Annotated in this window: 48 protein-coding genes and 3 tRNA genes (1 of these 51 cut by a window edge); 15 read left to right on the top strand and 36 right to left on the bottom strand. The window is 72.2% G+C overall.

Going from position 1 to position 57,671, the window contains the following annotated elements:
- From tuf to ACZ58X_RS06745, 5 genes are all read right to left on the bottom strand, one after another.
- Positions 1-632 carry the 5' portion of an elongation factor Tu gene (gene tuf, locus ACZ58X_RS06765; RefSeq protein WP_031063092.1) on the bottom strand. Its footprint begins 562 nt before the window's first position, so only the first 632 of its 1,194 coding nucleotides appear in the window; it begins with the start codon at positions 630-632; its stop codon lies off the left edge, out of view.
- Positions 633-830: 198 nt separating this feature from the next.
- Entirely contained in the window at positions 831-2,936 is a 2,106-nt protein-coding gene (gene fusA, locus ACZ58X_RS06760; protein WP_470332600.1) for an elongation factor G, read from the bottom strand.
- 39 nt (positions 2,937-2,975) lie between these two features.
- On the bottom strand, positions 2,976-3,446 hold the full coding sequence (gene rpsG, locus ACZ58X_RS06755; RefSeq protein WP_030055803.1) for a 30S ribosomal protein S7: 471 nt from the start codon (positions 3,444-3,446) through the stop codon (positions 2,976-2,978).
- Positions 3,447-3,448: 2 nt separating this feature from the next.
- Positions 3,449-3,820 carry a 30S ribosomal protein S12 gene (rpsL, locus tag ACZ58X_RS06750; RefSeq protein WP_014144289.1) on the bottom strand — a complete coding sequence of 124 codons (372 nt, stop codon included), beginning with the start codon at positions 3,818-3,820 and terminating at the stop codon, positions 3,449-3,451.
- Positions 3,821-4,222: 402 nt separating this feature from the next.
- Positions 4,223-4,768 carry a DUF1707 and DUF4190 domain-containing protein gene (locus ACZ58X_RS06745; RefSeq protein ID WP_470332599.1) on the bottom strand — a complete coding sequence of 182 codons (546 nt, stop codon included), beginning with the start codon at positions 4,766-4,768 and terminating at the stop codon, positions 4,223-4,225.
- A 259-nt stretch (positions 4,769-5,027) separates the two neighbouring features.
- Between ACZ58X_RS06745 and ACZ58X_RS06740 the strand changes: the two genes are divergently transcribed.
- The 4 genes from ACZ58X_RS06740 (at position 5,028) to ACZ58X_RS06725 (ending at position 10,011) form a co-directional block, all read left to right on the top strand.
- Positions 5,028-5,864, top strand: coding sequence for an ABC transporter ATP-binding protein (locus tag ACZ58X_RS06740; RefSeq protein WP_470332598.1), 837 nt, complete (start codon positions 5,028-5,030; stop codon positions 5,862-5,864).
- Positions 5,861-7,492 (top strand): transporter, encoded by a 1,632-nt coding sequence (locus ACZ58X_RS06735; RefSeq protein ID WP_470332597.1) that lies wholly within the window; start codon positions 5,861-5,863, stop codon positions 7,490-7,492. Before ACZ58X_RS06740 ends, ACZ58X_RS06735 begins: the two co-directional genes overlap by 4 nt.
- Before the next feature lie 71 nt (positions 7,493-7,563).
- Positions 7,564-8,859, top strand: a complete 1,296-nt coding sequence (locus tag ACZ58X_RS06730) for a DUF2786 domain-containing protein (RefSeq protein ID WP_470332596.1) — start codon at positions 7,564-7,566, stop codon at positions 8,857-8,859.
- 36 nt (positions 8,860-8,895) lie between these two features.
- A complete protein-coding gene (locus ACZ58X_RS06725; RefSeq protein ID WP_470332595.1) occupies positions 8,896-10,011 on the top strand; it encodes an ADP-ribosylglycohydrolase family protein in 1,116 nt (371 codons plus the stop codon).
- Here ACZ58X_RS06725 and ACZ58X_RS06720 read toward each other — a convergent pair.
- The 4 genes from ACZ58X_RS06720 to ACZ58X_RS06705 all read right to left on the bottom strand — a co-directional run bounded on the left by ACZ58X_RS06720 (position 9,996) and on the right by ACZ58X_RS06705 (position 14,478).
- Positions 9,996-11,348, bottom strand: coding sequence for a serpin family protein (locus tag ACZ58X_RS06720; protein WP_470332594.1), 1,353 nt, complete (start codon positions 11,346-11,348; stop codon positions 9,996-9,998). The two genes, ACZ58X_RS06725 and ACZ58X_RS06720, sit on opposite strands and share 16 nt — an antisense overlap.
- A 37-nt stretch (positions 11,349-11,385) precedes the next feature.
- A complete protein-coding gene (locus ACZ58X_RS06715) occupies positions 11,386-12,384 on the bottom strand; it encodes an ADP-ribosylglycohydrolase family protein (protein ID WP_470332593.1) in 999 nt (332 codons plus the stop codon).
- 21 nt (positions 12,385-12,405) lie between these two features.
- A complete protein-coding gene (locus ACZ58X_RS06710) occupies positions 12,406-13,620 on the bottom strand; it encodes a cytochrome P450 (RefSeq protein WP_470332592.1) in 1,215 nt (404 codons plus the stop codon).
- A gap of 117 nt (positions 13,621-13,737) precedes the next feature.
- Positions 13,738-14,478, bottom strand: coding sequence for an SIR2 family NAD-dependent protein deacylase (locus ACZ58X_RS06705; RefSeq protein WP_470332591.1), 741 nt, complete (start codon positions 14,476-14,478; stop codon positions 13,738-13,740).
- Positions 14,479-14,590: 112 nt separating this feature from the next.
- Here ACZ58X_RS06705 and ACZ58X_RS06700 point away from each other — a divergent pair, with 112 nt between their 5' ends.
- Together ACZ58X_RS06700 and ACZ58X_RS06695 are read left to right on the top strand one after the other, a co-directional pair.
- Positions 14,591-15,655 (top strand): ATP-binding protein, encoded by a 1,065-nt coding sequence (locus ACZ58X_RS06700; protein ID WP_470332590.1) that lies wholly within the window; start codon positions 14,591-14,593, stop codon positions 15,653-15,655.
- The gene (locus ACZ58X_RS06695) at positions 15,652-17,448 is read left to right on the top strand and encodes a vWA domain-containing protein (RefSeq protein WP_470332589.1); all 1,797 of its coding nucleotides are present in this window, start codon (positions 15,652-15,654) and stop codon (positions 17,446-17,448) included. Before ACZ58X_RS06700 ends, ACZ58X_RS06695 begins: the two co-directional genes overlap by 4 nt.
- A gap of 23 nt (positions 17,449-17,471) precedes the next feature.
- Here ACZ58X_RS06695 and ACZ58X_RS06690 read toward each other — a convergent pair whose 3' ends face one another.
- The 4 genes from ACZ58X_RS06690 to ACZ58X_RS06675 all read right to left on the bottom strand — a co-directional run bounded on the left by ACZ58X_RS06690 (position 17,472) and on the right by ACZ58X_RS06675 (position 20,970).
- Positions 17,472-18,146: a hypothetical protein gene (locus ACZ58X_RS06690; RefSeq protein WP_470332588.1), complete on the bottom strand. Its 675-nt coding sequence runs from the start codon at positions 18,144-18,146 to the stop codon at positions 17,472-17,474.
- 139 nt (positions 18,147-18,285) lie between these two features.
- Positions 18,286-18,966 (bottom strand): response regulator, encoded by a 681-nt coding sequence (locus ACZ58X_RS06685; RefSeq protein WP_470332587.1) that lies wholly within the window; start codon positions 18,964-18,966, stop codon positions 18,286-18,288.
- A complete protein-coding gene (locus tag ACZ58X_RS06680) occupies positions 18,963-20,150 on the bottom strand; it encodes a sensor histidine kinase (protein WP_470332586.1) in 1,188 nt (395 codons plus the stop codon). Before ACZ58X_RS06680 ends, ACZ58X_RS06685 begins: the two co-directional genes overlap by 4 nt.
- 145 nt (positions 20,151-20,295) lie before the next feature.
- Positions 20,296-20,970 carry a DUF4097 family beta strand repeat-containing protein gene (locus ACZ58X_RS06675; RefSeq protein WP_470332585.1) on the bottom strand — a complete coding sequence of 225 codons (675 nt, stop codon included), beginning with the start codon at positions 20,968-20,970 and terminating at the stop codon, positions 20,296-20,298.
- Between the two features lie 244 nt (positions 20,971-21,214).
- Here ACZ58X_RS06675 and ACZ58X_RS06670 point away from each other — a divergent pair, with 244 nt between their 5' ends.
- From ACZ58X_RS06670 to ACZ58X_RS06645, 6 genes are all read left to right on the top strand, one after another.
- A complete protein-coding gene (locus ACZ58X_RS06670; RefSeq protein ID WP_470332584.1) occupies positions 21,215-21,934 on the top strand; it encodes a Crp/Fnr family transcriptional regulator in 720 nt (239 codons plus the stop codon).
- A gap of 89 nt (positions 21,935-22,023) precedes the next feature.
- A complete protein-coding gene (locus ACZ58X_RS06665) occupies positions 22,024-22,869 on the top strand; it encodes a hypothetical protein (RefSeq protein WP_470332583.1) in 846 nt (281 codons plus the stop codon).
- Positions 22,866-25,052 carry a hypothetical protein gene (locus tag ACZ58X_RS06660; RefSeq protein ID WP_470332582.1) on the top strand — a complete coding sequence of 729 codons (2,187 nt, stop codon included), beginning with the start codon at positions 22,866-22,868 and terminating at the stop codon, positions 25,050-25,052. Before ACZ58X_RS06665 ends, ACZ58X_RS06660 begins: the two co-directional genes overlap by 4 nt.
- Positions 25,053-25,094: 42 nt before the next feature.
- Positions 25,095-26,045: a hypothetical protein gene (locus ACZ58X_RS06655; protein WP_470332581.1), complete on the top strand. Its 951-nt coding sequence runs from the start codon at positions 25,095-25,097 to the stop codon at positions 26,043-26,045.
- A gap of 17 nt (positions 26,046-26,062) precedes the next feature.
- The gene (locus ACZ58X_RS06650; RefSeq protein ID WP_470332580.1) at positions 26,063-26,578 is read left to right on the top strand and encodes a Pycsar system effector family protein; all 516 of its coding nucleotides are present in this window, start codon (positions 26,063-26,065) and stop codon (positions 26,576-26,578) included.
- A 109-nt stretch (positions 26,579-26,687) separates the two neighbouring features.
- Complete coding sequence (locus ACZ58X_RS06645) at positions 26,688-27,992, top strand: M48 family metalloprotease (protein ID WP_470332579.1); 1,305 nt, start codon at positions 26,688-26,690, stop codon at positions 27,990-27,992.
- A gap of 105 nt (positions 27,993-28,097) precedes the next feature.
- Here ACZ58X_RS06645 and ACZ58X_RS06640 read toward each other — a convergent pair whose 3' ends face one another.
- The 13 genes from ACZ58X_RS06640 to ACZ58X_RS06580 form a co-directional block, all read right to left on the bottom strand.
- The gene (locus ACZ58X_RS06640) at positions 28,098-31,991 is read right to left on the bottom strand and encodes a DNA-directed RNA polymerase subunit beta' (RefSeq protein WP_470332578.1); all 3,894 of its coding nucleotides are present in this window, start codon (positions 31,989-31,991) and stop codon (positions 28,098-28,100) included.
- A 98-nt stretch (positions 31,992-32,089) separates the two neighbouring features.
- Entirely contained in the window at positions 32,090-35,566 is a 3,477-nt protein-coding gene (gene rpoB / locus ACZ58X_RS06635) for a DNA-directed RNA polymerase subunit beta (protein WP_350503604.1), read from the bottom strand.
- A 684-nt stretch (positions 35,567-36,250) separates the two neighbouring features.
- Complete coding sequence (gene rplL, locus ACZ58X_RS06630; RefSeq protein ID WP_470332577.1) at positions 36,251-36,637, bottom strand: 50S ribosomal protein L7/L12; 387 nt, start codon at positions 36,635-36,637, stop codon at positions 36,251-36,253.
- Between the two features lie 90 nt (positions 36,638-36,727).
- A complete protein-coding gene (rplJ, locus tag ACZ58X_RS06625) occupies positions 36,728-37,291 on the bottom strand; it encodes a 50S ribosomal protein L10 (RefSeq protein ID WP_350503606.1) in 564 nt (187 codons plus the stop codon).
- A 349-nt stretch (positions 37,292-37,640) separates the two neighbouring features.
- Positions 37,641-38,516, bottom strand: coding sequence for an SCO4651 family lipoprotein (locus ACZ58X_RS06620; RefSeq protein WP_470332576.1), 876 nt, complete (start codon positions 38,514-38,516; stop codon positions 37,641-37,643).
- 115 nt (positions 38,517-38,631) lie between these two features.
- A complete protein-coding gene (locus ACZ58X_RS06615) occupies positions 38,632-39,546 on the bottom strand; it encodes an SCO4651 family lipoprotein (RefSeq protein WP_470332575.1) in 915 nt (304 codons plus the stop codon).
- A gap of 92 nt (positions 39,547-39,638) precedes the next feature.
- The gene (locus tag ACZ58X_RS06610) at positions 39,639-40,496 is read right to left on the bottom strand and encodes an SCO4651 family lipoprotein (protein WP_470332574.1); all 858 of its coding nucleotides are present in this window, start codon (positions 40,494-40,496) and stop codon (positions 39,639-39,641) included.
- A 104-nt stretch (positions 40,497-40,600) separates the two neighbouring features.
- Positions 40,601-41,383 carry a hypothetical protein gene (locus ACZ58X_RS06605; protein ID WP_470332573.1) on the bottom strand — a complete coding sequence of 261 codons (783 nt, stop codon included), beginning with the start codon at positions 41,381-41,383 and terminating at the stop codon, positions 40,601-40,603.
- A gap of 211 nt (positions 41,384-41,594) precedes the next feature.
- Positions 41,595-42,317 carry a 50S ribosomal protein L1 gene (rplA, locus tag ACZ58X_RS06600; RefSeq protein ID WP_355669608.1) on the bottom strand — a complete coding sequence of 241 codons (723 nt, stop codon included), beginning with the start codon at positions 42,315-42,317 and terminating at the stop codon, positions 41,595-41,597.
- A gap of 106 nt (positions 42,318-42,423) precedes the next feature.
- On the bottom strand, positions 42,424-42,858 hold the full coding sequence (gene rplK / locus ACZ58X_RS06595; RefSeq protein WP_207809812.1) for a 50S ribosomal protein L11: 435 nt from the start codon (positions 42,856-42,858) through the stop codon (positions 42,424-42,426).
- A gap of 166 nt (positions 42,859-43,024) precedes the next feature.
- A complete protein-coding gene (gene nusG / locus ACZ58X_RS06590; RefSeq protein ID WP_470332572.1) occupies positions 43,025-43,942 on the bottom strand; it encodes a transcription termination/antitermination protein NusG in 918 nt (305 codons plus the stop codon).
- A gap of 206 nt (positions 43,943-44,148) precedes the next feature.
- On the bottom strand, positions 44,149-44,475 hold the full coding sequence (gene secE / locus ACZ58X_RS06585; RefSeq protein ID WP_470332571.1) for a preprotein translocase subunit SecE: 327 nt from the start codon (positions 44,473-44,475) through the stop codon (positions 44,149-44,151).
- 150 nt (positions 44,476-44,625) lie between these two features.
- Positions 44,626-44,698: transfer RNA gene (locus ACZ58X_RS06580), tRNA-Trp, on the bottom strand.
- A 284-nt stretch (positions 44,699-44,982) separates the two neighbouring features.
- Between ACZ58X_RS06580 and ACZ58X_RS06575 the strand changes: the two genes are divergently transcribed.
- Both ACZ58X_RS06575 and ACZ58X_RS06570 read left to right on the top strand, forming a co-directional pair.
- Positions 44,983-46,230: a pyridoxal phosphate-dependent aminotransferase gene (locus ACZ58X_RS06575; RefSeq protein WP_470332570.1), complete on the top strand. Its 1,248-nt coding sequence runs from the start codon at positions 44,983-44,985 to the stop codon at positions 46,228-46,230.
- 116 nt (positions 46,231-46,346) lie between these two features.
- Positions 46,347-47,414 (top strand): adenosine deaminase, encoded by a 1,068-nt coding sequence (locus ACZ58X_RS06570; protein ID WP_470332569.1) that lies wholly within the window; start codon positions 46,347-46,349, stop codon positions 47,412-47,414.
- Positions 47,415-47,469: 55 nt separating this feature from the next.
- On the opposite strand, the gene ACZ58X_RS06565 is transcribed toward ACZ58X_RS06570, so the two are convergent.
- From ACZ58X_RS06565 to ACZ58X_RS06530, 8 genes are all read right to left on the bottom strand, one after another.
- Positions 47,470-48,513, bottom strand: a complete 1,044-nt coding sequence (locus tag ACZ58X_RS06565) for a UDP-N-acetylmuramate dehydrogenase (protein WP_470332568.1) — start codon at positions 48,511-48,513, stop codon at positions 47,470-47,472.
- 63 nt (positions 48,514-48,576) lie between these two features.
- Entirely contained in the window at positions 48,577-50,217 is a 1,641-nt protein-coding gene (locus tag ACZ58X_RS06560) for an MFS transporter (protein ID WP_470332567.1), read from the bottom strand.
- Between the two features lie 88 nt (positions 50,218-50,305).
- Positions 50,306-50,848 (bottom strand): TetR/AcrR family transcriptional regulator, encoded by a 543-nt coding sequence (locus tag ACZ58X_RS06555; RefSeq protein ID WP_470332745.1) that lies wholly within the window; start codon positions 50,846-50,848, stop codon positions 50,306-50,308.
- A 166-nt stretch (positions 50,849-51,014) separates the two neighbouring features.
- Positions 51,015-51,437: a MaoC family dehydratase gene (locus ACZ58X_RS06550; protein WP_470332566.1), complete on the bottom strand. Its 423-nt coding sequence runs from the start codon at positions 51,435-51,437 to the stop codon at positions 51,015-51,017.
- A 5-nt stretch (positions 51,438-51,442) separates the two neighbouring features.
- Positions 51,443-51,901, bottom strand: coding sequence for an FAS1-like dehydratase domain-containing protein (locus tag ACZ58X_RS06545; RefSeq protein WP_470332565.1), 459 nt, complete (start codon positions 51,899-51,901; stop codon positions 51,443-51,445).
- Positions 51,902-52,031: 130 nt separating this feature from the next.
- Entirely contained in the window at positions 52,032-52,196 is a 165-nt protein-coding gene (gene rpmG, locus ACZ58X_RS06540) for a 50S ribosomal protein L33 (protein WP_006604855.1), read from the bottom strand.
- An 83-nt stretch (positions 52,197-52,279) separates the two neighbouring features.
- Positions 52,280-52,352 (bottom strand) — tRNA-Met (locus ACZ58X_RS06535).
- A gap of 44 nt (positions 52,353-52,396) precedes the next feature.
- Positions 52,397-52,469, bottom strand: a tRNA-Thr gene (locus tag ACZ58X_RS06530).
- Positions 52,470-52,729: 260 nt separating this feature from the next.
- Here ACZ58X_RS06530 and ACZ58X_RS06525 point away from each other — a divergent pair.
- On the top strand, positions 52,730-53,998 hold the full coding sequence (locus ACZ58X_RS06525) for an amidohydrolase family protein (RefSeq protein ID WP_470332564.1): 1,269 nt from the start codon (positions 52,730-52,732) through the stop codon (positions 53,996-53,998).
- Positions 53,999-54,274: 276 nt separating this feature from the next.
- On the opposite strand, the gene ACZ58X_RS06520 is transcribed toward ACZ58X_RS06525, so the two are convergent.
- Both ACZ58X_RS06520 and ACZ58X_RS06515 read right to left on the bottom strand, forming a co-directional pair.
- On the bottom strand, positions 54,275-54,970 hold the full coding sequence (locus tag ACZ58X_RS06520; RefSeq protein WP_470332563.1) for a response regulator: 696 nt from the start codon (positions 54,968-54,970) through the stop codon (positions 54,275-54,277).
- The gene (locus tag ACZ58X_RS06515; RefSeq protein WP_470332562.1) at positions 54,963-57,566 is read right to left on the bottom strand and encodes an ATP-binding protein; all 2,604 of its coding nucleotides are present in this window, start codon (positions 57,564-57,566) and stop codon (positions 54,963-54,965) included. The genes ACZ58X_RS06520 and ACZ58X_RS06515 overlap by 8 nt, the downstream gene beginning before the upstream one ends.
- Positions 57,567-57,671: the final 105 nt, after the last annotated feature.

The raw sequence follows: 57,671 nt of genomic DNA, 5'->3' as shown, positions 1-57,671 counted from the left end.
TGGTCCACGGCGCGGGCCGGGGTCGGGATGCTCTCGTCGACCGCGTGCATGAGGCCGAGGAGCTTCTCGCCCCACTCCTTGTCGCCCTCCAGCGCCTTCAGCGCGGAGACGCGGACGACCGGCAGGTCGTCGCCCGGGAACTCGTACTCGGAGAGCAGCTCACGGACCTCGAGCTCGACGAGCTCCAGGATCTCCTCGTCGTCCACCATGTCGGCCTTGTTCAGGGCGACGACGATGTACGGAACGCCGACCTGGCGGGCCAGGAGGACGTGCTCCTTGGTCTGCGGCATCGGGCCGTCGGTGGCGGCGACCACCAGGATGGCGCCGTCCATCTGGGCGGCACCGGTGATCATGTTCTTGATGTAGTCAGCGTGACCCGGGCAGTCGACGTGGGCGTAGTGGCGCGCCTCGGTCTGGTACTCGACGTGCGCGATCGAGATGGTGATACCGCGCTGACGCTCCTCCGGGGCCTTGTCGATCTGGTCGAACGGCGTGAAGGGGTTGATCTCCGGGTACGCGTCGTGCAGCACCTTGGTGATGGCCGCGGTCAGCGTGGTCTTGCCGTGGTCGATGTGACCGATGGTGCCGATGTTGACGTGGGGCTTCGTCCGCTCGAACTTCGCCTTGGCCACTGAGTCCTCCTGAGGACAGTTCCTGTACGCCGTGCTGACGTCAGTTGGTCTTTGATTCGGGCCCGGCCCGGGTGCCCGAAGCACCTCGCGCCGCCCCGTGGGTGTGGGGGGCCGGAGGTCCCGGGAGGATCCGGACGGATCCTCCCGGGTCGCCTCCTAACAGCCTAAGGGGTGTGAATCATCCCGAATATCGGGACGTCACTCGCCCTTGGACTTGGCGATGATCTCCTCAGCCACGGCCTTGGGGACCTCGGCGTACGAGTCGAACTGCATCGAGTAGCTCGCGCGACCAGAGGTCTTGCTGCGCAGGTCACCGACGTAGCCGAACATCTCGGAGAGGGGCACCAGCGCCGTGACGACGCGGGCACCGTGACGCTCGTCCATGGACCGGATCTGGCCACGGCGAGAGTTGATGTCGCCGATCACGTCGCCCATGTAGTCCTCGGGCGTGGTGACCTCGACGGCCATCATCGGCTCGAGGAGGACCGGCTTGGCCTTCTTCGCGCCTTCCTTGAAGGCCATCGAACCGGCGATCTTGAACGCGAGCTCGGAGGAGTCGACGTCGTGCGCCTGACCGTCGAGCAGGCTCACGCGGACACCCTGGAGCGGGTAGCCCGCGAGGATGCCGAACTCCATGGCCTCCTGGCAACCGGCGTCGACCGACGGGATGTACTCGCGCGGAACGCGGCCACCGGTGACCTTGTTGACGAACTCGTAGCCCTCGGCCTGCTCGAGCGGCTCGATCGCGATCTGCACCTTGGCGAACTGACCGGAACCACCGGTCTGCTTCTTGTGGGTGTAGTCGATGCGCTCGACGGCCTGACGGATCGTCTCGCGGTACGCGACCTGCGGCTTGCCGACGTTGGCCTCGACCTTGAACTCACGGCGCATACGGTCGACGAGCACCTCGAGGTGCAGCTCGCCCATACCCGCGATGATGGTCTGGCCGGTCTCCTCGTCCGTGTTGACCTGGAAGGACGGGTCCTCCTCGGCGAGACGCTGGATGGCGACACCCAGCTTCTCCTGGTCACCCTTGGACTTGGGCTCGATGGCGACGCGGATGACCGGGGCCGGGAAGTCCATGGACTCCAGGATGACCGGGTTCTTCTCGTCGGCCAGCGTCTCACCGGTGGTGGTCTGCTTGAGGCCCATGACGGCGACGATGTCGCCGGCGCCCACCGACTCGATCTCCTCACGCTTGTTCGCGTGCATGCGGTAGATCTTGCCGATGCGCTCCTTCTTGCCCTTGACGGCGTTCAGCACCGAGGTGCCGGACTCCAGGCGACCGGAGTAGATCCGGACGAAGGTGAGCTTGCCGAGGTGCGGGTCGGACATGATCTTGAACGCAAGGGCGGCGAGGGGCTCCTCGTCCGAGGCCTTGCGGGAGATCTTGGTGTCCGGGTCGTTCGGCTTGGTGCCCTCGATGGACTCGATGTCCAGCGGCGACGGCAGGTACTTGACGACCGCGTCGAGCAGGGGCTGAACGCCCTTGTTCTTGAAGGCGGTACCGCAGAAGATCGGGGTGAAGTCCGAGTTCAGGGTGCCCTTGCGGATCGCGTCCTGCAGCAGCTCGACCGGGATCTCCTCGCCCTCCAGGGCGAGCTCCATGACCGCGTCGCTGAAGTTCGACACGGTGTCGATCAGCTGCTCGCGGTACTCGTCGGCCTGGTCCTGCAGGTCGGCCGGGATGTCGACGATGTCGTACATCTCGCCCTTGGCGGCCTCGGCCGACCAGACCAGCGCCTTCATGCGGACCAGGTCGACAACGCCCTGGAAGTCCGCCTCGGCACCGATCGGCAGCTGCATCACCAGCGGGGTGGCGCCGAGGCGCTCCACGATGGTGTCGACGCAGAAGAAGAAGTTCGCGCCCGTGCGGTCCAGCTTGTTGACGAAGCAGATACGCGGAACGCCGTAGCGGTCAGCCTGCCGCCACACGGTCTCGGACTGGGGCTCGACACCGGCGACACCGTCGAACACCGTCACGGCACCGTCGAGGACGCGCAGCGAACGCTCCACCTCGACGGTGAAGTCGACGTGACCCGGGGTGTCGATGATGTTGATGGTGTGGTCGGCATCGTCGACGGTCCAGTGACAGGTCGTCGCGGCCGACGTGATCGTGATGCCGCGCTCCTGCTCCTGCTCCATCCAGTCCATGGTGGCAGCGCCATCGTGGACCTCACCGATCTTGTACGACACACCGGTGTAGAACAGGATCCGCTCGGTGGTGGTGGTCTTGCCCGCGTCGATGTGCGCCATGATCCCGATGTTGCGGACCTTGGCGAGGTCAAGGGAGGTTGCAGCCATGGTGGCTCGTTCTCTCTCTGTCTAGTGACGGGGTACGGACTACCAGCGGTAGTGCGCGAAGGCCTTGTTGGACTCGGCCATCTTGTGGGTGTCCTCACGACGCTTCACGGAAGCGCCCAGGCCGTTGCTGGCGTCGAGGATCTCGTTCATCAGGCGCTCGGTCATGGTCTTCTCGCGACGGGCGCGGGAGTAACCGACCATCCAGCGCAGCGCCAGGGTGCTGGCGCGGCCCGGACGGACCTCGACCGGAACCTGGTAGGTCGCGCCACCGACACGGCGGGACTTGACCTCGAGGGCCGGCTTGACGTTCTCCAGCGCACGCTTGAGCGTGACGACCGGGTCCGAGCCGGTCTTCTCACGGACGCCCTCGAGGGCGCCGTAGACGATCCGCTCGGCGGTGGAGCGCTTGCCGTGCAGCAGGATCTTGTTGACCAGCTGGGTGACGACCGGGGAGCCGTAGACCGGGTCGATGATGACCGGGCGCTTCGGGGCGGGGCCCTTACGAGGCATTCTTACTTCTCCTTCTTGGCGCCGTAGCGGCTGCGAGCCTGCTTGCGGTTCTTGACACCCTGGGTGTCGAGCGAACCGCGGATGATCTTGTAGCGGACACCAGGAAGGTCCTTCACACGACCACCGCGCACCAGCACGATGGAGTGCTCCTGCAGGTTGTGGCCCTCGCCCGGGATGTAAGCGGTGACCTCGATCCCGCTGGTGAGGCGCACACGGGCGACCTTACGAAGCGCCGAGTTCGGCTTCTTCGGGGTGGTCGTGTACACACGCGTGCAGACCCCACGGCGCTGCGGGGAACCCTTCAGCGCGGGAGTCTTGTTCTTCTCGACCTTGTCCTGCCGGCCCTTTCGGACCAGCTGCTGGATCGTAGGCACCGTTTCTCCGTTTTCTGTGTGCCAAGGCTTGGTGGAACTAACCTGCGGTGTCTCCCTTGCACACAACCCCGTGGTCGACCCACGCGGTCGGGTGTGTTGGGCTTTTTCCGACACGGAATCCCATGGCTGATGTACAGCGACGGCGCTCTACGCGCGGCGCGCTTTGAGGCGCTCCGGCTCGGCGCGGCGACCGGTGTGCATGCACGCACAAGGACCCGGGGACACCCCAGGCACAAGGTCAGAGCGTACCTAGCGCATGGGGCTCGGTCAAAACAAATGCAACGCCGCAGGTCGCGGCCTTCGGCCGGGTGTCGCCCCGGTGTCCCGTACGCGACCGGCCGGTGTCGGGCCGCCCTCCACCCGCTCTACCACAGTCGGCGGGCACCCGCCAGCGGGGCCGCCCTAGATGCCCAGCATGATCACCAGCAGCCAGAAGGCGCCGCCCAGGTAGCCGAGCACCAGCCCCAGCACCGCCGCCCAGTCCCCGTCCATGTTGCGCTCGCGGATCTGCTTGCGGGCGAGGTGGCCGGTGACCACCGCGGGCACCACCGGCAGCGCCAGGAAGCCGGTCAGGCCGCACACCAGGGAGACCACCGCCAGCACGCTGGTGGGCCGGGCCTGCGGCACCGGCGGCGGCACCAGGAAGGTCGCCGGGACGGGCTGCGCGGCCTGCAACGGCGCCGCCATCGGCCCGGACGGCAGGTCGGCCACCAACGCGGCCAGCTCGCCGTAGGTCACCGCCCGGGCGGCCGCCTCGTGGCGCTGCCCGTACTCCTCGGCGGACAGCCGGCCCTCGGCGAACCCGGCCTTCAACACGTCCACCGTCCGGTCCCGGTCGGCGTGGCCGGCCCGCATCGCCGACTGCGGGGTCGGCGCGGGCTGCCCGCCGGGCACCCTCCGGCCGTACCGATCGGCGGGGCGGGACTCGCCCCACGGTTGAACGGACATCCGCCACCTCCCGGGCGCCGCGGCACCCCCGCGCGCTCACTGGTCCTCATAGTGCAGGACGAACCGGGGAACTGAGTAGTTGCCGAATCCGACCGGCAGCTCCCGGAGATCACCGCCGTGCGGCGCGCCTCACCCGTTCGGCGGACAGGCTCAGGGGATGCTCAAAGCAGGCGACAGCCCGTCGGGCCGGTGCCACGCTGGGCTCCGGAGCACCCCCGCCACCGCACGTCCACCCCACGACCAGAGACAGAAGGCCGCCATGCAGGCGTCAGAACCGTCGCCCTCCGAACCGACCGCCGCCGACCGGCCCGGACCGGGCACCCCGTCCGCCGTCAGCATCCAGGGGCTGTGGAAGCACTTCGGCACCCAGGCCGCCGTCGCCGGGCTCAGCCTGGAGCTCCCGGCCGGGTCGTTCATCGGCCTGGTCGGGCCGAACGGTGCCGGCAAGACCACCACGCTGTCCATGGTCACCGGCCTGCTCCGGCCCGACCAGGGCACCGTGCTGGTGCACGGCACCGACGTCTGGGCCGACCCGGTCACGGTCAAGGCCCGGATCGGCATCCTGCCCGAGGGCCTGCGGATGTTCGAGCGGCTCAGCGGGCGCGAACTGCTCCAGTACACCGGCCGGCTGCGCGGCCTGCCCGGCGCCGAGGTGGACCGCCGCGCCGAGGAGCTGCTGGCCGTCCTGGACCTCGGCCGGGACGCCGACAAGCTGGTCGCCGACTACTCCACCGGCATGCGCAAGAAGATCGGGCTGGCCGCCGCGCTGCTGCACAACCCCGACGTGCTGTTCCTGGACGAGCCCTTCGAGGGCGTCGACCCGGTCTCCGCCCAGACCATCCGCGGCGTGCTCAAGCGGTACGCGGCGGCCGGCTCCACCGTGGTCTTCTCCAGCCACGTGATGGAGCTGGTCGAGCAGCTCTGCGACTGGGTCGCCGTGGTCAACGCGGGCCGGGTGATCGCCCAGGGCCCGCTGGACTCCGTCCGCGGCGGACGCAGCCTGCACGCGGCCTTCCTGGAGCTGATCGGCGTCCGCGAGGACGACGGCCAGGCCCTCGGCTGGCTCGGCGGCGGCCGCACCGGGGACGCCCGGTGACCGCCGGCACCGCGCCCGTCACCGCCGTGCCGGACGACCGGACGGTGGTCCGCGGCCTGGTCGCGCTCAAGCTGCGGCTGCTGCGCAACGGGCTGCGCCGCAGCCGGGGCCGGGCGGCCGTGTACGTCGTCGGCGGCGTCCTCGGCCTGGCCGTCGCGGGCCTGGTCGCCTTCGGCATGGCGATGCTCAACGGGCGCTACGAGGGCTCCGGCAACACCGGGGTGATGCTGGTCGGCGTGCTCACCCTGGGCTGGGCCGCGCTGCCGCTGTTCCTGTTCTCCAGCGACGAGAGCGCCGACCCGACCCGGCTCACCATGCTGCCGCTGCGGCCCGGCCCGCTGCTGCGCGGCTCGCTGCTGGCCTCGCTGATCGGGCCCGGTCCGCTGATCAGCCTGGTGCTGGTGACCGGCGCGGTGCTGTCCGGGGCCACCGGCGGCGCCTCCGCCGCCGCCGCGGTGGTCGCCGTGCCGCTCGCCCTGCTCTGCCTGGTCACGCTGTCCCGGGCGGTCGCGGCCGGGAACGCCCGGATGCTCTCCAGCCGGCGCGGCAAGGACTTCGCGATCTTCGGCGGACTGGCCTTCGCCCTGCTCGTCCAGGGCGCCAATGTCGGCTCGCAGAGCATCTTCGGCCGGCAGCACGGCCGGGACATCGACCTCAGCCCGCTCAAGCCGATCGCCGCGGTGCTGCGCTGGATCCCGCCGGTCAGCGCCGCCGACGCCCCCCGCAGCGTCGGCGCGGGCGAGTACGGGGCGGCGCTGCTCCAGCTCGCCGCGGCCGGCGCGCTGCTCCTCCTGCTGCTGCGCTGGTGGCGGGGCAGCCTCCAGGAGCTGATGGTCACCGCCGACTCCTCCACCCTGGAGGTGGCCCGCGGGGTGCAGAGCTCCCGGGGCTGGCGCTTCCTGCCCGAGGGCCGCACCGGCGCGGTGATGCAGCGCCACCTGCGGTACGCCTGGCGCGAGCCGCGGGCCAAGGCCGCGCTGTTCACCAGCGTCGGGATGACGCTGGTGATCTGCCTGCTGTCGGTGGTGCAGGGCTGGTCGAGCGTCTACCTGCTGGCGATGACCGGGACCTTCCTCGGGCTGCAGATGCTCAACCTGTTCGGCATGGACGGCTCGGCGTTCTGGATGGTCGCCGCCACCCTGCGCACCCCGGCCGACGCCCGGGACGAACTGCGCGGCCGGGCGTACGCGGTGCTGTCGTACGCCGTGCCGGTGACGGTGCTGCTCGGGCTGGTGCTGGCCGCCGTCACCGGCGGCTGGAGCGAACTGCCGTCCGCCCTCGGCCTCGCGCTGGCGGTGCTCGGCGGCGGCATCGCGCTCGGCTCGGTGTTCAGCGTGCTCGCGCCGTACACCATGCCGGCCGACAGCAACCCGATGCGCAACGCCGCCCCCGGGCAGGGCGGGCTGATCCTGCTCAACCAGTTCGGCTCGATGCTCGGCGTCGCGGTGCTCTCGCTGCCGGTCGGCGGCTACCTGCTCTGGGCGCTGCTCTCGGACGGGCCGACCTGGCCGCTGCTGCTGCTCGGCCCGGCCTACGGCGCCCTGGTCGCCACCCTCGGCATCCGGCTGGCGGCCCCCCGGCTGCTGGAGCGTGTGCCGGAGATCATGGCCAAGGCCATCGAGCGGTAGCCCGGTCGGCCCGGCCGCTCCGGCATCATGGGCCGGAGGGGCCGGGCCGTCGAGGAGAGCAGGGACACACCGTGGGCAAGCGCGCGCAGCAGGGCGACGGGAACGCCGGGCCGCTGCTGGAGCAGGCGGTGCGCTCGGTGCTCACCGTCCCCGACGAGGGACTGGACCTCGCCCTGGACACCGGGGCCTCGCTGCTGGCCGCCTCGGCCGGGCAGTGGCCGGCGGTCAGCCGGGCGGTGCTCGGGTACGCGGACACCGCGGTGGGCCGCTGCTGGTCGGCGGGCTGGCGCCCGGCCGACCTGGTGCGGGTGGTGCGGCGCGGGCTCAAGCCCGTCCACCTGGCGCTCGCGGTGGACCTGATCGCCGCCGAGGGCCGCCGCCACCCCGCCGCCACCCTGGACCGGCGCTGGCAGGAGCAGCTGCGCGAGCTGGAGGCCGAGGTCTGGTGGCCCGCCGACGAGCAGTACCTCGGCGCCTTCGCCCACCGCCACCGGCTGGACCGCTTCGCGCTCGCCACCGCCCTGCTGGAGCTGCTGCGCAGCTGGGGCCGGCTGCCCCCGATCGCCCCGGTCGGCCCCGCCCCCGGGCAGCCGGGGCAGGCCGGGCCGGTACGACGCCCGGCCGGGCCGGTGACCGGCGAGCCGCGGATGCTGGCGCGGATCCGTGCGCTGCTGGCCAAGGCCGAGTCCACCGAGTTCCCGGAGGAGGCCGAGGCACTGACCGCCAAGGCCCAGCAGCTGATGGCCCAGCACAGCATCGACGACGCGCTGCTGGCCGCCGCCGGGGCCGACCGGAACACCCCGGCGGCGCTGCGGATCGGCGTGGACAACCCGTACGAGGGGCCCAAGACGATGCTGCTGGACGCGGTCGCGGCGGCCAACCGGTGCCGGGTGGTGTGGGCCAAGGAGTTCGGCTTCTGCACCGTGATCGGCTTCGACGGGGACCTGGACGGCGTCGAACTGCTCTACACCTCGCTGCTGGTGCAGGCCACCCACGCGCTCAACAAGGCCGGGTCCGGCAAGGACTCGCGCAGCAAGGCGTTCCGGCAGTCCTTCCTGGTCGCGTACGCGGCCCGGATCCGCGAGCGGCTGACCGCCGCCACCGAGCGGGCCACCAGCGCCGCCGCGGCCGGCCGCCACCTGCGCGAGGACGGCACCGAGGAGCAGCTGCTGCCCGACGAGCGGCTGCTGCCCGCGCTGGCCGCCCGCTCGGCGGCGGTGGACGACGAGGTCGGCCGGCTGTTCCCGAAGCTGGTCTCCCAGCGGGTCCGGGTCAGCGACGGCGAGGGCTGGGCGGCCGGGCGGGCCGCGGCCGACCGGGCCGCCCTGCACGGGCGGGGCGAGATCCACGACCGGCCGTCCGCCTGATAGAAACGACCCGCCACGAACGAAGGGGGATTCGACGTGACGGAGTCGGCGGCGGAGTCCGGATACCGGGACCGGGTGCGCGGCGCGCTGCTCGGAGGCGCGATCGGCGACGCCCTGGGCTGGCCGGTGGAGTTCCAGCAGCTCCACCAGATCCAGGAGCGGTTCGGCCCGCAGGGCGTGACGGCGCTGCCGTCCGGGAGCGCCGGGTCGGTGGAGGTCACCGACGACACCCAGATGACGCTGTTCACCGCGGAGGGCCTGATCCGCGGCTTCGTCCGCGGCTGGTCCGGCGGCGGCGGCTCGGTGCCGGAGGCCGTGCACGGCGCCTACCGGCGCTGGCTGCGGACCCAGTACCAGGGCGCCCCGGACACCGGGCCGCAGCCGCGCCCGTACGACGGCTGGCTGCTCGGCCGGCCGTTCCTGTACGCGCGGCGGGCGCCCGGCAACGCCTGCCTGAGCGGGGTGTCCGAGCACCCGGAGTTCGAGGCGCCGGCCCCGATCGGGAGCCCGGGGCCGATCAACCCCGGCTCCAAGGGCTGCGGTTCGGTGATGCGCGCGGCGCCGTTCGGGCTGGCCCGGCTCGGGGCCGAGCAGTCCTTCGGGCTGGCCGTGCAGTGCGCCCAGCTCACCCACGGGCACCCGACCGGCTATCTCGCCGCGGGCGCCTTCGCGGCGCTCATCGAGCGGCTGGCGGCCGGGACGGAGCCGTGGGCGGCGGTCGGCGAGACGGTGGAGCAGATCCGCGAGCTGCCGAAGTCCAAGGAGACCGTGCAGGCGCTGGCCCGGGCGGTGCGGCTGGCCCAGGAGGCCGAGCCCTCGGCGGACACCGTGGAGCGGGTCGGGCTCGGCTGGATCGCCGAGGAGTGCCTGGCCATCGCGGTGTACTCGCTGCTGGCGGCCACCCTCGACCCCGATCCGGTGCGCACCGCGCTGCTGCTGTCAGTGAACCACTCCGGGGACAGCGACTCCACCGGTGCGGTCTGCGGCAACCTGGTCGGGGCCGCGTACGGCGCCTCGGCGCTGCCCGCCGACTGGGCCGGGGCGGTCGAGGGGCGGGCCGAGCTGCTGACGGTCGCGGACGACCTGCTGGTGCTGTTCGGCAGCCGCGACCCGGGCCACCCGGCGCTCGGCGGGCGCTACCCGGCCTGGTAGCCGGGCCCGCCTCGGTTAGCCCCGGGGTCGGCGACCTGACCGAGGAACACCGGCCGCCCGGTGGCGGTGTCCCGGATCAGGAACAGGAACGGCCGATCGACGTGCAGTTGGACGGGCCGGTCCGGGGCGGGCGCCGCCGCGACGCCGATCCCGACGCCGCTGCCGGCCGCCGCGACCGTGCCCTCCTCGTCGACCTGGACGGTGGCCTTCTGCACCACCGTGCTGACGGCGAGCGGCGGTTGCTCGGCGATGCCGCCGAGGTCGGCCTTGTCGAAGGCGGAGTGGACGCCGAGCGAGCGCAGTGCGGAGCTCAGCTCGTTCGAGGTGTCGAAGTGGAAGCGCGGCAGCTGGAGGTCGACCGGCCGTTCGGCGAGGGCGCCGAGGATCCGGTCGAGCTGGGGCTGGTCCAGCCCCTTGGTGAAGGCGGCGAAGCCGCCCTGCGCGGGGACGATCAGATCCATCGCCAGATTGCCGCCCTGGTAGGGGAGTTCCACGGCCTGCCAGGGCTCGCCGACGATCCCGCCGGAGCCGTCCGCGTACTTGAACTCACCGGCCTGGCTCATCGACGGGACGGCGGGGGCGGACCCGTCGAGCTTGTGGAACGGGCGGTCCGCGGTCTGCCCGGGCTTGAACTCCGAGGCCCACTTCGCCTTGAGGTAGAGCGCGTCGGTGAGGACCAGCCGGGTGTCGGCGTTGATCGCGTTCGGGGCGAAGAGGTCCTTGATCCGCCCCTCAGTGGCCTTCTCCACGGCGGAGTTGACGGCCTCGCGGGAGCCGTTCGGGTCCTTCCGGAAGTCGGTGGTGCGCACCCCGGCGTCGAAGGCGGTGGCGAGCGTGGCCAAGTAGTCGGGCCGCACCGCGAAGCCCTGCTGGGTCCAGACCTGGTCGCTCTGGCGCAGGGTGAGCCCGTCGGTGGCCGGGACGGGCCGGTCGAGCGCGCCGACGGCGAGGGCGTACTGCTTCGGGTCGAGGTCGGTGTGCAGGGCCTTGGCGAGTTCCTCGGCGGTGGCACCGCGCGCGCCGGGCAGCAGCATGGCGAGCACGGTGGACAGCCCGGACGGTGAGACCACCAGGTTCCGCCCGGCGGCGTCCGGCTTCGCGGTGAGGGTGTGCAGGAGGTCCAGGCCGAAGGCGTCGGTGGCCTTGGCGGTGGCGGCCACCGAGGCCTGGTCGACGGCGGGCCGGGTGGCCGGGGCGGAGGCCCGCTGCTCGCCGGTGGCGGCGGTGCCGGTGCTGCCGCAGCCGCTGACCAGCGGTGCGGCGAGCGCCGCGGCGAGGAGCAGTGCCGCGGGACGGCGGGGCGGGCGACGACGGGTTCCGCTGCTGCTGTTCGTCATGGCCCTTCGACGCGGCGCCCCGCCGGCCGGTTCCGGCTCAGTCCCAGAGCGCGCCGAACTCCAGCAGTTCGTCCCGGTGCTCGATCCGCTCCACCCACTCCGCGGGCCAGACCGCCTCGCCGTGGTGGGCGCCGGCGAAGGCGCCGGTCAGGCAGGCGAGCGAGTCGGAGTCGCCGGAGCTGTACGCGGCCCGGCGGACGGCGGCCACCGGGTCGTCGGGCATCAGCAGGAAGCAGAGCAGGCCGGTGCCGAAGGCCTCCTCGGCGACCCAGCCCTCGCCGGTGGCCAGGCAGGGGTCGGCCTCGATGTCGGGGGCGGCGAGGGCGGCCTGCACCTGGTCGAGGACCTTGAGGCAGTCGTCCCAACCACGGGCGAGGACGGCCTGCGGAGAGGCGCCGTACCAGTGGTCGGCGAGGTCGCCGAGCCAGAACTCGTCGTAGCGCTCGCGGCTCGCCAGCGCGTACGCCCGCAGCACGGCGGGCAGGCCGGCGGGCGGGACGTCCTCGGCGAGCTTGCGCACGGCGTACGCGGTGAGGTCGCTGGCGGCGAGCGCGGTCGGGTGGCCGTGGGTGAGCGCGGACTGGAGCTGGGCGGCGCCGGAGAGCTGCCGGGCGTCCAGGTCGCGGATCAGCCCGATCGGGGCGACCCGCATGTTGGCGCCGCAGCCCTTGGAGCCCACGTCGCTGGCCTGCTGCCAGCGGTACGTGTCGTGGCTGAGCCGCTCGCAGGCGCGCAGGCAGGTCATGCCGGGGGCGCGGTTGTTCTCCGGGGAGCGCCACCAGTCGACGAACTCCTCGCGGACCGGGCGCTCCAGCCGCGGCGGTGTCAGCGGCCCGCGCGCCAGGGCGGTGCGCAGGCCGCGGGCGAGGGCGAGGGTCATCTGGGTGTCGTCGGTGACCAGTGCCCTGTCCGGTAGCGGGAGCCGCCGCCAGTCCGGGTGGTCGGCGGCGATCCGCTCGACGTCCTGGAACTCGGTCACCCGGCCCATCGCGTCGCCGATCGCCAGCCCCAGCAGTGTCCCCGTCGCCTTGCCCACGGCCTTCTCCCCCGCTTCCCGTCACACGTCGACCACCAGCTCCTTGAGCCCGCGGATCACGTAGCCCGGGTTCCACTCGGGCTCGCGGACCAGCCGCAGGCCCGGGGCCCGGCGCAGCAGCGTGCCGTAGGACTCGGTGAGCTCCAGTCTCGCAAGGGGGGCGCCGAGACAGAAGTGGATTCCGGCGCCGAAGGTGACGTGCGGGTTCTCGGTGCGGCCGAGGTCGAGGCGGTCGGGGTCGGCGAAGCGCTCCGGGTCGCGGTTGGCGGAGCCGAAGAGCAGGGCGATCTCGGCGCCGCGCGGCACGGTGACCCCGCGGACCTCGATGTCCTCCAGTACCCAGCGTTCGAACATCTGCAGCGGGGTGTCCCAGCGCATCAGTTCCTCGACGGCGGTGGGCAGCAGTGCGTCCACCGAGCCGCGCAGCCGGGCGAGTTCGCCGGGGTGGCGGAACAGCGCCCACCAGCCGTTGCCGGTGGTGTTGACGGTCGCCTCGTGGCCGGCGTTGAGCAGCAGCACGCAGGTGGAGACCATCTCCTGCTCGCTGAGCGCGTCGGAGCCCTCCTGGGCCTGGATCAGCGCGCTGATCAGGTCGGTGCCCGGGTTCCCCCGGCGCTCGCGGATCAGGGCGCGCAGGTAGTCGGAGAACTCGATGCTCGCGGTGACGGCCCGGCGGGCGGCCTCCTCGCTCGGGTTGAGCTCGAACATCCCGGTGATGTCGGCGGACCAGGGGCGCAGCAGGTGCCGGTCGCCCTCCGGCACGCCGAGCATCTCGGCGATCACGGCGACCGGCAGCGGCTCGGCGACGGCGGAGATCAGGTCGCCGCCGCCGGCCGCGAGCAGGTCGTCGACGAGTTCCCCGGCCAGCCGCCGGACGGTCGGCCGCAGCCCTTCGACCATGCGCGGGGTGAAGGCCTTGGAGACCAGCCGGCGGATCCGGGTGTGGTCGGGGGCCTCCAGGTCGAGCAGCCCGTGGTCGTTGAGGGTGTGGAAGGGCTCGTGCGCCGGGTCGGGCTCGGGGCGGCCGAACTCCTGGTGGCTGAACCGGTGGGTGTAGGTGCGGCCGAGCCGCCGGTCGCGCAGCAGGGCGCTGACGTCCTCGTGGCGGGAGACCAGCCACTGGTTCGTCGGCTCGTGGTACGTCACCGGCGCGTGCTCGCGCAGTTCGGCGTACGCGTCGTACGGGTGGGCCACGAACTCCGCCGACCAGGGGTCGAACTTCGCCGTCGTCGTCATCGGTCGATCACTCCAGGCCGTGAGGGGAAGCCGGGAAGATCATCGTATGCATGCGGTACGTCCGTAAAGGGCGTCCGTCAAGGGCATCCGTCAAGCGGCCTCACGCCCCTTCCGGCCTCACGCCCCTTCCAGCACCAGCCGGCGCACCAGCTTCGGCAACGCGGCGGAGATCGGCTCCCGGATCACCTCGGCCGCGGCCGCGTCGTACGGCGTCTCCTCGCCGTTCACGATGATCAGCTTCGCCCCGCCGCGCACCGCGTTGTACGGCAGCCCGGCGACCGGGAACACCTGGAGGCTGGTGCCGACCGCGATGAAGACGTCGCAGGCCCGGGCGACGGAATCGGCCTGGCCGAGCACCTCCTGGTCCAGGTTCTCGCCGAACATCACGATCCGCGGCTTGAGGATGCCGCCGCACTCCCGGCAGTCCGGGTCCGGCTCCCCCGCCTCGACCCGGGCCAGCGCCTGGGGCATCGACCCGACCGCCCGGCAGCTCAGGCACTGGGTCTCCCGCACGTTGCCGTGCAGTTCGAGCACCTTGCGGGCGGTCAGACCGGCCCGCTGGTGCAGCCCGTCGATGTTCTGGGTGAGCACCCGCAGCGGCAGCCCGGAGCGCTCCAGGTCGACCAGCGCGCGGTGCCCGGCGTTCGGCTCGGCAGCCAGCTCGGCCGTCTCCAGCCGCATCCGCCAGGCCCGCTCGCGCACCGCGGAGTCGTCCCGGTACGGGCCGATGGTGACCAGTTCCTCGGCCGACGGGTCCTTGCGCCACAACCCCTGCGGGCCGCGGTAGTCGGGGATGCCGGAGTCGGTCGAGATGCCCGCGCCGGTGAGCACGGCGATCAGGGGGCGCTTCTGGTTCATACCCCGGACGGTACGGGCGGCGGGGCACGGCGGCCACCGATAATCCGGATGCGTCCGGCCAACTCCCGCCGCACACTGGGCCGGTCACCCACCGTTGCCGTGAAGGAGCCCCGTGCAGGGAGCAGTCAGCGTCTCGCCCGCCCAGATCCCCGAGCTGTTGCTCGGCCTGGCCACCGTCCGCCCGGTCTTCCTCTGGGGCGCCCCCGGGATCGGGAAGTCCTCCCTGGTCAGGGCGTTCGCCGAGTCGCTCGGTCTGGAGTGCGTGAGCCTGGTCGGCACCCAGCTCGCCCCGGAGGACCTGATCGGCGTCCCGCAGCTCACCCCCGAGGGCCGCTCCCGGTTCTGCCCGCCCGAGCAGATCGCCCGCGACGAGCCGTACTGCCTGTTCCTGGACGAGCTCAACGCGGCCTCGCCGGACGTCCAGAAGGCCTTCTACTCGCTGATCCTGGACCGCCGGATCGGCTCCTACGAGCTGCCGCCCGGCTCCATCGTGATCGGCGCCGGGAACCGCGCCACCGACGGCGCACTCGCCCGCCCGATGGCCTCCGCGCTGGTCAACCGCATGGTCCACGTCCACCTGCGGGCCAGCGCCGAGGACTGGCTGCGCTGGGCCGCCGGCGCCGGGATCCACCCCTGGATCCTCGACCACCTCACCGACCGGCCGGACCACCTGTGGTCCGCCCCGCCCAAGACCGAGGAGCCGTTCTCCACCCCGCGCGCCTGGCACATGCTCTCCGACGCGCTGAACTCCTTCGGCCCCACCCTGGACGAGGAGACCCTCAAGGTGGTCGCGTACGGGCTGCTCACCCCGCAGCACGCGATCGCCTTCTGCGGCTACGCGAAGATCGTCCGCAACTCCTACGGCCTGGAGGCGATCCTCAAGGGCGACGCCCGCTGGCCGCACCGGCTGGAGGACCGCGACCTGCTCTACTACCTGGCCGACGCCTTCCGCGGCCGGCTGGTCAAGGAACTGCCCGCCAGCAAGGAGCACGCCTCCGGGGCGCAGCGGCAGACCGCCTTCCGGGCCAAGTCGCTGCTGGTGCAGCTGGCCGAGATCTCGGTCGAGGTCGCCCAGACGGTGATCGCGGACGGCGCGGACGGCAACCCGGTGCTGCCCTCCTGGTTCCTGATCGAGGCCGCCCGGGACATGCCCCGGCTGGTCGAGGCCCGCCGGTGAAGCGGTCCGCCAAGGCCGCCGCGAAGAAGCCCGACCCGGGCGCCGAGGCCTTCGACGAGGGCGTCCGGCTGCTGCGCGGCAACCCGGCCCTGGCCGCCCTGCGGGCCGACGTCTGCCGTTCCGAGGAGTGCACCACCGCCCCGCCCGACGGCTGGGCGGTGGTCGACTCCGACGGCACCCTGCACGTCAACCCGCGCCGCCGGGCCGAACCCGAGGAGTGGGCCTGGGTGCTGGCGCACGGCCTGCTGCACCTCGGCTTCGGCCACCTCCCGGGCGACCGCGGGACCCGCACCCAGCCCGACCCGTACCAGCGCGCCGCCCGCTGCGCCGTGGTCAACCGCTTCCTCGCCACCTTCCCGGTCGGCCGCGCCCCGGTCACCCTCCCGCAGGAGTACCCGGGCGGGGACGAGGAGGAGCTGGCCGAGCGCTGGCGCCGCGACGGCCTGCCCGTGCCCGCCACCGCCGGGACGGCCGGCACCGCCGAGTGCGACCAGCTGCTGGTCGAGTGGCGCGGGCACGGGCGGGCCCGCGAGGACTGGCCGACGGCCTTCGCGGCCGCCCTCACCCGCACCATGTCCGCCGCGATGGACCGGGCCGGCGGCCGGATCGACGCCGAGACCGGCGAGCGCCTGCCCGAGCGGCCCTGGAACCGGGCGCTCAACTGGTTCGTCTCCTCGTACCCGCTGCTCGGCGGCATCGCGGCCGGCCTCACCGTCGTCGCCGACGCCGAACTCGCCCGGGCGCACGGCATCGCCGTCGCGGCCGTCAACGCCGAGGCCGCCGAGATCTACGTCAACCCGCTGCGCCACCACTCCGACGAGGAGTGGCGGTTCATCCTCGGCCACGAGATCCTGCACGCCGCCCTGCGGCACGGCGAGCGCCGCGGCGGGCGGGACCCGTTCCTGTTCAACGTCGCCGCCGACTACGTCATCAACGGCTGGCTGCTGGAGATGAACGTCGGCGAGATGCCCGACGGGCTGCTGCACGACCCGCAGTTGAAGGGCCTGTCGGCCGAGGAGGTGTACGACCGGATCGCCCGCGACCAGCGCCGGATCCGCCGGCTCGCCACCCTCGCCGGGAAGAACCGCCCGGACATCCTCGGCGAGCCGCTGGGAGCGCCGCGGGACTACGTCGACCTGGACGACTTCTACCGGCGCGGCCTCCAGCAGGGCTTCGAGCTGCACGGCCGCGAACGCGGGCTGCTCCCGGCCGGGCTGGTCGAGGAGATCCGCGCGCTCGCCCACCCGCCGCTCCCCTGGGACGCGCAACTGGCCCGCTGGTTCGACGAGTTCGTGCCGCGCCCGGAGCCGGTGCGCAGCTACTCCCGCCCGGCCCGCCGACAGTCCGCCACCCCGGACATCCCCCGGGCCGGCCGCTACCACCCCGAGGAGGAGGTGCCGCGCTGCACCTTCGGGGTGGTCCTGGACACCTCCGGCTCGATGGACCGGACGCTGCTCGGCAAGGCGCTCGGCGCGATCGCCTCCTACGCCGCCGCCCGGGACGTCCCGGCCGCCCGGGTGGTGCACTGCGACGCCGCCCCGCACGACGCCGGGTACCTCCCGGTCGAGGAGATCGCCGGGCGGCTGCGGGTGCACGGGCGCGGCGGCACCGTCCTCCAGCCGGGCATCGACCTGTTGGAGCGGGCCGAGGACTTCCCGCCCGGGGCGCCGGTCCTGGTGATCACCGACGGCATGTGCGACGTGCTGCGGCTGCGCCGGGAGCACGCCTTCCTCGTCCCGCGCGGAGCCGGGCTGCCGTTCACCCCGCGCGGACCGGTCTTCCGGATGAGCTGATGAGCCGATGAGCCGGCGGGCGGTCAGGCCAGCGCCAGGGCAGGGGCGGCGGCGGTCCGCACCAGCGGGGACAGCGCCACCAGGTAGCAGGCGGCGGCCAGCGGGATGAAGGCCAGGTCGGCCGCCGAGGCGACGGTGCCGACCAGCACCAGCACCGGGCTCCACCAGCGCAGCGTCCGGGCCGCGCCCACCGAGGCGGCGACCAGCAGGGCCAGCAGGCCGACGTAGAACAGCAGCGGGCCGACCTGGTAGACGGCCGGGAGCACCCCGGGGACGGACTGCACCCGGTCGAACAGCCGCGACTGCTCGGCCTTGTCCGCCGCGGCCAGGCCGACGCACAGGTCGATCCCGATCTGCGCCAGCGAGGCCGCCAGGCCCGCGAACGCCGTCCCCAGCGCGGCGTTCGCGGCCAGCCGCCCGGCGGTGGTGCCGCGCGGGGCGAGCAGCCGGCGCAGTGCGAGGAAGACCGGGGCGAACAGCAGCAGTCCGGCGAACATCGCGGTGTGGCCGAGCGTCCAGCCGAGGCCCGGTTCGCGGGAGCCGGGCACCAGGCGGATGCCGCCGTACAGGGCCATCAGGGCGGGGGCGCCGACGGCGGCGTAGGCGGTCAGGCGGGTGGTCCGGGCCTTCCGGCTGTTCCGCGTGCTCTGCGTGTTCCGGGTGTTCCGGGTGTTCTGGAGGTTCCGGGTGGTGTTCATCTGACGATCTCCTGCGGTGTCCGTGGCCCCGAGTCCGTGGCCTGTCCCGTTCCGACACCCCAGAGCCTCCCGTTCGGACCCCTCGTCGCGGATCGCCCGCACCGGCGAACCCGGCCCCTCCCCCGCACGGGGGAGGCCCTCAGGACTCCCCCGCCACCACCGCCCCGGCCTCGTACGCGAACACCACCGCGTGCACCCGGTCGCGCAGGCCGAGCTTGCTCAGCACATTGCTGACGTGGGTCTTCACGGTGTGCTCGCTGACCACCAGCTCGGCCGCGATCTCCGCGTTGGACAGCCCGCGCGCGATCAGCCGCAGCGTCTCCTGCTCGCGCAGGGTCAGCTGCTCCAGCAGCCTGGACGGCGGCCGCACCGCCCGCTCCCGGCCGCCCGGGCGGCGGGCCGCGAACTCACCGATCAGCCGCTTGGTCACCGAGGGCGCGAGCAGCGCCTCGCCCGAGGCCACCATCCGCACCCCGTGCGCCAGGTCGTCCCGGCGGACGTCCTTCAACAGGAAGCCGCTGGCACCCGCGTACAGCGCGTCGAAGACGTAGTCGTCGATGTCGAAGGTGGTCAGCATGATCACCTTGGTGGCCGGGAACTCCTCGCACACCCGGCGGGCCGCCTCCAGGCCGTCCATCACCGGCATCCGGACGTCCAGCAGCAGCACGTCCGGGTTGTGCGCGCGCACCGCCTCGACCGCCTCGGCCCCGTCGCAGGCCTCGGCGACCACCTCGATGTCCGGCTGGGCGTCCAGGATCATCCCGAACCCCGCCCGCACCAACTCCTGGTCGTCCGCGACCACCACCCGTATCGGCGTCATCCGCCCACCCTCTCCACCACGCCCGCCGGCCCCAGCGGCAGCCGGACACTCACCAGGAAACCCCTGCCCTCCGGCCCCGGACCGGCCTCGGCCCGGCCGCCGCAGGCCGCGGCCCGCTCGCGGATGCCGACCAGCCCGCGCCCGCCGGACCAGCCGGCCACGGTACGGTCGGCGGCCAGCGGCACCCCGCGACCGTTGTCGGAGACCACCACCTCCAGCACCCCGTCGGCCCGCCCCACCCGGATCGCCACCCGGTCCGCCCCGGAGTGCTTGACCGTGTTGGTCAGCGCCTCCTGCACGATCCGGTACGCGGCCGCCTCCACGTCGGCGGGCAACCCGCCCAGCCCGTCCGCGAGTTCGAGGTCCACCCGCAGGCCCGCCCCGCGCACCCGCTCGGCCACGTCGGCGAGTTCGGCCAGCCGGGGCTGCGGCGCCAGCTCCCGCTCCGCCTCCGGGTCCTTCAACACGCCGAGCACCCGCCGCAGTTGCACCATCGCGTCGCGGCCCGCGTCGGCGATGGTGTCGAAGGCGCGGATCGCCCGGTCCGGGTTGTCACGCACCACCAGCGGCCCGGCCTCGGCCTGGATGACCATCAACGACACCGCGTGCGCCAGGATGTCGTGCATCTCCCGGGCGATCCGGGCCCGCTCCTCGGCGACCGCCCGGGCCGCCTCGCTGGCCGCCCGCACCCCCGCCTCCCGCGCCCGCTCGGCCTGCATCCGGGCCAGCTCCCGCTGGGTGCGCACCAGGGCGCCGAAGACGAAGGACCCGCCCGAGGTCAACGCGCTGAACAGCGCACCGTTCGGCGAATGGGTGCCGATCACATTGGCGACCACCACCACCGCCAGCACCGACCAGCGCTGCCGGTCCGGGAAGCGCTCCGCGACCGTGTACATCCCGATCACCGCGTACAGCGGCACCTGCGGGTTCGCCGAGTGCGCCACCACCGACAGCGCCAGCGAGGGCGCGGCACCCACGATCAGGACCAGCAGCGAGGCCTTGCGCCGCCAGGGCAGGAACAGCGCGGTGGACACCGCCAGCAGGTACACCCACCAGGGCCAGTCGGTGTCGTCGTTGTAGACCGACCAGATCGACACCGCCGCCGAACAGGCCGCCAGGAAGGTGTCCAGCACGTACGGGCTCAGCCCGGACGTCCGGTTCCGCCAACGCGCCGCGCGCTCCACCGTCGTACCTCCCCCGTACCCGGGGACACCGTCCCCGCGGAGGAGATCATGCCCTACCGGCAGAACCACCGGCACCGCCCGGCCGGGCACCACCGGGTCGGACCCTGCCTGGTCGGACGCCACCGGCCGGCCGGGCGCCGCCCGGTCAGACACCGCTGACCGTCACACCGCCGGTCTCCGCCCGCGCCGTGATGCTGTGCGCCGCGCCCGGCCGCGAGGGGACGCCGACGTCCGCCCCGCCCGACTGCGCCTGCGCGTCCACCACGTACGCCTCCCCGGACGGCACCCGCAGCCGCACCCCGCCGTTGCCGACCCGGGCCTCCAGCGCCGACGGCGCCGACGCGAAGTCGGCCCGCACCCCGCCGTTGGTCGCGCTCAGGTGCGCCGTCGGCGAGGTCAGCCCGGTGGCCTCGACCCCGCCGTTCTCCACCGCGGCCTCCACCTCGGCGGACAGCCCCGTCAGCCGCACCCCGCCGTTCTCCTCCTTGATCCGCACCTTGGTGCCGGCCGGCACCCGCACCTCGTACCCGACCCCGCAGGACTCGCAGGAGTACCCCAGCCGCAGCACACCGTCCTTCACCTCGTGGGTGCTCCTCGGCGCGGACCCCCGGTAGCTCTGCTTCTCGACGACGTGCACCGAGTCACCGGTGCCGGTCACCACGACCCCGCCGTTCTCCCCCTCGACCACCAGCTCCTTGACCGGCTCGGCCACCCCGTACGTCACCGTCCGGTGCTCGTCCGACTCCAGGAACGGCAGGCACCCCTGCATCCCCAGCACCACCGCCGCCGTGATCGCCACCGCGCCCAGCACCCGCTTCATGTCCGGCCCCCTTCGCAAGCCCCGTCGTCCCGACACCGAGAACCCTCCCTCGGCCGGCCCCCTCGGCACCTCCCTCCCCGGAGCGGTTCCCACCCCTCCCCCCTGCGGGGGAGGGGCGCGGGCGAGCCGGGGATTTCGCGGATTCACCGGCGCCGCGGCCGCTCCGCCGGTAGCTTGTTTGCCCGCGCTCGGCGTTCCGGAGCCCGACCGCGCCAAGGCGAAACCGACGAGGGCTGATCAGGCAATGGCCAACACCCCGCCCGGCGGACCAGGTCCCGCGACCGGGCACGGCCTGGACGACCGCGTGCCCTTCCTGGCCCGGCTCGACCACGCCGACCGCACCGCGCTGCTCGCCCTCGGCCACCGGCTCGACTACCCCGCCCGCTCCACCGCGCTGCGCGAGGGCGAACCCTCCGACCACGTCCTGCTCGTCCGACACGGCTGGCTCAAGGTGACCGCCCTCGCCGACAACGGCTACGAGGCCCTGCTCGCCCTGCGCGGACCGGGCGACATCGTCGGCGAGTCCGCCGCGCTCAGCGGCCGGCCCCGGGCCGCCACCGTCACCGCGCTGGAGCAGGTCTCGGCCACCGCCGTCGACCGCGCCGCCTTCACCGCCTACCTGCGCGACACCCCCGCCGCCTCGATGCAGCTGCTGGCCCTCTCCACCGACCGGCTGCGCGCCGCCGACCACCACCGGCTCAAGTTCGCCTCGCTCAGCGTCAGCGAACGCCTCGCCGACCTCCTGCTGGAACTCGCCCGCACCCACGGCCGCCGCACCGCCGAGGGCATCGTCGTCTCCGTCCCGCTCAGCCAACAGGAACTCGCCGGCTCCGTCGGCGCCTCCCGCGAGGCCGTCGCCCGCCTGCTCAAGTCCCTGCGGGAGCGCGGCATCGTCGTCACCAGCCGCCGCTCCCTGGTCATCGCGCGCCCCGACCTGCTCCGGAGGCCCGGCCAACTCCGCTGACCCGCGCACAGGTTCTGTGCACACCGTCACAGAGCGAGTACCTCAACAGCGCTCACGCCGACCGGCCCGGCACGGGCACGCTGAGGCCGATGACGAATCGAGAGGCGACCATGACCGACCCGGTGAACCACACCATCCTGCTGCTGGACATCGAGCAGTTCGGCCGACGGGACGACGTCGAGCAGGCCTTCATGCGCCGCATGCTCTACTCCGTCCTGCACGAGACGCTGCGCAGCGCCGGGGTCGAACCCGCCGAACAGCGCCTGGAGGACCGCGGCGACTCGGTGATGGCCCTGATCAGCGCCACCGTCCCCAAGACCGGACTGCTGCACGCGCTGATCAACGAGACCCCCACCCTGCTGCACGCCAACAACCGCCTCGCCGCCGCCGGCGCCCGGGTACGGCTGCGGATCGTGCTCGCCTCCGGCGAGGTCGCCGTCCAGGAACTCGGCGGCGCCCTCGGCGGCGCCGTCGGCTGGGACCTCAACCAGGCCTTCCGACTGCTCGACTCGACCCCGCTCCGGGAGGCCCTCCGGCACCGCGACGGGCCCTGCGCCCTCGCCGTGTCCGACGCGCTCTACCAGGGCGTCGTCCGGCACGGCCACGGCGGCCTGGCCCCGGAGGCGTTCCACCGGGTCACCGTCCACGGCAAGGAGGGCGAGTTCCCGGCCTGGCTGCACGGCGAACCCGCCCCCGGCACCCCGGACCCGGCCCCCGCGGGTGCCCCGTCCGCCACCCAGGACCCGGCCCCGGTACCGGCGGCCGCCCCGGCCCCGGCCGCCGCTGCCGCTCCCCAGGGCGCCGCCACCTTCCAGTTCCTCGGCGGCACCCCGACCTTCGGCGGCAACCTGATCGGCGGCGACCAGCACGTCGTCTCCGGCGGCCAGGTCCACGGCGACGTCAACACCGGCAACACCGTCGGCGGCGACCGATGACCCCCACCCCCGAGGCAGAGGCCGCGGAGCAGGAGGACGGCCTCCAGGAAGCCCCGCCCGAGGAACCCCAGAACGCCTTCGAGGCCGCCCGGGAGCTGCTGGAGCACGTCCCGGACTCCTTCGCCGGCCGCACCTACCTCTTCGCCGGCGGCAACCCCGGCTTCGGCGGCGACCTCATCGGCGGCGACCGGCACACCGTCTCCGGCGGCCAGGTCCACGGCGACGTCGTCACCGGCCACAAGACCACGATCTACCAGGTCGGCGGGACCGCCCTGCACGCCTCCGGGCTGGTCCCGACCGATGAACTCACCGCCCTGGCCCAGGTCTTCCGCCCCGGACCGACCTTCGACCAGGCCCTCGTACACCTCCGCGAGCAACGGGTCCTGATCCTCACCGGCCGGGCGGACACCGGCCGTCGCTCCGCCGCGCTGATGCTGCTGCGGCAGCTGGGCAGCGAACGGATCCGGAACCTGGACCCGGACGTCGCCCCCACCGCACTGCTCAACGGCGTCGAACGGGCCGAGGGGTACGTGCTCACCGACTACACGGCCTCCCGCACCCGCCCGCTGCTCCGATCCGACCTCGACCGCCTGCGCGAGACCCTCGCCAAGCAGGACGGATACCTGGTCATCACCACCACCCACTCCCACCCGATCCGCGAACTCCCCACGGTCGGCTGGTCACCGCCCGACCCGGAGCTCGTACTCGGCGCCCATCTGCGGGCCCTGCGGGACGACGGCGTCCCCTTCGAGCAGCTGCTCGCCCTGGACCCCGTCGAGGGGTTCCTGGCCAAGTACCCGCCGATCCGGGAGATCGCCGAATTCGCCGTCAGGTTGGCCGCCTACTCTCCGCGGACCGGCAGGCCCTCCGACCTCGCCGACTTCGGTCGGGGCGCCGTCCAGGAGAAGGTCGGCCGCTGGTTCGGGGACGACAAACTCCCCCTCCACGACAAGGCCTTCCTGATCTCCCTGGCCGTCTTCGACCACGCCCCCTACACCCTCGCCGCCGAGTGCGCCGACAAGCTGTTCCGCCGCCTGGAGACCATCCGCACCCCCGGCCGCCCGGACGGCATCCCGCCGTTCGGCAGCTCGATCGAGGACCGCATGGCCCTCGCCCGCGCCGAGCTCACCGAGGAGACCGAGCAGACCCCCTGGGGCGCGGTCCCCCAACGGATGGCCTCCTTCCTGGACCCCCGCACCTCCCCCACCCTGCTGCGCGAGGTCTGGACGAGCCACCCCTCCGCCCGCCCCGCGATCACCGGCTGGCTGAACGCCCTGGCCACCGACTCCCGCGCCCTGGTCCGCACCCGGGTGGCCTCCACCACCGCCCTGCTGGCCTCCGTCGACCTCTCCGCGACCATGAGCGGGCTGCTCGGCCCCTGGTCCGGCGCCAAGGACTTCCGGCTCTGCCTCCAGGCCGCCAACAGCCTCGCCCTCGCCTACCACGCGGGCACCGCCGCCGTCCCGCGCATCCTGCGCGGCTGGGCCGGCGACGACAACGCCCGCCGCCGCTGGACGGCGATCCGCTGCTACGCCCTGCTCGGCCCGCTGCTGCCCGCCCAGGCCCTGGAGGCCTTCGCCCTGGCCGCCGAGCGGCTGACCGCCGGCGAGCTCGACCAGCTGGCCGCCGGGCTCCGGCCCGGTGCGCGGCCGTCGGAGCAGCCCGACCGCCACCAGGCGCTCGGGCTGCTCGAAGCGGCCGAGCTGATGCTGCTCTCCGCCGAGGCCGAGCTGACCCTGCGCACCCTGGTCCGCTGGCTCTCCGGCCCGGCCGCCCTGCGGCAGCTGGCCCTGGCCGCCTTCCTGACCGCCGCACGGCGCACCGAGGACACCGTCGTGGGCCGGCCGCTGCTGCTCGACTGGTACGCCCGGAGCCCGCACCCCGAGCCGGGGGGCGTGCGCAGCGTCACCGTGCTGCCCGCACCCGAGGAGCCCGCCCCGGTCCGGGCGCTGCTGGTCGCCCTGTGGCGCACGGCCCTGGAGGACCCGCACTACCGGGATGCCGCCCTGGACGTGCTGCGCGGCTGGCTGATCGGCGCCGCCGACCAGCCCGGGACCACCGCCCGGCTCACCGAACTCTTCGACGACCTGGCCGTCACCGAGCGCGACCGCCAGCGGCTCGACCACCTGGTCCGCACCGTACGCGCCGGCGGCCCGGCGACCGCGGCGCTGCCCGGCAGCTGAACCAGCACCGTCCGATCCGTCCCGATCCTGGAGCACCCGCGCATGTCGGCACGACACCGCCCCGACCTCCCCACCGGAGACCTGACAGACCCGGTCCTGACGGTCCACCCGCTGGGCCGCGCGCTCGGCCTGCCCAAGCGCCCCGTCGCCCGGGCCGACTCCGCCCTCGTCCTGACCACCCCGTCCGGTGAGCACCAGGTCTACCTCCCGCCGCACCGCCCGGGGTTCAGCGACCTGGTGGGCCGCAACTACCAGGCCGCGTACGAGGTCGACCTCGGCCTGCACCACCTGCGGGCCGAGGAGCGGCTGCCCGGCCGGGACGACGTCGGCGCCTTCGAGGCCGTGGTGGAGATCGACTGGCAGGTGTCGGCCGCGGAGCTGGTCGTGGCGAGCCGGATCCGCGACGTCCCGGCGCTGCTGGTCCCGCGGATCCGGCAGCGGATGCGGGCGGTCACCCGCCACCTCTCCACCGACCGGAGCGGCGAGGCCGAGTCCGCCGTCCAGGAGGACCTGGACGGGTACCCGGTCGCCGAGGCCGAGGGCCTGCGGGTGCGCTGCACCGTCCAGTTGGACATCGACCGGGCCGCCCGCGAGCAGAAGGAGCGGCTGCGCGGCTACCACTTCGACACCCAGGCCCACCCGCACGCCCTCCGGCAGGTCCAGGAGGCGAACGAGATCCTCGCCGCGAAGGCGAAGTTCTACCAGTACCACCTGGAGCAGGGCGGGGTGACCGCCTGGGCCCTCCAGGTGGCCGCTCACCCCGAGGACCTGCCCCGGGCGCTCGGCTACCTCCGCGACGAGCAGCAGGAGCTGGTCCAGGGCCAGCTCCAGGTGATCCAGCGGCTGCTCGACCAGAACGGCCTGGAGGAGTTCGAGCTGGAGGGCCCGCGCCAGGAGGCGAAGGCCGCGCTCGAAGCGATCCTGCGCCACCGGCCCGCGGGCCCGGGCACGCCCCGGCTCGACAAGGGCCCGAACCCTCCGCTGCCCCAGTGAACCCGAGGAGTCCCACCGTGTCCGCCCCCGCCGGTACCGCCCCGGTGCCCCCGCCGCCGGGTACCGCCCTGCTCGCCGAGCTGCGCACCGAGATCGCCCGCGCGGACAGCAAGGCGGCCGTCCTGGTGGCCGCCCTCGGCGTGATCGTCGGGGTGCTCGGCGGCCTGCTCACCAGCACCGGCTGGGCGCCGCAGCAGCTCTCCGGCGCGGCGAAGGCCTTGCTGGCCCTCGGCGGGCTGGGCATCGCCGTCTCCCTGGTCTCGCTGCTGCTCGCGGTGCTGCCCCGCTTCCGGCGCAGCACCTGGCGCCCGGGCCGCCCGCTCGGCTACTTCGGGGACATCAGGCTGGCCGCCGAACAGGGGCTGCTCACCGATGCCCTGGCCGACACCGAGCGGCTGGCCGCGGAGGCCGTCCGTGCCGCGCTCGCGGAGAACAGCCTGATCGCCGCGCGCAAGCACTCCTGGGTCCGGGTCGGCATCCTCGCCTTCGGCGCCGGCCTGTTCCCGCTGGTCACCGCCCTGCTCCTGGGCTGACCGCCCACCGCACGGTCCAGCACCGTCCCGCACCCTCCCGCACCGTCCTGCACAGCCCGTCACCGTACGGACGCCGCCGTGCGCGCGTCCCGTCCCCGAGGACCCCGCCATGACCGAACCGACCTACCCGGACGCCACACCGCCGCAGTACCCGACAGCTGCCCCGCCGCAGTACCCGACCGTCCCGCCGCAGTACCCGACGGCCGCCCCGCAGTACCCGACGGCGGCGCCGCCCGGGTACCCGGCCGCCACCCCTCCGCCGCCGTACCCCGCGCCCGCCCCGCGGCCCCCCGCCCCGCCGCAGTACCCCACCGCCGTCCCGCCCCAGTACGCTCCCCCGCCCCAGCCCCAGCCGGCCCCCTCCCAGCCCCAGCACCCCCAGCACCCCCCGCGCATCCCCGCCCAGGGCTTCGCCCCGCCGCCCGCCCCGCCCCGGCCGCCGGTGCTGGACCCCACCGTCGACATCGACCCGCACACCGGCCGGATCCACCTGGCCGCCCGCCAGCGCGGCGCCGACGCCACCGCGGTCGGCCAACTGCTGCTCCAGCTACCGCACTTCCTGTGCAGCCTGCTGGTCGTCACGCTGGTCTCGCTGTTCCTCCCCGAGCCGCTCAACCTGGTGCTGATCGGCCTCTGGATCGCCTCCGGCGCGCTGGTCTTCCACCGCCCGACCGAGAAGGTGCTCGCCCGCTACCTGTTCCGGATGCGTCCGGCGCTGCACTCCGAGCTGACCCGCCTGGAGCCGATCTGGCACCAGGTGACCGCCAAGGCGGGGGTGAACCCGGAGACGTACGACCTGTGGATCGAGGACCACAAGGCCGTCAACGCCACCGCGGCCGCCGGCCACATCGTCGGCGTCACCCGGTACGCGCTGGAGACCCTCCCCGACGCCCAGCTGGCCGCCGTGCTCGCCCACGAGCTCGGTCACCACCGCGGCGGCCACGCCTGGGCGACCCTGCTCGGCTACTGGTACTCGATGCCGGCCCGGATCGCCTGGGCGGTCTTCCGGATCGCGGCGGTCGTCGCGTTCCGGATCGCCTCGGTGTTCTCGCTGCTCGGCGCCCTCGTGGTCGGGCTGGTCTCGGTGGTCCTGGTGGTGGCCGTGGCGCTCTCCTTCCCGCCGCTGCTGCTGGTCCTGGTCACGCCGTACCTGCTGGCCGCGGTCGGCCGCCGCTCCGAGCTGAGGGCGGACGTCCAGGCCGCCGAGCTCGGTTTCGCCGACGCCATGATCGAGGTCTTCCACGGCTTCCTGCGGGACGAGGAGGAGGCCCTGGCGGCGGCCGCGCGGGAGCACGGGGGCCGCGCCGTCCGCCCGGGCCTGGGCCAGCGGCTGCTGTCCAGCCACCCGGACACCCACACCCGGATCCGCCGGCTGGAGGACTGGCGCGCGGCCGCGGCCACCCCGGCCCGGTAGAGCGGGGACACCAGCCGGGGACACCGGCCGGGGACACCGGCCGGGAAACGCCGCAGGGCGGCCACCCCGTGAGGGGTGACCGCCCTGCGATCAGTGACGCTCGACTCAGCCGGTGTACGGGCCGTAGTCGTAGTCGTCCAGCGGAACCGCCTGGCCGGAGCCGGCGCCGAAGGGCGACAGGTCGTAGTCGTCGTAGCCGACGGCCGAGTACATGGCGGCCTTGGCCTCCTCGGTCGGCTCGACCCGGATGTTGCGGTAGCGGGGCAGACCCGTACCGGCCGGGATGAGCTTACCGAGGATGACGTTCTCCTTGAGGCCCAGCAGCGGGTCCGACTTGGCGTGGATCGCCGCGTCGGTGAGGACCCGGGTCGTCTCCTGGAAGGAGGCGGCCGACAGCCAGGACTCGGTGGCCAGCGAGGCCTTGGTGATACCCATCAGCTGCGGACGGCCGGAGGCGGGGTGACCGCCCTCGGAGACCACGCGACGGTTCTCGGTCTCGAAGCGGCCGCGCTCGACGAGCTCGCCCGGGAGCAGCTCGGCGTCGCCCGACTCGATGATCGTCACGCGGCGGAGCATCTGCCGGATGATGATCTCGATGTGCTTGTCGTGGATCGACACGCCCTGCGAGTTGTAGACCTTCTGGACCTCGGCGACCAGGTGGATCTGGACGGCGCGCTGGCCCATGATGCGCAGGACGTCGTGCGGGTTGGTGGCACCCATGGTCAGCTTCTGGCCGACCTCGACCGCCTCGCCCTCGCTGACGAGCAGCTTGACACGCTTCGAGACCGGGTACGCGATCTCGTCGGTGCCGTCGTCCGGCGTGATGACGATCTTGCGGGTCTTCTCGGTGTCCTCGATCCGCGCGCGGCCGGTGGCCTCGGAGATCGGGGCCACACCCTTGGGGGTGCGGGCCTCGAAGAGCTCGACGACACGCGGCAGACCCTGGGTGATGTCGTCACCGGCCACACCACCGGTGTGGAAGGTACGCATGGTCAGCTGGGTGCCGGGCTCACCGATGGACTGGGCGGCGATGATGCCGACCGCCTCACCGATGTCGACCAGCTTGCCGGTGGCCAGCGAACGGCCGTAGCAGAAGGCACAGGTGCCGACGGCCGACTCACAGGTCAGGATCGAGCGGACCTTGACCTCGGAGATGCCGTGGCGGATCAGCTCGTCCATCAGCACGTCACCGAGGTCGGTGTTGGCGGTGGCGAGCAGCTTGCCGTCGACGGTGATGTCCTCGGCGAGCATGCGGGCGTACACGCTGGTCTCGACGTCGTCGGCCTTGCGCAGCACGCCGTCGGCGCCCACGGAGCCGATGACCAGCTTGAGGCCGCGCTCGGTGCCGCAGTCCTCCTCGCGAATGATGACGTCCTGGGAGACGTCGACCAGACGACGGGTGAGGTAGCCGGAGTCGGCGGTACGGAGGGCGGTGTCGGCCAGACCCTTACGGGCACCGTGGGTGGAGATGAAGTACTCCAGCACGGTGAGACCCTCACGGAACGACGCCTTGATGGGTCGCGGGATGGTCTCGTTCTTGGCGTTCGACACCAGACCACGCATACCGGCGATCTGGCGCATCTGCATCATGTTTCCACGAGCACCCGAGTCGACCATCATGAAGATGGGGTTCGTCTTCGGGAAGTTCTCGTTCATGGCCTCGGCGACCTCGTTGGTCGCCTGGGTCCAGATGCCGATGAGCTCCTGCTTGCGCTCGTCGTTGGTGATCAGGCCGCGCTCGTACTGACGCTGGACCTTCTCCGCCTTCGCCTCGTAGCCCTCCAGGATCTGGGGCTTGTTCGGCGGGACGACGACGTCGGAGATCGAGACGGTGACGCCCGAGCGGGTCGACCAGTGGAAGCCGGCCGCCTTGAGGTTGTCCAGGGTCGCCGCGACGACGACCTTGGGGTAGCGCTCGGCCAGGTCGTTGACGATCGCGGAGAGCTGCTTCTTGCCCACCTCGTAGTCGACGAACGGGTAGTCCTCGGGCAGCAGCTCGTTGAAGAGCGCGCGGCCCAGGGTGGTGCTGAGGCGGAAGGGCTCGCCGTCGAACCAGGTCGACTGGCCCTCCTCGTCCACCGGCGGGGTCCAGCCGCGGGGCGGGACGGTGCCGGCGGCCAGGCGCAGCTCGATCGGGGCCTGGACGTCCAGCTCGCGGGCGTCGAAGGCCATGATCGCCTCGGCGGTCGACGAGAAGGTGCGGCCGGCGCCCTTCACGTTGTCGCGGTCCGAGGTCAGGAAGAACAGGCCGAGCACCATGTCCTGGGTCGGCATGGTGACGGGGCGACCGTCGGCCGGCTTGAGGATGTTGTTCGAGGACAGCATCAGGATGCGGGCCTCGGCCTGCGCCTCCGCGGAGAGCGGCAGGTGGACGGCCATCTGGTCACCGTCGAAGTCCGCGTTGAACGCGGTGCAGACGAGCGGGTGGATCTGGATGGCCTTGCCCTCGACCAGCTGCGGCTCGAAGGCCTGGATGCCGAGGCGGTGCAGGGTGGGCGCACGGTTCAGCAGGACGGGGTGCTCGGCGATGACCTCTTCGAGCACGTCCCACACGACCGGGCGGGCACGCTCGACCATGCGCTTGGCCGACTTGATGTTCTGCGCGTGGTTCAGGTCGACCAGGCGCTTCATCACGAACGGCTTGAAGAGCTCCAGCGCCATGGCCTTCGGCAGACCGCACTGGTGCAGCTTGAGCTGCGGGCCGACGACGATGACCGAACGGGCCGAGTAGTCGACTCGCTTGCCGAGCAGGTTCTGACGGAAACGACCCTGCTTGCCCTTGAGCATGTCGCTCAGGGACTTGAGCGGGCGGTTGCCCGGGCCGGTGACCGGACGGCCGCGGCGGCCGTTGTCGAACAGCGCGTCGACGGCCTCCTGGAGCATGCGCTTCTCGTTGTTCACGATGATCTCGGGGGCACCGAGGTCGAGCAGGCGCTTCAGGCGGTTGTTGCGGTTGATCACGCGGCGGTACAGGTCGTTCAGGTCGGAGGTCGCGAAGCGGCCACCGTCCAGCTGCACCATCGGACGCAGGTCCGGCGGGATGACCGGGACGCAGTCCAGCACCATGCCGTTGGGCTTGTTGCTGGTCTGCAGGAACGCGGAGACGACCTTGAGGCGCTTGAGCGCACGGGTCTTCTTCTGGCCCTTGCCGGTGCGGATGATCTCGCGGAGGCGCTCGGCCTCCTCCGCCAGGTCGAAGGTCTCCAGGCGGTCCTTGAGGGCCGCCGCGCCCATCGAGCCGGAGAAGTACGTGCCGAAGCGGTCGCGCAGCTCGCGGTAGAGCAGCTCGTCGCCCTCCAGGTCCTGGACCTTGAGGTTCTTGAAGCGGGCCCACACCTCGTCGAGGCGGTCCAGCTCGCGCTGCGCGCGGTCGCGCAGCTGCTTCATCTCGCGCTCGGCGCCCTCGCGCACCTTGCGGCGCACGTCGGCCTTGGCGCCCTCGGCCTCCAGCTCGGCCAGGTCGGACTCGGCCTTCTTGGCGCGGCCTTCGAGGTCGGAGTCGCGGCGGTTCTCGATCTGCTGGCGCTCGACCGAGACGTGCGCCTCCAGGGACGGCAGGTCGCGCTGGCGGCGCTCGTCGTCGACCCAGGTGATCATGTAGGCGGCGAAGTAGATGACCTTCTCGAGGTCCTTCGGCGCCAGGTCGAGCAGGTACCCGAGGCGGGACGGCACGCCCTTGAAGTACCAGATGTGGGTGACCGGGGCGGCCAGCTCGATGTGGCCCATCCGCTCGCGGCGCACCTTGGCGCGGGTCACCTCGACGCCGCAGCGCTCACAGATGATGCCCTTGAAGCGGACGCGCTTGTACTTGCCGCAGTAGCACTCCCAGTCCCGGGTCGGGCCGAAGATCTTCTCGCAGAAGAGTCCGTCCTTTTCGGGCTTAAGGGTGCGGTAGTTGATGGTCTCCGGCTTCTTGACCTCGCCGTGCGACCACTGGCGGATGTCGTCGGCGGTGGCCAGGCCGATGCGGAGCTCGTCGAAGAAGTTGACGTCAAGCACTGGTCGTCAAGCCCTCTTTCGTGATTCGAGAGTTTGTCTGTGGTCTGAGGGGGGCCTGGGGGCGGGCCGGCTGCTCGGGGCAGCCGGCCCGACCTCCGTCAGACCTCTTCGACGCTGCTCGGCTCGCGCCGGGACAGGTCGATGCCGAGCTCTTCGGCGGCGCGGAAGACGTCCTCGTCGGAGTCCCGCATCTCGATGGACTGGCCGTCCGAGGACAGCACCTCCACGTTGAGGCAGAGCGACTGCATTTCCTTGATGAGAACCTTGAAGGACTCGGGAATGCCGGGCTCGGGGATGTTCTCGCCCTTGACGATGGCCTCGTAGACCTTCACGCGGCCGAGCACGTCGTCGGACTTGATGGTGAGCAGTTCCTGCAGGGCGTACGCGGCGCCGTACGCCTCGAGGGCCCACACCTCCATCTCACCGAAGCGCTGACCACCGAACTGCGCCTTACCACCGAGCGGCTGCTGGGTGATCATCGAGTACGGACCGGTCGACCGGGCGTGCAGCTTGTCGTCGACCAGGTGGTGCAGCTTGAGGATGTACATGTAGCCGACCGAGACCGGCATCGGGAACGGCTCGCCGGAGCGGCCGTCGAACAGGCGGGCCTTGCCGGTGGAGTTCACCAGGCGCTCACCGTCACGGGTGAGGGTGGTGTTGTCCAGCAGACCGGTGATCTCGTCCTCGCGGGCGCCGTCGAAGACCGGGGTGGCGAGGTTGGTGCCACCGGCGACCTGGTCGGCGCCGATCGCCTGGAGGCGCTGGGCCCACTCGTCGGCGAGGCCGGAGACGTCCCAGCCCTGCTTGGCGAGCCACCCGAGGTGGATCTCCAGGACCTGTCCCGGGTTCATTCGGGACGGGACACCCAGCGGGTTGAGGATGATGTCGACCGGGGTGCCGTCCTCGAGGAAGGGCATGTCCTCGACCGGAAGGATCTTGGAGATGACACCCTTGTTGCCGTGACGGCCGGCGAGCTTGTCACCGTTGGTGATCTTGCGCTTCTGGGCCACGTAGACGCGGACCAGCTGGTTGACGCCCGGGGGCAGCTCGTCGCCCTCTTCGCGGTCGAAGACGCGGACGCCGATGACCTTGCCGGACTCACCGTGCGGGACCTTGAGCGAGGTGTCGCGGACCTCACGGGCCTTCTCGCCGAAGATCGCGCGGAGCAGGCGCTCCTCGGGGGTCAGCTCGGTCTCACCCTTCGGGGTGACCTTGCCGACGAGGATGTCACCGGTGACGACGTCGGCGCCGATCCGGATGATGCCGCGCTCGTCCAGGTCCGCGAGGACCTCCTCGGAGACGTTCGGGATGTCCCGGGTGATCTCCTCGGGGCCGAGCTTGGTGTCACGGGCGTCGACCTCGTGCTCCTCGATGTGGATCGAGGAGAGGACGTCGTCCTGCACGAGGCGCTGCGACAGGATGATCGCGTCCTCGTAGTTGTGACCCTCCCACGACATGAACGCCACGAGCAGGTTCTTGCCGAGGGCCATCTCGCCCTCGTCGGTGCACGGGCCGTCGGCCAGCACCTGGTTGACCTCGACCCGGGCGCCCTCGTCCACGAGCACCTTCTGGTTGAAGGCGGTGCCCTGGTTGGAGCGGGTGAACTTGGCGGCGCGGTACGTGGTGTACGTGCCGTCGTCGTTCGCCACGGTGACGTAGTCGGCCGAGACCTCCTGCACCACGCCCGACTTCTCGGCGGTGATGACGTCGGCCGCGTCGACGGCGCAGCGGTACTCCATGCCGGTGCCGACCAGCGGGGCCTCGCTCTTCAGCAGCGGCACCGCCTGGCGCATCATGTTCGAGCCCATGAGCGCGCGGTTGGCGTCGTCGTGCTCGAGGAACGGGATCATGGCGGTCGCGACCGACACCATCTGGCGCGGCGAGACGTCCATGTAGTCGATCTCGGAGCCCGGGATGTAGTCGATCTCGCCGCCGCGGCGGCGGACCAGGACGCGGGGCTCGGCGAAGTGCAGGTCCGCGGTCAGCGGGGCGTTCGCCTGGGCGATGACGTAGCGGTCCTCCTCGTCGGCGGTGAGGTAGTCCACCTTCTCGGTGACGACACCGTCGACGACCTTGCGGTACGGGGTCTCGATGAAGCCGAAGGCGTTGACCCGGCCGTACGAGGCCAGCGACCCGATCAGACCGATGTTCGGGCCTTCCGGGGTCTCGATCGGACACATGCGGCCGTAGTGCGAGGGGTGCACGTCACGGACCTCGAAGCCGGCGCGCTCACGGGAGAGACCACCGGGACCTAGGGCGGACAGACGACGCTTGTGGGTCAGGCCCGACAGCGGGTTCGTCTGGTCCATGAACTGCGACAGCTGGCTGGTGCCGAAGAACTCCTTGATGGAGGCGACGACCGGCCGGATGTTGATCAGGGTCTGCGGCGTGATCGCCTCGACGTCCTGGGTGGTCATGCGCTCGCGCACGACGCGCTCCATACGGGCGAGACCCGTACGGACCTGGTTCTGGATGAGCTCGCCGACGTTGCGCAGGCGGCGGTTGCCGAAGTGGTCGATGTCGTCGACCTCGACCACGATGTCGCGGCCGGTCTCGTCACGCCACTCGGTCTCACCCGCGTGCAGCTTCACCAGGTACTTGATCGCACCGATGATGTCGGGCTCGGTGAGCACGCCGGAGTCCAGCGACTCGGCGTTGCCCAGCTTCCGGTTCAGCTTGTAACGGCCGACCTTGGCCAGGTCGTAGCGCTTCGGGTTGAAGTACAGGTTCTCCAGAAGCGTCTGCGCGGCCTCGCGCGTCGGCGGCTCGCCCGGACGCAGCTTGCGGTAGATGTCCAGCAGCGCGTCGTCCTGGCCCTGGGTGTGGTCCTTCTCCAGGGTGTTGCGCATCGACTCGTACTCGCCGAACTCCTCGAGAATCATCTCGTTGGTCCAGCCGAGAGCCTTGAGCAGCACGGTGACGGACTGCTTGCGCTTGCGGTCGATGCGGACGCCGACCATGTCGCGCTTGTCGATCTCCATCTCGAGCCAGGCACCACGCGAGGGGATGACCTTGCAGGAGTAGATGTCCTTGTCGGACACCTTGTCCAGGGTGGAGTCGAAGTACACGCCCGGGGAGCGGACGAGCTGCGACACGACGACACGCTCGGTGCCGTTGATCACGAACGTGCCCTTGTGGGTCATGAGCGGGAAATCGCCCATGAAGACCGTCTGAGACTTGATCTCACCGGTCTCGTTGTTGGTGAACTCGGCCGTGACGAAGAGCGGGGCCGCGTACGTGAAGTCGCGGTCCTTGCACTCGTCAATGGAGTTCTTCGGCGGCTCGAAACGGTGGTCGCGGAAGGTCAGGGACATCGACCCGCTGAAGTCCTCGATCGGCGAGATCTCCTCGAAGATCTCCTCCAGACCGGACTTGGTGGGGACATCCTGACCAGACTCCAGCGCCTGCTCGACCCGGGACTTCCAGGCCGCGTTGCCGAGCAGCCAGTCAAAGCTCTCGGTCTGCAGGGCCAGGAGGTTGGGGACCTCGAGGGGCTCCTTGATCTTCGCGAACGAGACGCGGAGCGGGGCGGTGGATGCGGCGGAATTGTTCGAGGCGTTGCGCGGCGCGGCCAAGAGGGGGGTCCTTCCGAGGGCTCGGAGCTCACTACGCGCGTACCAGCCGGGCCTGGTCGGGCTAGGTCCCGCCTCCCTCGCCACTGGCCTCCGCCGGGGTCGAAACCCCAGGTCAGAGCCGCTTTGCGGAGGCGATGCCAGACCCCATCAGGGCAACGCAAACTCCGGGCGACGAGTCACGGAGCAGCTAACAGGCAGCGCAAAGGGACAGTGTAGCCAAAGGCCACACTGCTGTCCAGCTCTGATTCGGAAACCGAATCGGAGACTCCTCCCGGTAGCCGGGGGCGCGGGCGCCCACCGGGTACTGCTCTAACTCACGTGGAGTCATTTCCCGCCCGAGCCGCTGGTTATGCATCCAGCAGCGAACCAACCAGGCGGACTCGCGCCTTGAGAATCGCGCGCCTCGCCAGGTTCGTCAAGGGCCCGCCGGCGGGGCGGACCTCGACCCGTTCATCGCTCCGAACCCCTCCGGCGTTACAGAAGCCGTGGTCGGGGCCACCGTCGATGACGGTGATCACCATACTCCTCGTCGCCGACAGCGCCGAGTGCGCGATCGGCCACACCGGTGGTCGTCCGGCCCCGGGCGGCGGGGAGGGCGGGTGGGCCCGGGAACGCAAAAGACCGGGCCGACCACCCGCAAGGGTGATCGGCCCGGCCTCAGGCCCCCTCAGAGGGGGCGAGAAGTCACTTGACGGTGACCTTGGCGCCGGCACCCTCGAGGGCGGCCTTGGCCTTCTCGGCAACGTCCTTGGCAACCTTCTCCAGGACCTTGGCACCAGCGGTGTCAACGAGGTCCTTGGCCTCCTTCAGGCCGAGGGAGGTCAGGGTGCGCACCTCCTTGATGACCTGGATCTTCTTGTCGCCGGCACCGTCGAGGATGACGTCGAACTCGTCCTGCTCCTCGACAGCGGCCTCGGCGCCACCAGCGGCGCCACCAACGGCGGCAACGGCGACCGGGGCGGCGGCGGTGACGTCGAACTTCTCCTCGAAGGCCTTCACGAAGGCAGCGAGCTCGATGAGGGTGAGCTCCTCGAACTGCGCGAGCAGCTCGTCCTGGGACAGCTTCGCCATGATTGGCGTCCTTCCACTAAATCGGCAGGTGGTGCCGGATGTACGGGATGGCGGGCGTACGGGCCCGCAGCGAGGCGTGAGCCTGCCGAATTACTCGGCGGCCGCGTCCTCGGCGGCGGGAGCCGGCGTACCGGCACCGCCCTGCTCGACCTTGTCGCGCAGCGCGTCCACAGTGCGGACGAGCTTCGACGGCAGGGCCTGGAAGAGCGCGGCAGCCTGGGACTGCTTGGCCTTCAGGGCACCCGCCAGCTTGGCGAGCAGCACCTCGCGGGACTCGAGGTCCGCGAGCTTCTTGATCTCATCGGCGGACAGCGCCTTACCGTCAAGGACACCGCCCTTGATGATGAGAGCGGGGTTCTCCTTGGCGAAGTCACGCAGAGCCTTCGCCGACTCCACCGGGTCACCGGTGACGAAGGCAACAGCCGTCGGACCGTTGAACAGGTCGTCGAGCTCGGAGATCCCGGCCTCGTTGGCCGCGATCTTGGTCAGCGTGTTCTTCACCACGGCGTACTCGGCGTTGTCGCCGAGCGAGCGACGCAGGGTCTTGACCTGCTTCACCGAGAGACCGCGGTACTCGGTCAGCAGCGCCGCGGAGGAGCCGCGGAACTTGTCCGTGATCTCGGCGACGGCGGCAGCCTTGTCGGGCCTGGCCATAGGCTTACGCCTCCTTCCGTGATGTCGAAGTCCGGCCGACCGCGAAAGTCGACCATTCACACCTCGAACCGGCCGGACGGAAGGAAAGCCCTTGCAGAAATGCAATGAGCCCCGGTGCGCAGGCGCACGGGGCTCGTAGCGACCTCAACGGGCATCAGCGCGAACGCGGGACCCGGAAGTCGAAGCTCCAGACACACCTGCGCGGGCTGCCTGCGACGAAGCGCAGATCCTTCGGCCACCGACTCCCTGACGGGGCCCGGCGACAACCAGCGGTCTTTGGCTTCGGCAACAGTAACCGGACTCGTCCGGACGACGCAAATCGCCCTCGGACGGGTGAACCGGGACGGGCTCAGCGGGCCAGCGGGGAGACCGTCCGGACGCCGGTGTCCACGGTGTCCGACTCGGCCGGGGCCTGGGCCGAGAGCAGCGGGCCGGCCGGGTCGGAGTAGATCACCGAGTCGTCCGCCCGGCCGCTGTCCCCGTTCCCGGTGCGCTGCAGCCGGACCAGCTGGTCCTTGTCGTTCAGCCAGAGGTCCAGGGTGAGCTCCAGCGAGCCGCCGGGGGCCAGCGCCGCCCGCAGGCCGTCCCGGCGGGCCTGCGGCAGCTGGGTCTGGGCCGCCGCGTACTTCTCGGCGGTGGTGGTCACCCGGTAGTGCTCGACGGTGGAGTCCTCGAACTTCTCCTCGCCGACGAAGGCCGGTTCCACCCCGTCGGCGGTGGCCGCGGCCAGCGCCTCGACCGGGTTCAGCAGGTCCAGCAGCCCCGTGTACGGGACCGCCTTGTGCCCGTCCGGGTCGGGCGGGACGGCGAAGCGCTCCCAGTGCTTGCCGCCGTTCCTGGCCGCGGTGGCGGCGTCGCCGCCCTGGTAGCCGACGGTGTCCACCACGATCAGCTGCTCGGCGTCGCCCGGGGTGGAGCGCTTGAGCTGGGCCGCCGTCTTGGGCGCCCAGAACAGCGAGCCGGAGCCGGCGTCCGCACCCAGCCGGTAGCTGACCTTGGCCCGGCGGGCGGTCTGCATGGCCAACTGGGCCGAGAGCAGCACGCCGTGCGGGGAGCGGTCGGTCGGCTTGGCCGGCCCGGTCGGGGTGGCGGCGGTCGCGGAGGCGGTGCTCGCGCTGGCGCCGGCCGAGGGCGTGGCGGGCGCGTCCCCGCCGCCGCAGCCGGTCAGGCCGCTCGCGAGCACGGCGACGACGGCCACCGCCGCCAGTCGCTGCCGTCGCGCCATCGTCCGTTCCTCTCTCACCGGGCCCACCTTGCCACCCGGACCGGGTCCGACCGGTGGCGGCCCCGGCCGCGTCCACCTGATCGGCCGGGCCGGGGGCCGGAACCGGCGGCCGGCGTCAGCTGCCGGCGGGGGTGTCGCCGGCCTTCGCCAGGTCGGCGAGGGTGATGAAGTCCACCGGGGTGGAGGCGATGACCGGCGTGCCGTAGTCCGAGTAGGTCACGGCGATGTTCACCGCTCCGTTCTTGGTGTCGGCCTGCTCGGTGCGCTTGACCACCAGCTGGTCGGCGTCGACCCAGACGTCGACCTGCTCGCTGCTGACACCGGCCTTGTCCAGGTTCTGCTTGAGCCGGTCGGCCTGCTCCTGGGTCACGCCCTTGCCGGTCGCCTTGATCAGGTCGGCGACGGCGAACTCGCCGGAGTAGTGGGTGGCGGCCTTGCCGTTCACCGTCTCCTGGCCGACCTCGGTGACCTTGCCGGTGGCGATCAGCGTCCGGACGCCCTGGACCGGGTCCGCGCTCTGGAGCTGGTCGGTCGAGCCGCCGGAGAGCTTGGACATCTCCTCCTTGCTGTAGCGCAGCCAGCGCGGGCCGCCGCTCTCGACCATCCGACCGCCCAGGCCCATGTACATCGCGTCGGCGGTGTACAGGTAGTGCACCTTCGGCCCACCGGTGATCGGCTCCAGGGCCTTGGCCAGCGGGGAGCCGGTGAGGTCCATGGTCAGATCGGCCTCCAGGCCGTCGGACCAGCCCAGCGCCCCCTGGCCCTTCATGGTGACCTGGCCGACCGTGATCTCCTCGGTGACCTTGGCCGACTTGGCCGCGCCGGTCTTCTTGGTGACCTGCTCCAGGAAGACCGCCGGGCTCACCTTGACCGGCGGGGCGGCCTGGATGGCGGCGGTCGTCGCGGCGGACGTGGTCGGGGCGGCCGGGGCGGCGGCCTTGCCGTCGGAGCCGTTGTCGTTGCAGGCGGTCGCGGTCAGTGCCAGGGCGGCGAGGACGACGGCGACGGCCGCCTTCCGGGTTCCAGCCATGGTGTTCCCCCCTCGAGAACCCCCGGGCGCTCGACGCGCCCGGGGTGGTAGCCGGTGGTTGTTGCGGTGTTCGGTTCGGGAGCCCGGCCGGATCAGCCGAACAGCTTGAGCAGGTCGGCCTGGGAGCCGAGGTCGCCGGCGGCGGGCGCCTCGATCTTCTCGCCCTTGCCGAGGTCGGAGTACTTGACGGTGACGGCCTTGGCCTCGCCGTTGGTGTCGCCGTACTCCTGGTACTTCACCAGCTCCTGCTTGCCGTTCAGCCAGAAGTCGATGGTGAGGGTCTTGCCGTCCTCCTCCAGCGTCTTCTGGACGGCCTGGCGCTGCTCCGCGGTGAGCGAGGTCATCCCGGCCACCAGGGTGGCGGTGTCCTCGACGGCCCGCAGGTGGGTGGTCTGGACGCCGTCCACGGCCTCCTGGCCGACCTTGCTGAGCTTGCCGCTCGCGGCCGCGATGGTGAGCTGGGAGACCGGGTTGACCATCTGACCCATCACCACGAAGGCGCTGCCCATCTCCTCCGTGGCGGGCACCTTGACCCAGTGCTTCCCCTGGAGGGCGGTGGCCGTGGTGTCGTCGCCGCCGATGTAGGTGTCGGCCCCGATCGCCCGGATCCGGAGCTTCTTGCCGTCCATGTCGCTGGAGACGTCCACGGAGACCTTGCCCGGGTCCTTCCAGTCGGCACTGCCGCTGCCGCCCGGGCTGGAGGTGTCCGGGGAGGTCATGGCGACCTTGCCGTTGCCGGCCTTCTGCATCACCAGGGCGGAGGCGGCGAGCGCGGCCTTCGGGTCGGCGGCGAGTCCGGCCGCGGCCGCCGCGCCGGCGTCCTTGCCGTCGGTGGCGCCCTTGCTGTCGGCGGCGGTCTTGGTGTCGCCGCCCTTGCTGCCGCAGGCGGTGGCGCCGGCCAGCAGGACGGCGGCGGTCGCGACGGTGGCCGCGAGACGGACAGCGCGCATGGATGTACCCCCCATGAGTTCCTCGGAAGAGCCGATCATCGGCTTCTTCTCAGCCGGACTCTAACGGATCGCCGAGGCCGACCCGCACCGGATATCCCCTCCCGTCAGCCGGCCGCGGCCGAGGCCGTCTCCCCCGCCCCGGGAGCGGTGACGTCCGTTGTGGTCACGGTGGTCCCGGCACTACCCCGGGCCGTCTCACGGAGCCTCATCAGCCGCGGACCGGGCCCGACCCAGACGTCGTACCCGATCTCGCCGACCCCCTGCTGCCGGTACCAGCCGACCACCGCGGCGAGCTGCCGCGGGTCCAACTCCCGGTCCGCGCCGAAGTAGTCGGCCACCGGGGCGGAGCCCTGGTAGTGCACGACGGTCGTCCCGGCGAGCTGCTCGGCGCCGAGCGAGCCGAGCCGGTCGGTCTGGGCGATCGCGTACGCCCGACTGCCCGGGTTGGTGACCAGCGCGGTCATCCAGCCGCCCGCGTAGCCGCCGGAGCCGCTGCCGGCCGCCGGGTCGACCGACTCCGCGGTGGCGCGCTCGGCGTGCTTGGCCGCGCCGCCCTGGTAGGTGAGGTCGAGCGCGCCGTCCCGGAGGGACAGCCGGCCGGTGCCCAGCTCGTCGGTGACGGTCAGCGCGGCCTCGTCCCGGTCGCCCCAGACCAGGCTGCCGCTCGCGCTGCGCCGGCCGTCCGGCCCCTCCCGCACCAGGTCGATCCGGGCGCCGCCGGCGTCGTCCAGGGCCTGGGCGGCCGAGAGCACCACCTGCTTGGGCGGGATCGGCGCCGGCTCACCGGGGACGCGGGTGCCCGGGGCGGCCAGCACGCTGCAGGCGGTGGTGGCGCCGAGGAGCAGCAGGGCCGCCGCGAGCGCGGCGGGGCGAAGGGCGGGCGGCACGGCACACTCCGGCGGTCACAGGTTCTCCACATGATCTGACCGGCAGAGCGTACGACGACTCGATCAACCGTTCCCCTTCGCCCGTGTCCCGATCCCGCAACCGTTTCCCGCCGCCGCCCCCGCCGGGCCGCCCCGGGGAACGACGACGGGCCCGCACCCCCGGTGAAGGGGGTACGGGCCCGTCGTACGGACAGCTCTAGAGCACTGGGGCTCAGACCGCGGCCGGGTCCTCCTCGACGAGGAGGTTGCGGGTGCGGTTCGGGTCCACCTGGATGCCGGGGCCCATGGTGGTCGAGAACGCGGTCTTCTTGATGTAGCGGCCCTTGGCGGCGGACGGCTTGGCGCGGAGCACCTCGTCCAGCGCGGCGGCGTAGTTCTCGACCAGCTGCTCGTCGGTGAAGGAGGCCTTACCGATGATGAAGTGCAGGTTCGAGTGCTTGTCGACGCGGAACTCGATCTTGCCGCCCTTGATCTCGTTCACGGCCTTGGCCGTGTCCGGGGTCACGGTGCCGGTCTTCGGGTTCGGCATCAGACCACGGGGACCGAGCACGCGGCCCAGGCGGCCGACCTTGCCCATGAGGTCCGGGGTGGCGACGACGGCGTCGAAGTCGAGGCGGCCCTTGGCGACCTCGTCGATGAGCTCGTCGGAGCCGACGATGTCGGCACCCGCAGCACGCGCGGCCTCGGCACGCTCGCCGGTCGCGAAGACCAGGACCCGAGCGGTCTTACCGGTGCCGTGCGGGAGGATCACGGTGCTGCGGACCATCTGGTCGGCCTTGCGCGGGTCGACGCCCAGACGCATGGCGACCTCGACGGTGCCGTCGAACTTGGTGGTGCTGGTCGCCTTGGCGAGGCGAACGGCCTCGAGGGGGGCGTAAAGGCGCTCGCGGTCGACCTTGGCGTCCGCGGCCTTCAGAGCCTTGCTGCGCTTCACTGCTGCTCCTGAATGGTGATTGGAGTTGTGGTATTCGACGGGCCTGCGCAGGCCCTACCACAGGGACGGCTGAGCCGGTTTGCCCCTGACGGGACGGTGGGCTTGATCAGCCCTCGACGGTGATGCCCATCGACCGGGCGGTGCCGGCGATGATCTTCTCCGCCGCGTCCAGGTCGTTGGCGTTCAGGTCGGGCATCTTGGTGGTGGCGATCTCGCGGACCTGGGCGCTGGTGAGCTTGGCGACCTTGGTCTTGTGCGGCTCGCTGGAGCCCTTGTCGATACCGGCGGCCTTCAGGATGAGGCGCGCGGCCGGCGGCGTCTTCGTGATGAAGGTGAAGGAGCGGTCCTCGTAGACCGTGATCTCCACCGGCACGATCATGCCGCGCTGCGACTCGGTCGCAGCGTTGTAGGCCTTGCAGAACTCCATGATGTTGACGCCGTGCTGGCCCAGCGCGGGGCCGACCGGCGGCGCCGGGTTGGCCGCGCCGGCGTTGATCTGGAGCTTGATAAGCCCCGTGACCTTCTTCTTCTTGGGAGGCATGTCTCTCCGGGTCCTTCCGAGAGGTGATTGCTGGTGCGTGCGGACCGGGGCGACACCCGGTCGCCAGCACACACATCAGGCCAGGCTAACGCGTCTGCGCCGCTGGACCAAAACGGATTCGGGGCGGGGGCTGTCGGCCCCCGCCCCGGATCCGAAGACCGTGTGACTAGTTCTTCTGGATCTGGTCGAAGGAGAGCTCGACCGGGGTCTCCCGGCCGAAGATCTCGACCAGGCCCTTGACCTTCTTCGAGTCGGGGTTGATCTCGTTGATGGTCGCCTGGAGGGTCGCGAACGGGCCGTCGGTGACGGTGACCGAGTCGCCGACCTCGAAGTCCAGGACCTGGATCTCGCTCGGCTTGACCGGGGAGGGCTTGCCGGCCTCCTTGGCCGCCTGGCGCTCGACGTCCGGGGCGAGCATCTTGACGACCTCGTCCAGGGTCAGCGGGTACGGGTCGTAGGCGTTGCCCACGAAGCCGGTGACACCGGGGGTGTTGCGCACGACGCCCCAGGACTCCGGGGTGAGGTCCATGCGGACCAGGACGTAGCCGGGGAGCTTGTTCTGCCGGATGGTCTTGCGGTCGCCGTTCTTGATCTGGACGACCTCCTCCTGCGGCACCTCGGCCTGGAAGATGTACTCCTCGACGTTCAGCGAGACGGCGCGCTGCTCCAGGTTCTGCTTCACCCGGTTCTCGTAGCCCGCGTAGGTGTGGATCACGTACCACTCGCCCGGCATGAAGCGCAGGTCCTCGCGGAACTTGGCGACCGGGTCGACCTCGGCCTCGTCCTCGACCTCGGCGTCCTCGTCCTCGGCGTCCTCGACGGCCTCAGCCTCGGCGCCCTCGTCCTCGGCCGACTCCTCGGCGGCGAGCTCCTCGTCGACCTCCACGTGCAGCGCGGCCTCCTCGGCGGGCTCGCCGGCCTCGGCCTCGTCGTGCGCCTCGACCTCGTCCTCGTCGCTGTCCACGGCGTCGACGACCTGCTCGGCGGACTCTGCGTCGACAGCCAGCTCGGCCGCGTCCAGCTCGGCGGCGACATCCGCCTCGCGGACGGTCTCGTCGGCGTCGTACAGGGGGGACTCAGACACGGTGGCTGCTTCTTTCCTGGAGATGGTGAAGGTGGCGCGCTCCGGAACCGGACCGGCGCGCAGCCGCTCGCGCGGGCGCCAGGAGAGGTCTCGGAGACTTCAACAGTACCGAGTCCACGGTACGCGCGCGTACGTCCGCCGCCGACAGCTCGACCCGGACCGATGATTCGGCCCGGGTCGGGAGGTGGTTCGGAGGTGGGGTTCGATCAGCCGAAGACCAAGAGGCTCAGCTTGGCGAAGCCGTAGTCGAGGCCGTAGACGAAGCCCATCACGACCACGACGAAGGTCACCACGACCGCGGTGTAGTTGGTGAGCTCGCTCCGGGTGGGCCAGACGACCTTGCGGAGCTCCGCGATGATCTGGCGGTAGAACAGGCCCATCCGCGCGAAGAGGCCCTTCTTGGCCCGCTTGCCGGACTTCTTCTGCTTGCCGGAGGTCTTGTCGCCCTCGACAGCAGCGGTCTCGGCAGCGCCGTCGGCCCCCTCGGGGTTGCCGCTCTCAGGCGTTGCGGTGGAGCCCGTGGTCTCCGTCACTCGTCCTCACCTGAATCCGGGTCCGGCCGAACATCACCTGCGTACCCGTTTCAGGCACGAGCGGTCGGCTTAAGCGGTGCTGATCGGTGCCCTCTCCGCATCAAGCCCGCTCGCTCTGTGGAGCGAACGGGCTGAATACGGATCAAGCAGCAGGGCAAGAGGGACTCGAACCCCCAACCGCCGGTTTTGGAGACCGGTGCTCTACCAATTGAGCTATTGCCCTACGGAACCTCGCGGCCCTGGTGGCGACCAACCTACCGCATCTCCCCCCGCTGTCTGTACAGGCGGTGAAAGCTCCGGTCTTTTTCGGTGGGCCGTCGAGCAGCGAGTGTACGTGGTCGAGGGGTGTTTGGTCGAACCTCTTCTTCCGGGACCACCGTCCGCCCGGCGGATGTCCGGCCCGGCGGGGCGGACACCGGCGGATCGCCGGGGCCGCGATGCGGACGGAGCCGTACGGATACTGGAACCGCCACGCCCGGTCCGTCCCGGTTCTGCGACGATGCAGGCATGAGCGCTTCCACCCCGCAGCCCGACCAGTCCCTCCGCCCCGCCGACCGCCGGGTCTCCGCCCGGATCGGTGCGATCGCCGAGTCCGCGACCCTCGCCGTGGACGCCAAGGCCAAGGCCCTCAAGGCCGCCGGCCGCCCGGTGATCGGCTTCGGTGCCGGTGAGCCCGACTTCCCGACCCCGGACTACATCGTCGAGGCGGCCGTCGAGGCCTGCCGCGACCCGAAGAACCACCGCTACACCCCGGCGGGTGGGCTGCCCGAGCTCAAGGCCGCGATCGCCGCCAAGACGCTGCGCGACTCCGGCTACCAGGTGGACGCCTCCCAGGTGCTGGTCACCAACGGCGGCAAGCAGGCCATCTACGAGGCCTTCGCCGCGATCCTGGACCCGGGCGACGAGGTCATCGTCCCGGCCCCGTACTGGACCACCTACCCGGAGTCGATCCAGCTGGCCGGCGGTGTCCCGGTGGAGGTCGTCGCCGACGAGACCACCGGCTACAAGGTCTCGGTCGAGCAGCTGGAAGCCGCCCGCACCGAGAACACCAAGGTGCTGCTGTTCGTCTCGCCGTCCAACCCGACCGGCGCGGTGTACACCCGCGACGAGGCCGAGGCGATCGGCCGCTGGGCGCTGGAGCACGGCCTGTGGGTGCTCACCGACGAGATCTACGAGCACCTGGTCTACGGCGACGCGACCTTCACCTCGCTGCCGGCCCTGCTGCCCGAGCTGGCCGACAAGTGCGTCGTGGTCAACGGGGTGGCCAAGACCTACGCGATGACCGGCTGGCGGGTGGGCTGGGTGATCGGCCCCAAGGACGTGATCAAGGCCGCGACCAACCTGCAGTCGCACGCCACCTCCAACGTCTCCAACGTCGCCCAGCGCGCCGCGATCGCCGCCGTGGCCGGTGACCTCTCCGCCGTGCACGAGATGCGCACCGCCTTCGACCGCCGGCGCAGGACCATCGTGCGGATGCTCAACGAGATCGACGGCGTCATCTGCCCCGAGCCCGAGGGCGCCTTCTACGCCTACCCGTCGGTCAAGGGCCTGCTGGGCAAGGAGATCCGCGGTCAGCGCCCGCAGACCTCCGCCGAGCTGGCGAGCCTGATCCTGGACGAGGTCGAGGTCGCCGCCGTCCCCGGCGAGGCCTTCGGCACCCCCGGCTACCTGCGGTTCTCCTACGCGCTCGGCGACGAGGACCTGGTCGAGGGCATCAGCCGGATCCAGAAGCTGCTCGGCGAGGCCCGCGACTGACGTCCGCCGTCAACCGGACGTTCGGGATTCACCCGGCGCACCGCCCTCTTTCACCCCTTCGGGGGACGGGAAGAGGGCGGTTCCCGTTTGGGGGTCGCATACGGCAGTATCGGCAGATGGAACGCCTGTTGAACCCGCGAGACGTCAGGGGCCTCCCGAAGGCCCACCTGCACCTGCACTTCACCGGCTCGATGCGGCCCGCCACCCTGCTGGAGCTGGCCGACAAGCACGGCGTCCGCCTGCCGGAGGCGCTCAGCTCCGGCGAGCCGCCCAAGCTCCGCGCCACCGACGAGCGCGGCTGGTTCCGCTTCCAGCGCCTCTACGACACCGCCCGCTCGGTGCTCCGGGACGAGTCGGACATCCGCCGGCTGGTCCTGGAGACCGCCGAGGACGAACGGCGGGACGGCTCCCGCTGGCTGGAGATCCAGGTCGACCCGACCTCCTACGCGCCCCGGCTGGGCGGGCTGATCCCCGCCCTGGAGCTGATCCTGGACGCGGTCGAGCAGGCCGCCGCGGCCACCGGGGTGGGCATCCGGGTGCTGGTCGCGGCGAACCGGATGAAGTCCCCGATGGACGCCCGGACGCTGGCCCGGCTCGCCGTCCGCTACGCCGACCACGGGGTGGTCGGCTTCGGCCTCTCCAACGACGAGCGCCGCGGCCTGGCCCGGGACTTCGACCGGGCCTTCGAGATCGCCCGCAAGGGCGGGCTGCTGGCCGCCCCGCACGGCGGCGAGCTGGCCGGGCCGGAGTCCGTCCGGGACTGCCTGGACGACCTGGGCGCCGGCCGGATCGGCCACGGCGTGCGGGCCGCCGAGGACCCGCGGCTGATGGCCCGGCTGGCGGACCGCCAGATCACCTGCGAGGTCTGCCCGTCCTCCAACGTCTCGCTCGGCGTCTACGAGCACCCGGAAGAGGTACCGCTGCGCCGGCTGTTCGACGCCGGGGTGCCGCTGGCGCTCGGCGCCGACGACCCGCTGCTGTTCGGCAGCCGGCTGGCCGCCCAGTACGACCTGACCCGCGACACCCTGGGCTTCACCGACGCCGAACTCGCCGAGCTGGCACGGCAGTCGGTGCGCGGCTCGTGCGCCCCGGAGGCCGTCCGCAAGGAACTGCTGGCGGACATCGACGCCTGGCTGGTCGGCGCCCAGGCACCGGCCGGGAGCGCCGCCCCGAGCCTGGCCTAGCGCCCGTCTTCAAACCCCCGCCTGCGGGCCGACGCCGGGGGTTGGAAGACCGGCCCTAGAGCTTGACGCCCACCATCACGGGCTCGTTCACCAGCTCCACCCCGAAGGCCTCGCGGACCCCGTCCCGGATCTCCCGGGCCAGGGCCAGCAGGTCCTCGGCGGTGGCCGCGCCGCGGTTGGTGAGCGCCAGGGTGTGCTTGGTGGAGAGCGTGGCCGGGCCGTCGCCGTAGCCCTTGCGGAAGCCCGCCCGGTCGATCAGCCAGGCCGCCGAGGTCTTGGTGCAGCCCTCCGGGGCCGGGTAGGCGGGGGCGTCCTCGGCGCCCGGGCGGGTCCGGAAGGACTCGTACTGCGCCGCCGTGAGCACCGGGTTGGTGAAGAAGGAGCCGGCCGACCAGGTGTCGTGGTCCGCCGGGTCCAGCACCATGCCCTTGCCGGAGCGCAGCCCCAGCACCGCGTCGTACGCCTCGCCCAGCGGCACCCGCTCACCCTGCTCGACGCCGAAGTGCCGGGCCACCTCGGCGTACTTGACCGGGGTGGAGAGCCCCGCGTGGTCCGCCAGGGCGAACCGCACCCGCAGCACCACGTAGCGGTCCGGCCGGGCCTTGAAGCGGCTGTGCCGGTAGGAGAACTCGCACTCGGCGTTCGAGAGGGTGACCACCTCGCCCGCCGTGCGGTCGTACGCGACCACCTCGGTGACGGTCTGGGCCACCTCCTGGCCGTACGCGCCGACGTTCTGCACCGGGGTGGCGCCGGCCGAGCCGGGGATGCCGGCCAGGAACTCGAGCCCGGCCAGGCCGTGCTCGCGCACCACGCGGGTGACCGCCTCCGACCACACCTCGCCGGCCGCCAGCTCCAGCACGGTGCCCTCCAGGGCGAAACCGGTGGTGGCGATCCGCAGCACCGTGCCGGGGAAGCCGGCATCGCCGATCACCAGGTTGGAGCCGCCGCCGAGGACCAGCAGCGGCTCACCGGCCGCGTCGGCCGCGCGGACGGCGTCGATCACCTCGTCGTCGGTGTGGGCGGTGACCAGCCGACGGGCCGGGCCGCCGAGCCGGAGCGTGGTGAGCGGGGCGAGGGGGGCGTCGTTTTCTACCAGCACGCCCACCAGCGTACGGGGACGGGGGCGGCCGCTCGGCCGCCCCCGTGACCCGCGCCCCACCGTTCAGGCCTTCGCGGCCTCGGCCGGGACGGCCTCCCCGACACCCTCGCCGCCCTCGACGCTCCCGACACCCTCGACGCTCCCGACGCCCTCGGCGTCCGCCGCCCGGTCGATCGCGGCGGGCTGCTCGACGGCCGGCGCCCCGATGGCCGCCGCCCCGGCGGGCGCCGCCCGGCCCGGCAGCAGCAGCGCGCAGGCCCCGGCCGCCAGCACCACCGCGGCACCGACGTACAGCGCGGGCCCCATCGCGTGGACGAAGGTCCCGGCCGAGCCGTCCCCGCCCTGCTCCGAGAAGACCGCCGCCAGCACGGCCACCCCGAGCGCGCCGCCGACCTCGCGCAGCGCGTTGTTGGCGCCGGAGGCGATGCCCTGCTCCTGCGGCCGGACGCTGTCCATCACCATGGCGGCGGTCGGCGCGAAGTACATCGACATGCCGACCCCGCACATCACCACGGCGGGCACCACCGGGCCGTACGCGTAGTGCCCGAGTCCGGCGTTGATCGCCGCGTACAGCGCCAGGCCGACGCCCTGGAGCACCAGCCCGAGCACCACGATCGGGCGCCCGCCGAGCCGGTCGGCCAGGATGCCGGCGAGCGGCGCGACGATCAGCCCCACCCCGGTCCACGGGAGCATCCGGATGCCGGCCTCCTCCGGGGTGTAGCCGCCCACGGTCTGCAGGTGCTGGCTGATCAGGAAGATCGAGCCGAACATCCCGAGCGACATCAGCAGGCCGGAGGCGTTGACGGCGGTGAAGGTCCGGTTGCGGAACAGCCGCATCGGGAGCATCGGGTGCTTCGCGCCGCGCTGCTCGTACCGGACGAAGGCGATCAGCAGCAGTACGCCGCCGGCCAGCGCGCCCAGCACCAGCGGGCTGGTCCAGCCGTCCGGGTTGCCGCGGATCAGGCCGAGCACGAGGCCGAACAGGCCGAGGCTCACCAGCACCGTGCCGACCGCGTCCAGGGCCGGGTTGGCACCCCGGCTCTCGCGCAGCTTGAGGGCCGCCAGCGGCACCAGGACCACGCCGACCGGGACGTTCACCCAGAAGATCCACTGCCAGGAGAAGTTCTCGGTCAGGGTGCCGCCGACCAGCGGCCCGGTGGCGATGGCGAGGCCGTTGACGCCGGCCCAGATGCCGAAGGCCATCCCGCGCTTGGCCGCCGGGATGGCGGCGGTCAGCAGGGTGAGGGTGAGCGGCATCGACACCGCGGCCCCGACGCCCTGGAGGGCACGGGCGGCGATCAGTTCGCCGATGCCGGGCGAGAGCGCGGCCGCGGCCGAGCCGACGGTGAAGAGGGTGAGCCCGATCACGAACATCCGGCGGCGGCCGAAGCGGTCGCCGAGCGCCGCGCCGAACATCAGCAGGACGGCGAAGGAGAGGGTGTAGGCGCTGACCGTCCACTCCAGGTCGGACAGCCCGCCGCCGAGCTCCTCGCGGATGGCGGGCAGCGCCGTGGTGACGACCAGGTTGTCCAGCGCGGCCATGAAGCCCGCGAGGGCGGTGATCACCAGGGTCCAGACGCCGGTGCGGCCGAGGCCCGGCCGCTCCGTGGCCGCCACCTCGGCCCCGGACGCCTTGGCCACCTCGGCCCCGGCCGTCTTCGCCGGCTCGGCCCCGGTCGCGGTTCCTGCTGTGTGCTCCGTCATGACTTCCCCCCAGGATTCCCCGGATAGTTATTGATCACTAACTTTCGAGGGCCGAAAAAGGGCCGCCCGGACTCCGCCGTGCGACCCGCTACCCGGTCTCCTCGCGCTCGCCGAAGCCGTCCCAGATCCGGTGCTCCCGGGGGAAGCCCAGCGCCACCAGGGTGTTGATCAGCATCCCGTACGCGAAGAACTCGGTGGTCCCCTGCACGTCGCCGCCGACCCGCTCCCGCACCCGCTCGAACAGCTCCCCCCACAGCCGCCGGGCGGTCTCGCCGATCTCGTCCTCCCCGGCCATCCGGGAGGCGAACACCGAGACGTACAGCTGCATCTGCATCATCAGCTGCTCGCCGTCCTCGACCAGGCCCATGTACGCCTCGGACATCTTCGCGGCGGCCTCCTCGCCGGTCAGCCCGGCCGAGGCCGCGTCGAAGACCTTCCAGGTCTCCTCGATGCAGCGCTCGGCGGCGGCCGTGAAGATCGCCTGCTTGCCCGGGAACAGCCGGAACAGGTACGGCTGCGAGACGCCGACCCGGCGGGCGATCGTCTCGGTGGACGTCCCGCGGTAGCCGTTCCTGGCGAACTCGATCATCGCGGCCCGGACGACGCTCTCGCGCCGCTCCTCCGCACTCATCCGCATGCTCGTCTTCGCCACGGGTTCTAAGTTAGTGACCAATCACTATCTCTGCAAGGGGGTAGCCACCGGAGAACGGCCCGGAGAACCGGACCGCCCCGGCACCCGTCGAACGGGCCCGGGGCGATCGGAGCGGCGCCGCGGTGGCGCCGGAGTGACGAAGGCCTCAGCCGAGCCGGACGACGGCCCGGGACATCCCCAGCACCTTCTGGCCGCCCGAGGTGGCCAGCAGGTCGATCTGGACCTTGCGGTCGTCCAGCTTCTTGGCGACCTTGGCGGAGACCTCGATCAGCGCGCCGACCCCGTCGTTGGGCACCGGCACCGGCCGGGTGAAGCGGACGCCGTACTCGACCACCGCCGCCGGGTCGCCGACCCAGTCGGTGACCACCCGGATCGCCGCGGCCATGGTGAACATGCCGTGCGCGATGACGTCCGGCAGGCCGACCTCCAGCGCGAACTTCTCGTTCCAGTGGATCGGGTTGAAGTCGCCGGAGGCGCCCGCGTACTGCACCAGTGTGGCGCGGGTCACCGGGAAGGACTGCGCCGGCAGCTGGGTGCCGACCTCGACCTCGTCGTAGTTGATCGCCATCGCGCTCACTCCCCCGCCTCGCCGGCGGCCCGGGCCACCAGCGTCATGATCGCCGTCACCACGTGCTCGCCGGTCTCGTCCGCCACCTCGCCGCGCACGGTGAGCACGTCGTTGCCCGCCAGCGACTTGATGTTGTCGATGGTCACCGCGACCGTCAGCCGGTCGCCGGCCTGCACCGGGCGGGTGTACTGGAACTTCTGGTCACCGTGCACCACCCGGCTGTAGTCCAGCCCGAGCTCCGGGTCCTCGACGACCTGGCCGGCCGCCTGGAAGGCGATCGCGAACGGGAAGGTCGGCGGGGCGATCACGTCCCGGTGACCCAGTGCCTTCGCGGCCTCCGCGTCGGTGTACGCCGGGTTGGCGTCCCCGATCGCGACCGCGAACTCGCGGATCTTCTCCCGGCCGACCTCGTACGGGGCGGTGGGCGGGTAGCTACGCCCGATGAAAGAGGGGTCGAGTGCCACGGCAGCTCCTCGGGAACGCGGGTGGATACCCGGACGGGTACGAAAAAGACTCCGGGCCGCATCCCCTGTTGAGGGATACGGCCCGGAGTCGAAGACCTGAATCACACAGGCCCGGCGCCCTGCAGCAGGGTCAGCGGGTCTCGCGGTGCGCGGTGTGCGAGTTGCAGCGGGGGCAGTGCTTCTTCATCTCAAGACGGTCCGGGTCATTACGCCGGTTCTTCTTGGTGATGTAGTTCCGCTCCTTGCACTCCACGCAGGCCAGCGTGATCTTCGGGCGGACATCGGTGGCAGCCACGGGAGTGCCTTCCTTGGACAACGAATAAGAACACAACAAGAGTAGCCGACCGGGAGTGCGATCTCCCGACCGACTACGCGGGGTAGCGGTGACCGGACTTGAACCGGTGACACAGCGATTATGAGCCGCTTGCTCTACCAACTGAGCTACACCGCCACAGTGATCAGCGACCCGGCCGAAGCCGAACTGCCTTTCACCAGAGCCCCCATGCGGAATCGAACCGCAGACCTTCTCCTTACCATGGAGACGCTCTACCGACTGAGCTATAGGGGCGAACGAGGAAGAGATTACACGTTCCGCGCCCAGAGGTGAAATCCGTATCCCGGGGCGAAGACCGCAGGTCGGCGAGGTGCACGGGCGGGCGATCCAAGGCCGGGCGTTCGATCGGCCCACGAGCCGTACGCCCCGAGCCGATACGACTATTGCCCGCCTCCCGGCGCCCCGCCCCCCTGCGCCATAGGCTCGACGCTCATTGGCCGGGGCACCGGCCGATCCCCCACGGGCCCACTGGCCAGCGCGAGAAGGAGCCGGCGATGGACAGCGCAGCCGCCGACGGGCCGAACTCAGGCCCCGGCCCGGCGGCCAACCCGCTCGGGCACGGCCCGGTCCTCCTGCTCACCGGGGCCCGGCTGGCCGACGGACGGGTGGTGGACGTGCGGGTCAGCGGCGACCGGATCCAGGCGGTCGGCACCGTCGGCAGCCTCGGTCCGCTGCCCGCCCTGCCCGGCGCCCCCACCGTCACCACCGGCGCCCGGATCGACCTCAAGGGCTACCTGCTGCTCCCGGCCCCCGCCGAGGCGCACGCCCACTACGACTGCGCCTTCTCCGCCGCCCTGCCCGCCCCGCCCCCGGACACCCCCGCCGACCTCACCCGCCGGATCACCGAGGCCGCGCTCACCTCGCTCGGCTACGGCGCCACCGCCCAGCGCACCCACGTCCGGATCGGCGACGTGCACGGGCTGCGCCAGCTGGAGGCGGTGCTCACCGCCCGCCAGGCGCTGCGCGGCCTGGCCGAGCTCCAGGCGGTGGCGATGCCCCGGCTGCTCACCGGCCGGGCCGGCGCGGACGGGCGGGCCCAGCTGCGCGAGGCCCTCAAGCTGGGCGCCACGGCGGCCGGCGGCTGCCCGGAGCTGGATCCGGACCCGGCCGGGTACGTCCAACTGCTGCTGGAGGCCGCCCGGGAGGCGGACTGCCCGGTGGACCTGCACACCACCGCCGCCGACGCGACCCAACTCGCCCGGCTGGCGGGCGCCCTGGCGCCGCTGCGGCCCCGGGTGGCGCTCGGGCCGTGTGGGGCGCTGGCCCGCGGCGGGGCCACCGTGCTGGCGACCAGCGGGGTCCGGGTGGTCTGGCTGCCGCAGAACGGCGGCTGCACCGGGCTGGAGGGCCGCCCCGCCGGCCTCCGGCCGGGTCTGGTACGGGAGTTGGCCGCGGCCCGGGTGCCGTTGGCGGCGGGCAGCGGAGCACTGCGGGACCCGTCCAACCCGGTCGGCCGGGCCGATCCGCTGGAGGCGGCCTACCTGCTCGCGGCGAGCGGGGAGCTGGACCCGGACGCGGCCTACGACGCGGTGGCGAACCAGGCCCGGGCGGCGCTCGGGCTGCCGCCGGTACGGGTGGACGCCGGGTTCCCGGCGGAGCTGCTGGCGGTGCGCGGGGACTCCCTGGCCGGGGCGCTCGCGGGCGGACACAGCCGGCTGGTGGTGCACAGCGGCCGGGTGGTCAGCCGGACCAGCGCCGTCCGGGAGTTCGCGGACACCGTGGCGCTGGCACTGCCCCGGCAGTCCGGCGGCACAGACTGCTGAGCGCGCGGGGCCGGGAACGCCAAGGGGCGCGCGACCTGAGTCGCGCGCCCCTCCCCCACTACTGGCCGCCCTTGGCCGGCGGCTGGAGCGGTCCCGACTTCCCCCACAAGGAGCAGGAACCGCTCGTTCCGGCACCGACACTACGACCACGGAACACCGCCCCCGACCGGCCTTGACGCTCCCCTGTCGCCCACCGGGCGGCTCTTGACGGCTCGTTGACGCCGCCCCGGCCGGGACCGGGCCCACCGCACGGACCAGCGTCCGGAGCACGGACACCTACGGCACGTACCGGTAGCCGATCCCCGGCTCGGTGATCAGGTGCCGCGGCCGGGCCGGGTCGCGCTCCAACTTCCGCCGCAGCCCGGCCAGGTAGACCCGCAGGTAGTTGCCGCGCGCCTCCTGGGCCGGCCCCCACACCTCGCGCAGGATCTGCCGCCCGGGCACCAGCCGGCCGGGGTTGGCGAGCAGCAGGCTGAGGATCCGCCACTCGGTCGGGGTCAGCCGCACCGGGCCGCCCGGCCCGACCACCGTGGTGGCCGCGAGGTCGACGGTGTGGTCACCGATCACGGGCCGGCCCGGCGGTACCGGGCCCAGCGGCCGGCGCAGCACCGCCCTCAACCGGGCCAGCAGTTCGTCCATCAGGAACGGCTTGGTGAGGTAGTCGTCGGCGCCCGCGTCCAGGGCGCCGATCTTGTCGGCGGCGTCGGAGCGGCCGGAGAGCACGATGATCGGCGCCGCGCTGTGGGTGCGCAGTCCGCGCAGCACGTCCATGCCGTCGAGGTCCGGCAGTCCGAGGTCGAGCAGGACGGCGTCCGGGGCGGAGTGCGCGGCCCGGTCGAGCGCCTCGCTGCCGCTGGCGGCGGTGCGGACGGCGTACTGCCGGGCGCTGAGGTTGATCCGCAGGGTGCGCAGCAGGGCCGGTTCGTCGTCGACGACGAGGATCTCGCAGTTCTCGATGGTGTGCTCACTCATGGTGCGGTGGCTCCTCCCCGGTGACACGGTGCTCGGTGGCGGCGGGCTCGGTCGCGGCGGGCTCGGCGGGCTCGGCGGGCTCGGCGGCCGGCAGGGTGAGCAGCATGGTGGTGCCGCCGCCGGGGGTGTCCTCCACCTCCAGGCTGCCGCCCATGGCCTCGGCGAGGCCGCGGGAGAGGGCCAGGCCCAGGCCGACCCCGGTGGTGTTGTCGGTGTCGCCGAGGCGCTGGAAGGGCAGGAAGACCCGGTCGCGGTCCTCGGGGGCGATGCCGGGGCCGCGGTCGATCACCCGGATCTCGACCTGGTCGGCGTGGTGGCTGGCGGTGACCAGGACGGGCGCGCCGGGGGCGTTGTAGCGCAGCGCGTTGGTGATCACGTTGGCGAGCACCCGCTCCAGCAGCGGGGGGTCGGCGAGCACCGGCGGGGCGGTGTCCAGGTCGAGCGGCTGGACCGGCGCGTACGGGTCGGGGAGGCTGTCGAGCGCCCGGGGCAGGATCTCGTCCAGGTGGGTCTCGGTGAGGTGCAGGGTGAGCGCGCCGGCCTGGAGGCGGCTCATGTCGAGCAGGTTGTCGACCAGCCGGGTGAGCTTGACCAGCGATTCGTCGGCGGTTTCGAGGAGTTCGGTCTGGTCCTCGGGCGAGAACTCGACGTCCGGACTGAGCAGCGAGCCGACCGAGGCGCGGGCGGCGGCCAGCGGGGTGCGCAGGTCGTGGCTGACGGCGGCGAGCAGTGCGGTGCGCATCCGGTCGGCGGCCTTGATCGGTTCGACCTCGGCGGCGACCACGGCCAGCCGGTCGCGCTCCAGCGCGGCGCCGACGTGGGCGGCGAAGGCGGTGAGCACCCGCTGGTCGGCGGCCGGCAGCCGGCGGCCGGTGAGGACCAGGACGGCGTCGACGCCCACCGGGAGCTCGGTGGTCTCGTGCTGCGCCGCGTCCTCGTCCGGGTGCTCGGCCTCGCTGTGGGCGAGCACCTCGCCGTCTGAGCGGGAGAGCAGCACGACGGTCTGCATGCCGAAGGCCGTCCGGGACTTCTCCAGCAGGGCGGGCAGCGCGTCGGCGCCGCGCAGCACGCTGCCGGCCAGGGTGGAGAGGGTCTCGGCCTCGGCGGTGGCCCGGGCGGCCCGGGTGGTGAGCCGGCCGGCGTGGTCGACCACGGTGGAGACGGCGAGCGCGATGGCGGCGAAGACCACCAGGGCGACGATGTTGTTGGTCTCGCCGATGGTCAGGCTGTGGACCGGCGGGATGAAGTAGTAGTTGAGCAGCACCGAGGCGATGAACGCGGCCAGCAGGGCGGACATCGCGCCGCCGAGCAGGGCGACGACGACCACGCCGAGCTGGAAGATCAGCGCGTCGGTGGTGAGGTTGATGGTGTCGTGCGCCTGGGAGAGCACGGCGGTGAGCAGCCAGGGGATCACCAGGCCGGCCAGGTAGCCGACGACGGTGCGGCGCCGGGAGTGGCGCCGGCCCAGCGAGGGCAGCCGGCCGCGGCCGGTGAACTCGTGGGTGACCATGTGGACGTCGATGTCCTCGGAGGCGTCCACGGTCGTCTGCCCGGTGCCCGGGCCGGTGAGGAACCGGTTGACCCGGCCGCGGCGGCTGGTGCCGAGCACCAGCTGGGTGGCGTCGTGGGCGCGGGCGAAGGCCAGCAGCGCGGTGGGGACGTCGTCGCCGACCACCACGTGGTAGCTGCCGCCGAGGCTCTCGACCAGTTGCCGCTGCTGGGCGAGCGCGCCGGAGGAGGCGCCGGCCAGGCCGTCGCTGCGGGACACGTGCACGGCCAGCAGTTCGCCGCCCGCGGCGACGGCGATCCGGGCGGCCCGTCTGACCAGGGTCTCGCCCTCCGGGCCGCCGGTGAGGGCGACCACCACCCGCTCGCGGGTCTCCCAGACCCGGTCGATGTTGTGGCTGGCCCGGTAGTCGCGCAGCCCCTCGTCGACCCGCCCGGCCACCCAGAGCAGGGCGAGCTCGCGCAGGGCGGTGAGATTGCCGACCCGGAAGTAGTTGGAGAGCGCGGCGTCCACCTTCTCCGCCTTGTAGACGTTGCCATGGGCCATCCGCCGGCGCAGCGCCTGGGGCGCCATGTCGACGAGTTCGAGCTGGTCGGCCCGGCGGACCACCTCGTCCGGGACGGTCTCGCGCTGCGGGATCCCGGTGATCTTCTGGACGACGTCGTTCAGCGATTCCAGGTGCTGGATGTTGACGGTGGTGATGACGTCGATCCCGGCGGCGAGCAGTTCCTCGACGTCCTGCCAGCGCTTGGCGTGGCGGCCGCCGGGGATGTTGGTGTGGGCCAGTTCGTCGACCAGGACGACGGACGGACGGCGGGCGAGCACCCCGTCCAGGTCCATCTCCTCGAACTCGGCGTCGCGGTAGGAGCGGTGGGCGCGCGGCAGGACCTCCAGGCCGTCGATCATGGCCTCGGTGTGGCGGCGGCCGTGGCACTCGATGTACCCGATCACGACGTCGGCCCCGCGCTCCTGTCTGCGCCGGGCCTCGTCCAGCATCCGGTACGTCTTGCCGACCCCCGGGGCGGAGCCGAGGTACACCCTCAACCGACCGGTGCGGATGCCGGAGCCGGGGGTGAGGTCGCGGGCCATGGGCACTGCTTCTTTCCATCAGGAGGTGGCGGCGGGGGCGGTACGCGTCTGCGGATACGGGGCGGCCGACCCGGGCGCGGGGAGCATCCTCCCGCGCCCGGGTCG

It is taken from the genome of Kitasatospora sp. NPDC040550 (assembly GCF_055594965.1).
This window is presented reverse-complemented; position numbering and strand designations above follow the sequence as displayed.

Coding starts and splice junctions, on each gene's coding strand:
- ACZ58X_RS06520 (WP_470332563.1), bottom strand. CDS start 54,970: ATGAGTGAGCACACCATCGAGAACTGCGAGATCCTCGTCGTCGACGAC.
- ACZ58X_RS06610 (WP_470332574.1), bottom strand. CDS start 40,496: ATGCGCGCTGTCCGTCTCGCGGCCACCGTCGCGACCGCCGCCGTCCTG.
- ACZ58X_RS06660 (WP_470332582.1), top strand. CDS start 22,866: ATGACCCCCACCCCCGAGGCAGAGGCCGCGGAGCAGGAGGACGGCCTC.
- ACZ58X_RS06570 (WP_470332569.1), top strand. CDS start 46,347: ATGGAACGCCTGTTGAACCCGCGAGACGTCAGGGGCCTCCCGAAGGCC.
- ACZ58X_RS06720 (WP_470332594.1), bottom strand. CDS start 11,348: ATGACGAACAGCAGCAGCGGAACCCGTCGTCGCCCGCCCCGCCGTCCC.
- ACZ58X_RS06550 (WP_470332566.1), bottom strand. CDS start 51,437: ATGGCGATCAACTACGACGAGGTCGAGGTCGGCACCCAGCTGCCGGCG.
- ACZ58X_RS06690 (WP_470332588.1), bottom strand. CDS start 18,146: ATGAACACCACCCGGAACCTCCAGAACACCCGGAACACCCGGAACACG.
- ACZ58X_RS06705 (WP_470332591.1), bottom strand. CDS start 14,478: ATGAACCAGAAGCGCCCCCTGATCGCCGTGCTCACCGGCGCGGGCATC.
- ACZ58X_RS06555 (WP_470332745.1), bottom strand. CDS start 50,848: ATGAGTGCGGAGGAGCGGCGCGAGAGCGTCGTCCGGGCCGCGATGATC.
- ACZ58X_RS06515 (WP_470332562.1), bottom strand. CDS start 57,566: ATGGCCCGCGACCTCACCCCCGGCTCCGGCATCCGCACCGGTCGGTTG.
- ACZ58X_RS06665 (WP_470332583.1), top strand. CDS start 22,024: ATGACGAATCGAGAGGCGACCATGACCGACCCGGTGAACCACACCATC.
- fusA (WP_470332600.1), bottom strand. CDS start 2,936: ATGGCTGCAACCTCCCTTGACCTCGCCAAGGTCCGCAACATCGGGATC.
- rplJ (WP_350503606.1), bottom strand. CDS start 37,291: ATGGCCAGGCCCGACAAGGCTGCCGCCGTCGCCGAGATCACGGACAAG.
- ACZ58X_RS06525 (WP_470332564.1), top strand. CDS start 52,730: ATGGACAGCGCAGCCGCCGACGGGCCGAACTCAGGCCCCGGCCCGGCG.
- ACZ58X_RS06620 (WP_470332576.1), bottom strand. CDS start 38,516: ATGGCGCGACGGCAGCGACTGGCGGCGGTGGCCGTCGTCGCCGTGCTC.
- ACZ58X_RS06615 (WP_470332575.1), bottom strand. CDS start 39,546: ATGGCTGGAACCCGGAAGGCGGCCGTCGCCGTCGTCCTCGCCGCCCTG.
- rpsG (WP_030055803.1), bottom strand. CDS start 3,446: ATGCCTCGTAAGGGCCCCGCCCCGAAGCGCCCGGTCATCATCGACCCG.
- ACZ58X_RS06655 (WP_470332581.1), top strand. CDS start 25,095: ATGTCGGCACGACACCGCCCCGACCTCCCCACCGGAGACCTGACAGAC.
- ACZ58X_RS06685 (WP_470332587.1), bottom strand. CDS start 18,966: ATGACGCCGATACGGGTGGTGGTCGCGGACGACCAGGAGTTGGTGCGG.
- ACZ58X_RS06740 (WP_470332598.1), top strand. CDS start 5,028: ATGCAGGCGTCAGAACCGTCGCCCTCCGAACCGACCGCCGCCGACCGG.
- ACZ58X_RS06575 (WP_470332570.1), top strand. CDS start 44,983: ATGAGCGCTTCCACCCCGCAGCCCGACCAGTCCCTCCGCCCCGCCGAC.
- ACZ58X_RS06560 (WP_470332567.1), bottom strand. CDS start 50,217: ATGACGGAGCACACAGCAGGAACCGCGACCGGGGCCGAGCCGGCGAAG.
- rplL (WP_470332577.1), bottom strand. CDS start 36,637: ATGGCGAAGCTGTCCCAGGACGAGCTGCTCGCGCAGTTCGAGGAGCTC.
- ACZ58X_RS06710 (WP_470332592.1), bottom strand. CDS start 13,620: ATGACGACGACGGCGAAGTTCGACCCCTGGTCGGCGGAGTTCGTGGCC.
- ACZ58X_RS06745 (WP_470332599.1), bottom strand. CDS start 4,768: ATGTCCGTTCAACCGTGGGGCGAGTCCCGCCCCGCCGATCGGTACGGC.
- ACZ58X_RS06645 (WP_470332579.1), top strand. CDS start 26,688: ATGACCGAACCGACCTACCCGGACGCCACACCGCCGCAGTACCCGACA.
- rplK (WP_207809812.1), bottom strand. CDS start 42,858: ATGCCTCCCAAGAAGAAGAAGGTCACGGGGCTTATCAAGCTCCAGATC.
- ACZ58X_RS06670 (WP_470332584.1), top strand. CDS start 21,215: ATGGCCAACACCCCGCCCGGCGGACCAGGTCCCGCGACCGGGCACGGC.
- ACZ58X_RS06675 (WP_470332585.1), bottom strand. CDS start 20,970: ATGAAGCGGGTGCTGGGCGCGGTGGCGATCACGGCGGCGGTGGTGCTG.